Origin of the sequence: Pseudomonas sp. HMSC065H01 (assembly GCF_001815235.1) — a bacterium.
GTDB classification, from domain to species: domain Bacteria; phylum Pseudomonadota; class Gammaproteobacteria; order Pseudomonadales; family Pseudomonadaceae; genus Pseudomonas; species Pseudomonas aeruginosa.
Window position 1 is genome coordinate 11,615 of record NZ_KV819843.1, and the last position, 54,243, is coordinate 65,857.

Consider the following 54,243-nt stretch of genomic DNA (forward strand, 5'->3'; position numbering starts at 1 on the left):
CTGGAACCACATCACCCGCTACCGCGGCGGCAACCTCAAGCGCACCATCGTCCAGGCCACCCCGCAGACCAACGGCAGCTTCACGCCGATCCGCTTCGAGGAGTCGGTGGCATTCCCGCAGAACATGCCCGACCTCGACCAGAGCAAGGCGGCCAACATCCTCACCTTCTTCAAGCAGCAGGTGACCGCGCCGGCGCGCCTGGCGGGCAACGTGCTGTTGGTCCACGAGACCCTCGACCAGGTCAAGGAGCCGCGCCTGGCCTGGGTCTACAACGCCGGCCAGCGCCGCGTGCGGCGCGCCCCGCAGGTGGCCTACGATGGCCCGGGCACCGCCGCCGACGGCCTGCGCACCTCGGATAACTTCGACATGTTCTCCGGCGCCCCGGACCGCTACGACTGGAAGCTGGTCGGCAAGCGCGAGATGTACATCCCCTACAACGCCTACAAGCTCAACGACCCGACCCTGAAGTACGGCGACATCATCAAGGCCGGGCACATCAACCAGGACCTGACCCGCTACGAGCTGCACCGGGTGTGGGAAGTGGTCGGCACGGTGAAGCCGGGTGAGCGGCACATCTACGCCAAGCGCCACATGTACATCGACGAGGACAGCTGGCAGATCGCCCTGGTCGACCACTACGACGGTCGCGGCCAGCTCTGGCGGGTCGGCGAGGGCCACGCGCAATACCACTACGACCAGAAGGTCGCCGGCTACACCCTGGAGGCGCTCTACGACGTGATCGCCGGTCGCTACCTGGCGCTGGGCATGAACAACGAGGAGAAGCGCGGCTACGAGTTCGGCTTCAAGGCCTCGTCCGCCGACTACACCCCGGCCGCCCTGCGCAACGCCGGGGTACGCTGAGTCCCGGCCAGTCGCGACGAGCGTGTCGGCTTGTGCCGACGCGCTCGTTCGTTATGACGGCCCATCACCCGGCGCAATCATCGTTCAGCAGCGGGGCAGGCGCGGTCTAGGCTCCCGGCAAGGCGCTTCGACAGAACAAGAGCACTGCCATGACCGAGCCGACCGAGCTGCCCGCCGCCTTGCCGCGGCTGCCGCCGCAGCACCTGCCGCGGCCCCGTTTGCACCAGCCGCTGCTGCGCGGCGAATGCCGCCTGCGACTGCTCTGCGCGCCCGCCGGCAGCGGCAAGACCGTTCTCCTCGGAGAATGCGCGCGGCGGGCGCCGCCTGGCGTGCAGGTGGTCTGGCTGGCGCTGGGCGGGGACGCGCTGGACCCCGCGACCTTCCGCCGCCGCCTGGCCGGCGCCCTCGGCTTGGCCGAGGACAGCGACGAAGCGCAGCTGTGCCGGCGGCTGCGTAACGCTTCCGCGCTGTGGCTGCTGCTCGACGATTACCCACGGCACCCCGACCCCGCCCTCGACGCCTGCCTCGATCGCCTGTTGAGCGCGGCCTCGCCACGGGTGGGCTGGTGGCTGGCGAGCCGGCGGCGGCCGCAGTGCAACCTGGCGCGGTTGCTGCTGGAAGGGGAGTTGCTGGAGGTCGACGGCGGCCTGCTGGCGTTCGATGCCGACGAGGTCGCCGAACTGCTCCGCCTGCACGGGCGCAGCGCCGATGCCGCTACGGCCGGGACACTGCTGGAACGCAGCGGCGGTTGGTGCGCCGCGTTGCGCTTGCGCCTGCTGGTCGGCGAAGAGACGGCCGGACCGTTGTTGCAGGAATACCTCCAGCACGAGTTGCTCGACGAGCTGCCGCCGCCGCTGGCCGACGCCGCGCGTGCCCTGGCCTGGCTGCCGCAAGTCGGTCCGGAGCTGTTCCGCCGGCTGTTCGAGGAGCTGCCCCACGGGCTGGACGACCTGTTGGCGCGGGGCTTCCCCCTGCTGGCCGATGCGAACCAGCGCTACAGCCTGCCGCCGGCGATCCGCGAGGCCTGGCGCGAAGCGCCACAGCGCCCGCAGCGGGACTTCCACCGGGAAGCCTGCGAATGGTTCGCCGAACACGGCGAGACCCGCGAGGCGGTCGACCAGGCGCTGGCCGCCGACGAACCGGAAACCGCCGCCGGATTGTTGCAGAAGCTCACCGAGGAGCAATTGCTGCACGGCCACAACATCGGCATGGTCCTGGCCCTGCGCGACGAACTGCCGGCGGCGCTGCTGGCCAGCACGCCGCGCCTGGTGATCCTGAATGCCTGGGCGCTGCTCTACGCCGGACGCCTGGCCGAAGCCGAGGACTGCATCGGCCAGTTGGCGCGCTTCCTGCCGATGCCCTCGGCGTCCCGCCAGCGGGTGCTGCTGGCGCAATGGCAGGGCTTGTTCGGGATCCTCCTGCACTGCCGCGGCGAGCGCGGCGCCGCCGACTACCTGCGCGAGGCGCTGGAGCAACTGCCGGAGGACGCCTGGTCGCAGGGACTGATCTGCCGCTCGGCGCTGATGCAACTGGCGATGATCGAGGGGCGGATGGACCAGGCGCGGTTGATCGGCCGCGATGCCTTGCGCCTGGCGCGCGAGCACGACAGCCTGATCTTCGAGGCGCTGATCGAACTGGAGCGGGCGCAGTGGCTGGAGCAGCGCGGCGAACTGCTGCGCGCGGAAGGCGTCCTCGATCGCGCCCAGCGCTACCTGGAGGACCTCGGCCAGCAGGGCAGCCCGATGCTCGGCCGGATCGCCCTGCGCCGCGCGCGCCTGTGCCTGCAGCAGGGCCGCGAGGTCGAGGCCGGGCACTGGTATCGGCTGGGGCTGGAGCAGGCACGGGAGAATCTCGATCCCTGGGCGCTCTACGGCTACCTGGGACTGGCCTTGCTGGAAGCCGGGCAGGGCGACCTGGACGCGGCGTTCAACCGCCTGCTGGAGGTCGAGCGGCTGATGCAGCAGCGCCATGTCCCCGATCCGCTGTATCGCGGCGCGCTGCTGCTGGTCAGCTCCGCCCTGACCCTGCAGCAGGGAAGGCCGGCGCAGGCGCGGGAGATCCTGCTGCGGGTCCGCGCCTACTTCCAGCCGGGACGGGCGCGCCTGTCGCCGCCCTCCGAACCGGAGCTGGAAGCGCGGGTAGAGCACCAATTGGCACTGGCCGAACTCTACAGCGGCGAGGCAGCCGCCGCCGAAGCGCGGCTGCGCGGGCTGCTCGCCATTCTCGAGGCGCAGGGGCGGCAGACGCTGCTTTGCGAAGTGCGCATGGGTATCGCCGAGTGCCAGTTCCTCTCCGGACAATTGCCCCAGGCCCAGCAGACCCTGCGCAGCGGCCTGGAACTGGCGGAGCGGCTAGGCCTGCAACTGCCGCAGCGGCGACTGCGGGATCGCCAGCCGCAACTGTTCGCCGCCCTGCCGGGGGAAGAAGAGGAGGGGCTCAGTCCGCTCAGTTGTCGGGAGCTGGCGGTGCTCGGCCTGATCGCCCAGGGCTGCTCCAACCAGGAGATCGGCGAGCAACTGTTCATTTCCCTGCACACGGTGAAGACCCACGCCCGGCGGATCAACGGCAAGCTCGGGGTGGCCCGCCGGACCCAGGCGGTGGCGCGGGCCAAGGCCCTCGGCCTGCTCGCCTGAGCGGCCTCAGTGCAGGGCGCGGCCGGTCGGCGGGGCGAGTTCGCCCAGGCGCTGGCCGAGGCGCAGTTGCTCGGTGGGATCGTCGCTGAGCAAGAGCGCGCGTTCCAGGTCGTAGCGTTCCGCCTGCGGGCAATCCAGTTGCCGATAGAGGCCGGCGCGGGCCTCGTGGTCGGCGGCGCCCACCGGGCCGAGTTCGATCACCCGCTGGGCATCCTTCAGCGCGGCCAGCGGCTCGCCGGCGGCGCTGTGCAGTTGTCGCAGGTTGCGCGACAGACGCTGGAGGATTTCCCCGGGAGAGGCCTGCTTCAGGTAGGCGGCTTGCAGCTCGCTCTTCGGCCCCTGCAGGCGCAGCAGCAGTTCGCGGCAGTCGGTGGGATAGAGGCGCCGTCCGGTGGCCGGGTCGAGCAGATGGTCGGCCTGCGGCACGCGCAGCAGGAAGCGTCCCGGGAAGTTCACTCCGACCAGCGGAATGTCCAGCCGCCGCGCCAGTTCCATGGCCACCAGCGCCAGCGACAACGGCTGTCCCTGGCGCCGCTGCAGCACCAGCGGAAGCAGGGCCGAGCGCGGTTGCAGGGGGAAGTCGTCGTCTTCGCAGAAACCCTGTTCGCTCATTCGCCGCAGCAACCCCTGGGCGCGCTCGCTGGCCGAGGCGCGGTCGTCCAGGCTGGCGCCGATCTGCCGGACGAGTTCGTCGAGCTCGCGCAGGGCGTGGGCGGGCGAATACGCCGGGAGGTGCTCCGCGGCGATCCACAGGGCCGCCTTGAACAGCGCTGGCGGTTCCTGGGCGAGACAATCGAGGCAGGCTTGACGCGGGTCCATGGCTTTCCTCCTGGTGCGCCTGGATCGCTGCGGACGGGCCGTTCGGAGCACGCCGGGGCCGGTTTCGAGCGGGCGGACCCCAAGGTTGTAACCGTCCGCCGAAGCTTCGTCCAGTACCCGGCTCGGCGAGCGCCGCCGCCTGGTCGTCGGCCTTGCGGGCGTTTCGCCGACGCCTGCCTATACTGAAGGTGCCGGGCGGCAACGGCCCGGCCCGGACAACAAGCAGCAAGCAGGGGAGCCCCAGCATGTTCGACATGATGGACGCGGCCCGGCTCGAGGGTCTCCACCTCGCCCAAGACCCGGCCACGGGACTCAAGGCCATTATCGCCATCCACAGCACGCGACTCGGCCCGGCGCTGGGTGGTTGTCGCTACCTGCCTTACCCCAACGACGAAGCCGCCATCGGCGACGCCATCCGCCTGGCCCAGGGCATGAGCTACAAGGCGGCCCTGGCCGGGCTGGAGCAGGGCGGCGGCAAGGCGGTGATCATCCGCCCGCCGCACCTGGACAATCGCGGCGCGCTGTTCGAGGCCTTCGGGCGCTTCATCGAAAGCCTCGGCGGACGCTACATCACTGCGGTGGACAGCGGTACCTCCTGCGCCGACATGGACTGCATCGCCCAGCAGACCCGCCACGTCACCAGCACCACCCAGGCCGGCGACCCCTCGCCGCATACCGCCCTCGGCGTGTTCGCCGGGATTCGCGCCAGCGCCCAGGCGCGCCTCGGCAGCGACGACCTGGAAGGCCTGCGGGTCGCGGTGCAGGGGCTCGGCCACGTCGGCTACGCATTGGCCGAGCAACTGGCGGCGGTCGGCGCCGAGTTGCTGGTCTGCGACCTCGATCCCGGCCGGGTGCAACTGGCCGTCGAGCAGCTCGGTGCCCATCCGCTGGCGCCGGAGGCATTGCTCTCCACCCCTTGCGACATCCTCGCGCCCTGCGGCCTGGGCGGCGTGCTCACCAGTCAGAGCGTCAGCCAGTTGCGCTGCGCGGCGGTGGCCGGGGCGGCGAACAACCAGTTGGAGCGGCCGGAGGTCGCCGACGAGCTGGAGGCGCGCGGCATCCTCTATGCGCCGGACTACGTGATCAACTCCGGCGGCCTGATCTACGTCGCCCTCAAGCACCGCGGCGCCGATCCGCACAGCATCACCGCGCACCTGGCGCGGATTCCCGCGCGGCTCACCGAGATCTATGCCCATGCCCAGGCCGACCACCAGTCGCCGGCGCGGATCGCCGACCGTCTGGCGGAACGGATTCTCTACGGCCCGCAGTGACGGGCCGGCGTTTCCGGCGAGGCCGCCAGCGGGCCTCGCCAGCGGCAGTGCGGGCCACCCCCGCCGCGCCGCGCGTGCACGCCGCCACCCGCGGCGCGACCCTGAGCGGCACGCCTACCCGGCGTGCGGAGGAGGTTTGCGATGGTTCACAACCGGATCGACCCGCCTTTCACCCGCTACCTCGACAGCGACGGTCGGCCCCTCGGCGAGTTGCCCGCCTGGGCCGGCGACAGCGATGCGCTGGTCGGCCTCTACCGGCAGATGCTCCTGACCCGCCTGTTCGACCAGAAGGCGGTGGCCCTCCAGCGTACCGGGCGGATCGGCACCTATGCGCCAACCCTCGGCCAGGAAGCCATCGGCGTGGCCATCGGCAGCCAGATGCGCGCCGAGGACGTGCTGGTGCCGTATTACCGCGATACCGCCGTGCAATTGATGCGCGGCGTGCGCATGGAGGACATCCTCCTCTACTGGGGCGGCGACGAGCGCGGCAGCGACTACGCCGAACCGCTGGCGGCGCAGGACTTTCCCATTTGCGTGCCGATCGCCACCCAGGCCCTGCATGCCTGCGGGGTCGCCTCGGCGTTCCGCATCCGCGGCGAACACCGGGTGGCGGTGACCACCTGCGGCGACGGCGCCACCAGCAAGGGCGATTTCCTCGAGGCGCTGAACGTGGCGGGCGCCTGGCAGTTGCCGGTGCTCTTCGTGGTCAACAACAACCAGTGGGCGATCTCGGTGCCGCGGCGCATCCAGTGCGGCGCGCCGACCCTGGCGGAGAAGGCGGTGGGTGCCGGCTTCCCCGGCGAACAGGTGGACGGCAACGACGTGCTGGCGGTCGCCGAACGCGTCCGCGCGGCCCTGGAGCGCGCGCGCCAGGGCAAGGGGCCGACCCTGCTGGAGTGCATCAGCTATCGCCTGTGCGACCACACCACGGCCGACGACGCCAGCCGCTACCGTTCCGCCGAGGAGGTCAACCAGGCCTGGCGCGAGGAGCCGATCAAGCGCCTGCGCGCCTTCCTCGCCGGCCGCGGCCAGTGGGACGAGGAGCGCGAGCAGGCGCTGGTGGGCGAGTGCCAGGCGCGGGTGCAGGAGGCGGTGGAGCGTTTCGAGACGTTCGCCGCGCAGGCGCCGCAGGCACTGTTCGAGCATGTCTACGCGCGCTGGCCGGCGGTCCTGGAGGAGCAGCGCGAGCAATTGCTGGAGCGCGCCGCGCGGCGGCAGGGAGGGGCCGAACATGAATGAGCGCAACGGCGAAGCGAAACGCCTGGCCCTTCTGGAGGCGGTCAACCTGGCGTTGCACCGGGCCATGGCCGAGGACGAGACGGTGGTGGTGCTGGGCGAAGACGTCGGGGTCAACGGCGGGGTGTTTCGCGCCACCCTCGGCCTGCGCGAGCGCTTCGGCTTCAAGCGGGTGCTGGATACGCCGCTGGCGGAGAACATGATCGCCGGGCTGTCCATCGGCATGGCCGCCCAGGGCCTGAAGCCGGTGATGGAGATCCAGTTCATGGGCTTCATCTACGCCGCCATGGAGCAACTGGTGTCCCATGCCAGCCGCCTGCGCAATCGCACCCGCGGCCGCCTGGCCTGCCCGTTGGTGCTGCGCACGCCGATGGGCGCGGGGATCCGCGCGCCGGAGCACCACAGCGAGGCGACCGAGGCGATGTTCGCGCACATCCCCGGCGTCCGCGTGCTGGTGCCGTCGTCGCCGGCGCGGGCCTACGGCCTGCTCCTGGCGGCGATCGACGATCCCGATCCGGTGATCTTCCTCGAGCCGACCCGGCTCTACCGGATGAACCCGCAGCCGCTGGCGGACGACGCCCGGCGCCTGCCGCTGGACAGTTGCTTCACCCTTCGCGAAGGCGGCGACCTGACCCTGGTCAGCTGGGGCGCCAGCGTCCACGAGACCCAGCAGGCCGCCGAGCGCCTGGCGCAGCGCGGCATCGAGGCCGAAGTGATCGACGTCGCCTGCCTCAAGCCGCTCGACCTCGACACCCTCGAAGCCTCGGTGCGCAAGACCGGTCGCTGCGTGATCGTCCATGAGGCGCCGAAGAGTGGCGGCCTCGGCGGGGAAATCGCCGCGAGCCTCTACGAGCGTGTCCTGTTCGACCTGCGGGCGCCGATCCAGCGGGTCGCCGCGGCCGATATCCCGCCGCCGCTGTACCGCCTGGAAGCGCTGTACATGCCCGCCGTGGAGGACATCCTGGCGGCCTGCGACACCGTGCTCGGCTACGCCTGAGCCAAGGGGAGACGACCATGAAGCACTTCAAGCTGCCCGACCTGGGCGAGGGCCTGCAGGAAGCGGAAATCGTCGAATGGCACGTCAAGGCCGGCGACAGCGTGCGCGCCGACCAGCGCCTGGTCTCGGTGGAAACCGCCAAGGCGCTGGTGGACATCCCTGCGCCCTACGATGGGGTGGTGGGCAAGCTGTTCGGCGCCGAGGGCGACATCCTCCACGTCGGCGAACCGCTGGTGGGCTTCGAGGGCGAGGAGGCGGACGCCGGTACCGTGGTGGGGCGCCTGGAGGGCGGCGGTAGCGCCCTGGAGGACCGTTTCTTCATCGGCGCCGCACCGTCCACCCGCGAACACCTGGCACCGCGCGCGACCCCGGCGGTGCGCCAGTTCGCCCGCCAGCAGGGCGTCGAACTGGCCGGCCTGAGCGGCTCCGGCCCGGATGGCCTGATCACCCGCGCCGACGTCGAGGCCGCCGCCCAGGGCGCCCGCGAACGCTTCGGCGGCGAGCGCTTGCGCGGGGTACGGCGGAGCATGGCGCTGAACATGGCGCGCTCGCATGCCGAGGTGGTGCCGGTGACGATCTACGGCGACGCCGACCTGCATCGCTGGAAGACCGCACGCGACCCGTTGATCCGCCTGGCCCAGGCGCTGGCCGAGGCCTGTCGCGCCGAGCCGACCCTCAACGCCTGGTTCGATGGCGCCTCGTTGTCGCTGAAACTGCATGAGCGGCTCGACCTGGGGATCGCCGTGGACACCCCGGACGGCCTGTTCGTGCCGGTGCTGCGCGACGTCGGTGCGCGTTCGGCGGAGGACCTGCGCGCCGGTATGCGGCGCCTGCGCGAAGACGTCCAGGCACGCTCGATCCCGCCGGCGGAAATGCTCGGCGCGACCCTGACCCTATCCAACTTCGGCACCCTGTTCGGCCGCTACGCCAACCCCGTGGTGGTGCCGCCGCAGGTGGCCATCCTCGGCGCCGGCGGCATCCGCGACGAAGTAGTGGCCTGGCGCGGCGAGATGGCGATCCACCCGATCCTGCCGCTCTCGCTGAGCTTCGATCACCGCGCGGCCACCGGTGGCGAGGCGGCGCGTTTCCTCAAGGTACTGGTGAACGCCCTGGAGCAACCCGACGGCTGATCAGCGCCGGTGCTCCAGCCACCACGCCAGCAGCGCGCCGAGGGCGTAGGCGAGCAGGTCGAAGCCGTCGGCGGTGCTGCCGAGAACGATGCGCAGCACGGGGCTGGAGAATTGCCAATGCAGTTGCGCCGCCAGGTACTGGCCCAGTTCCAGCAGCGCGCCGACGGCAAAGGCGGCGGATGCCAGCCAGGCGGCCGGCGCCCTGAGCGCACTGCCCATCAGGTAGTAGAGCCAGACCACCGCCAGCAGGTCGCCGCCGAAGCTGCGTATCCAGCCCCAATGCCGGCCCAGGGTGGCGAGCAGGACCAGCAGGCCGAACAGCAGCAGTGCCAGCAGCAGGCTGCGCCGGTCCAGGCGCCAGCGTCGGGAGCGGACGGGGGAGGCGGGGAGAGCGGGCATGGGGCCTTCCTGGTCGATGGGGGTCGGACAAGCGCCGCGCGGACTCAGCGGCGTCGCAGGCTGGCGAGCAACTGCTCGATGAAGGCGTCGCTGCCGGAGCTGTCGAGGTAGTGCACCTGGGGACCGTCGAGCAGGTAGAGCGCGTGGTAGGGCTTGCCGGCCTGGCTGCCGCGCAGGCGATAGACCTCGGTGCCGGCCACGCGGTAGCGGCTGGCGCTGGCGCGCCGGTCGCACAGGCCGAGGGCCTGGCGCTGCGCCTGGAGACGCTCGCGCTCGGCGTCGGGCAGGCCGTCCAGCGGCAGGGCTCCGAAGAGCAGGCGAACCTGTCGCGGAAGGTCGAGCCGTTCGCCCTCGTCCGCGCCCATCTCGTTGCCTTCGAGCAGGCGATGGGCGAGGTAATGACCCTCGGCGTAGCGGGCGATCAGCAGGTCGCCGCTGTGCAGCAGGGTGGCGGGGGCCCGTTGCAGGTCGAGTTGCAGTCTGCCGGTGCCGCCCAGGGCCAGGACCTGCGCGGCGCCGGCAGAGGCTGCCGGTGTCTCGGCGTCCGTGGCCCGGAATGGGCAGGCGAGGGCAGGGGCGCCGGCGAGGCCGAGGAGGACGCACAGCAGGCCGGCAAGTTGTCGCGGCATGTTTCGGCTCCTTGCGCTTTGCTTGCAGCGGCGGCTCATTCGTCCGCGGCGTTTTCCTCGAACAGTTCGTTGAGGGCGTCCGGCTGGTTCTTGAAGGCGCGGGCGAAGGCGTCGCGGTTCTTCGCCATGAAGATGCCGAGTTCTTCCACCTGTTCCTCCTTCAGCGACGGCACCGCCTTCTGCAGCACCTCGGCCAGCGTTTCCGCCAGCTCCAGCATCTTGTCGTAACGATCGGCTTCAGCCTTGTCCATGAACAAACGCTCCTGATCCCGGCTGCTGCGGTACACCACTTCGACGGCCATTCATCACCTCTGTGCCTTCTGAGTCGCAAGGTTGCTTTGACTGGTTATCCATACAGTATATGGCGTCTTGCCGTCCGTGGATAGCGCCAGGATTGCTGGCGCATTGCCGGGGCGGTCGTCGTCTGACAGAAATGTCACGCCGGGCTCATGAGCCTGACAGTCTCCGCAGCGTAGTTTCAGGCTGAACGTTCTACCAAGGAGACATCCTCATGAGAGTGATCCCGTTGGCACTTGTCGCGCTGCTCGGCCTGGCACCGCTGGCCCAGGCGCAGCAGCAGCCCTACGGACCCAACCCGGACTCGAAATCGCTCCGCCAGCATTACGTGGAAGGGCGCCTGGACATCGCCCGGGTGATCTACAAGACCGACCTGTGGAGCGCCTGTGGGATCGTCCCGGCGCGCCTGGTCTACGAGGACTCGCAGGGCGAGCGGCATACCGTCGAGTACAAGGCCTGGGGCAGCGGTTGCAGCGGCAATTGAGCGAACCCGGCGCGGCACGGGCCGCGCCGGGTTTTCCTCGGCTCCCGCGCTTCTGCTAAGGTTGCGCGCCTGCCGCCCGTTGCGCGGCGCATACCTTCCGCCCCGCAAGGATGCCCGGCATGCAAGACCTCGGTTTCGCCCTCCTGCTCATCGGCTACGTCTGGTCCGTGGCCAGCGGCGGCCGCCGTTCGATCCCCTGCGCATTGCTCTGCCTGCTGCTGTTTCCGCTGGCGCAACTGGCCTTCGCCATCAACGACGCGCCGATGCGCCCGCCGCTGGCGCTGGCGGCCTTTGGCGCGGGCCTGGCCTACCTCGGCGGCGGCTCGGTGTTCGGCTGAGCCCGGCATCTCACAAGAATACGATTGAAAATCATTATCATAAAAAATATGCTGCTGCCCTTCTGAAAGGACGTGGGTGGATGCGCCGTTGGCGGAGCAGGATCTCAAGGCACTGTTTCTCAGGCATGCGCGGCAGTTGCAGTCGTATCTGTTGCGCAAGACCCGCGATCCGCACCTGGCGGCGGACCTGGCGCAGGAAAGCTTCCTGCGCCTGGCCGAGCAGCGGCACAAGGAGCCGATCGAGCATGTCGACGCCTATCTCTACCGCACCGCGCACAACCTCACCATCGACCATTACCGGCAGGAACGGCGGCGCCGCACCGAGACCCGCCCCAACGACGACCTCGCCGGGTTCGTCGCCGACCAGCCCGGCCCCGAGGAGTCCGCGGTGGATGCCGATGCGCTTGCCCGCCTGCGCGAGATAGTCGCCGAACTGCCGCCGCGCACCCGTGAGATCTTCCGTCTCAACCGTCTGGAGGGGCTGACCCATGCCGAGGTGGCGAGACGCCTGGAAATCTCCGATAGCTCGGTGCAGAAGCACCTGGCCCGCGCCCTGGCCCATGTGATGCAGGCACTCGAGGATTCCCGCTGAATGGATTACCGAGTCTTGCCGGTTCGCGCGTCTGAACCTCTATAACGACCAACGAGAGCCGCACGTGAACAGCCCCCAGGAACAACAGCAGATCCGCCAGCAGGCCGCCGAATGGGCGATCCGCCTGGACGGCGGCGACCTCGACCGGTCCCGGCGCGAAGCGCTGGACGGCTGGCTGGCGGCCGACCCCCGGCACCGGGCCGCGCTGGCGCTGGCGCAACGGACCTGGAAACAGCTGGGATCGCTGGCCGAACCGCGGACGATGGTTCAGACGCCGGTCGCCAGCGCGCCGCGCCGCGCCGGGGGGCGGCGCAAGGGCTGGCGCGGCTGGGCCGCGGCGGCGGCGGTGCTGCTGGCCCTGGGCAGCGCCTGGAACGAACGCGACGCCGGCGTGAGCTGGCTGGCCGACCACTCTACCGGCAAGGGCGAGGTACGCATCCTGCGGCTGGTGGATGGCAGCGAGGTCGAACTGGACGCACAGAGCGCCATCGATGTCGCCTACGACAGCCGCGAGCGACGGGTGCGCCTGCTCGAAGGCAGCGCGATCTTCCGCGCCGCCCCCCGCGCGGGCCGGGAGACCCGGCCCTTCGTGGTGGAAAGCGCCGGCGGCAGCACTCGCGCGCTGGGTACTCGGTTCCTGGTCAGCCGCAACGACGACGGCAGCGTCCAGGTCGGGGTGCTCGAACACCGCGTCGCGGTGGCCCTGGCGCATCCGCGCACGGGGACCGTCGGGCGCCGCGAGCTGGGCGAGGGCGAGAGCCTGCGCTACAGCGCGGAGGGCGGCGTCGAGGCGCCGCTGGGCGGTCGCCTCGACGACCTGACCAGTTGGCGGCGCGGCCTGCTGGTCTTCGACGAGCAGCCGCTGGGCGAGGTGGTGGCGCGCCTCAATCGTTACCGGCCGGGGCATTTGCTGGTGGCTCCCGGTGCGTTGGCGCAGCGGCGGGTCAGCGGCGTATTCCGGGTCGCCGACCTGGAGGCCTCGTTGCAGTCGATCAGCGATGAGCTGGGAGTGCGCAGCCTGGGCCTGGCGGGAGTGACGCTGCTGTACTGAGCGGCGCGATCGCTTCCGAGAGCCTCGACCACGGGCCGGGCAGTCGCCCCGCGCGCTTGTTCCGGCAGGGGCCGGGAAGCGCATTTTCGAGCCGTGGATCCCGCCGGCGAAAAATTTTCTCGATTTCCGTTACTGACTTTCCCTGCCTCCATCGTTCTCTTAACGAGACTGATTCTTATTACACAAAACGATGGAGTGTAGGCGCTGTCATGAAACATCGTGGATGGAGTGCCGTGCGAGGCGGTCGCAAGGGGGCGCAACTGGCCCTGGGGCTGGGCCTGGTCCTGCTGGGAACGGCCGCGCTACCGCTGCATGCGCAAGACGGGGCGGACTCGGCGAGCCAGCAGCAGACCGCGCTGCGCCGGGTCCGGCTGGACATCCCGGCACAACCGCTGAACCGCGCCCTGCTGCGATTCGCCGAGCAGGCCGGGGTCCAGGTGTTCTTCGACAGCCAGCGTTTCGCCGGTCTCGGCAGCGCGGCGGTGCACGGCGAATACTTGCTGGCCGACGGCCTGAGCCAGATGCTCCAGGGCAGCCCGGTGGAATACCGCTTCTCCGGCAAGGACCAATTGAGCCTGATCCGCGTCAGCCAGGACGACCTGGTGCAGATGTCGCCCTCGGTGATCTCCGCCGCGCGTCCGGACGACTGGGTCTACCAGACGCCGCATTCGGTCAGCGTGATCGGCCGCGAGCAGATCGAGCGCAACCCGCCGCGGCATGCCGCCGACATGCTCGAGGAAACCCCCGGGGTGTACTCCTCGGTGAGCCAGCAGGACCCCGGCCTGTCGGTGAACATCCGTGGCATCCAGGACTACGGGCGGGTCAACATGTCGGTCGACGGCATGCGCCAGAACTACCAGCAGAGCGGCCACCAGCAGCGCAACGGGACGCTCTACGTCGATCCCGAGCTGCTCAGCGAGGTGGTCATCGACAAGGGCGCCAGCTCGGCCATGGGCGGCGCCGGGGTGATCGGCGGGATCGCCAACTTCCGCACCCTGGAGGCCCGCGACCTGGTCAGGCCGGGCAAGCAGGTCGGTGGCCGGGTGCGCCTCACCAGCGGCCTGGGCGGCGACGCCAATGGCACCCACTTCATCGGCAGCGCGGCCTTCGCCATCGGCACCGAGGTCTGGGACATGCTGGTCGCCGCCAGCGAGCGCCACCTGGGCGACTACGACCCGGGGACCAAGGGCAGCATTGGCGAGCTGCGCACCGGCGCCTGGTTCAATCCCGAGGCCGGGCAGCGGGTCAAGCATTCGCCGGTGGCCTACTCCGGCTATGTGATGCGCTCGCGACTGGCCAAGCTTGGCGTCGCCCTGCCGCAGGACCAGCGCCTGCAGTTCAGCTACCTGACCACCCAGGTGTCCTACGACGACGCCAACATGCTCAACACCGAGAACCAGGCGCTCTGGGAAAAGCTCGGCAGCAGCGACGTGCGTGCGCAGAACTTCGCCATCGACTACGGCTACGCGCCGGACAACCCGTTGGTGGACTTCAAGGCCAAGCTCTACTACGTCGACAACCGCAACCGCCAGCAGACCCTGCAACGCGGTATCACCCCCGGCTACTCGATCACCTACCAGACCGACACCTACGGCGCGCAGGCGCAGAACACCTCGACCTTCGCTCTCGACGATCTCTCCACGCTGCGCGCCAACTATGGCCTGGAGTTCTTCTACGACAAGGTGCGGCCGGACTCCAGCCAGCCGCGGGCGAGCACCTCGGCGGTCGGCTTCCCTGCGGCCGAAGGCATGACCCCCAAGGGCGACCGCGCCCTCGGTAGCCTGTTCGCCCGTCTCGACTACGACTACGACGACTGGCTCAACCTCAACGCCGGGCTGCGTTACGACCGCTACCGCCTGCGCGGCGACACCGGCTTCAACGCGCGCACCTTCATCCTTGGCACCACCCGGCAGACCGACATGCCGCTGCAATACGCCGTCGACCGCGAGGAGGGGCGCTTCTCGCCGACCTTCGGCCTGTCGGTCAAGCCCGGTGTCGACTGGTTGCAGCTGTTCGCCACCTACGGCAAGGGCTGGCGCCCGCCGGCAGTGACCGAGAGCCTGATCACCGGCCGCCCCCACGGCGGCGGCGCGGAAAACATGTACCCCAACCCGTTCCTCAGTCCGGAGCGCTCGAAGGCCTGGGAAGTCGGCTTCAACGTGCTGAAGGAGAACCTCTGGTTCAGCGACGACCGCCTGGGCCTGAAGGTCGCCTACTTCGACACCCGGGTCGACGACTTCATCTTCATGGGCATGGGCATGCAGCCGCCGGGCTACGGCATGGCCGGGATCGGCAACAGCGCCTACGTCAACAACCTCGACAGCACGCGCTTCCGTGGCGTCGAGTACCAGCTCGACTACGATGCCGGGCTGGCCTACGGGCAGCTCTCCTACACGCACATGATCGGCAGCAACGACTTCTGTTCGAAGACCGCCTGGCTCGGTGGCGTCACCCAGACGGTGAAGGGCAGCGGTCGCCGCCCGCCGGTGATCGACATGCGGCCGGACGAGCAGGCCAACGCCGCCACCCATTGCAGCGCGGTGCTCGGCTCCGCCGAACACATGCCGATGGACCGCGGCTCGCTGACCCTGGGCATGCGCTTCTTCGACCGCAGGCTGGACGTCGGCGCCCGTGCCCGCTACAGCGAAGGCTACTCGGTGGCTGGCGGCGCCACGGTGTCGCAGGCCGGCGTGTACCCGGCGGACTGGAAGGAATACACCGTCTACGACCTGTACGGCAGCTACCGGGTGAGCGATGAACTGACCCTGCGCCTGGCCATGGAGAACGTCACCGACCGCGCCTACCTGGTGCCGCTGGGCGACGTGCTGGCCTTCACCCTCGGTCGCGGGCGGACCCTGCAAGGCACCCTCGAATACCAGTTCTGACCCCCGTTTTGCCCAGTGAAGGGCAAAACCGGAGCGGGCATCCGTGCGCTCCGGCATTCACCACTCGTTGAATTGGAGTTTTGGCATGAGCATTTCGATTTCCTACAGCACCACCTACAGCGGCTGGACCGTAGCGGATTACCTGGCGGACTGGTCGGCCTACTTCGGCGACGTCAACCATCGTCCGGGCCAGGTGGTGGACGGCAGCAATACCGGCGGCTTCAACCCCGGTCCGTTCGACGGCAGCCAGTACGCGCTGAAGAGCACCGCCAGCGACGCGGCCTTCATCGCCGGCGGCGACCTCCACTACACCCTGTTCAGCAACCCCAGCCACACCCTGTGGGGCAAGCTGGACAGCATCGCCCTCGGCGACACCCTGACCGGCGGCGCCTCCAGCGGTGGCTACGCCCTGGACAGCCAGGAGGTGAGCTTCAGCAACCTGGGCCTGGATTCGCCGATCGCCCAGGGCCGCGACGGCACCGTGCACAAGGTGGTCTACGGCCTGATGAGCGGTGACAGCAGCGCCCTGCAGGGGCAGATCGACGCGCTGCTGAAAGCGGTCGACCCGAGCCTGTCGATCAACTCCACCTTCGACCAGTTGGCCGCGGCCGGCGTCGCCCATGCCACCCCGGCTGCGGCAGCGGCGGAAATCGGCGTGGTCGGCGTGCAGGAACTGCCGCACGACCTGGCCCTGGCGGCCTGAGCAACTGTCCACGATAGCGTTCGTGGACTGCTTGCGCTAAAGGCCGGAGAGGAGTTGGCGCTCCTCTCCGGCGCGCGAACCGCCGTCGCTGCGCCTCGCACCCGTGGCGACGGCGGCCCCCGGATTGTTCCTCCGCCGGCCGTGCCCGGCAAGCGGAGACTGCCGCAATGTCCTCCGGGCCCGCTCGCGGCCCGGACACCCACAGGACCCGACTCCGATGAAGCTCCGGCCGGCCTCGCCGCGCAATGAAATCCTCGCCACCCTCGGCCGCTTCCGCCCGGCGCTGCGCAGCGTCGCGCTGTTCACCGCGGTGATCAACCTGCTGATGCTGGCGCCGTCGCTGTACATGCTGCAGGTCTACGACCGGGTACTCGGCTCCGGCAACCACATGACCCTGCTGATGCTGACCCTCATGGTGCTCGGCCTCTACCTGCTGCTCGGCGCCCTGGAGTGGGTGCGCAGCCTGGTGGTGATCCGCCTCGGCGGCCAGCTCGACATGCAACTCAACCAGCGCATCTACGACGCCTCGTTCCGCGCCAGCCTGGAGCGCGGCGAGCAGGCCGTCGGGCAGGCGCTGAACGACCTGACCAGCCTGCGCCAGTTCCTCACCGGCAACGCCCTGTTCGCCTTCTTCGACGCGCCCTGGTTCCCGCTCTACCTGCTGGTGATCTTCCTCTTCAGTCCCTGGCTCGGCCTGCTTGCCCTGGTTGGGGCGCTGCTGCTGGTGCTGCTTGCCTGGGTCAACGAAAGCCGCTCGCGCGAACCGCTGGCCGAGGCCGGGCAACTGTCGATCCTCGCCACCCAGCAGGCCTCGGCCAACCTGCGCCAGGCGGAAACCCTGGCGGCAATGGGCATGTTGCCGGCCATGCGCGCGCGCTGGTTCGCCCAGCACCAGGCCTTCCTTGCCCGGCAGAACCTCGGCAGCGAGCGCAGTGCGGCGATCGGCGCGACCTCCAAGGGCGTGCGCCTGGCCTTGCAGTCGCTGGTGCTCGGCCTCGGCGCCTGGCTGGCGGTGGAGGGACGCATCACCCCGGGGATGATGATCGCCGGCTCGATCCTGATGGGCCGCGTGCTCAGCCCCATCGACCAGTTGATCGCGGTCTGGCGCCAGTGGAGCGGCGCGCGGCAGGCCTACCAGCGACTGGCGCGGCTGCTCGAGGAGAATCCGCCGGCTGCCCTGGGCATGCCGCTGCCGGCGCCGCGCGGCGCGTTGCGCGTCGAGCGGCTCTGCGCGGCCGCGCCGGGACGCGAGCAGGCATTGTTGCAGGACCTCGGTTTCGCCCTGGAGCCTGGCGAAGCGCTCGGCGTGATCGGGCCGTCCGGTTCCGGCAAGTCGACCCTGGCGCGCTTGCTGGTGGGCGCCTGGCAGCCGCTGTCCGGCGCGGTGCGCCTGGACGGCGCCGACCTGCGGCAGTGGAGCGCGGCGGCACTGGGGCCGCACATCGGCTACCTGGCCCAGGACGTGCAACTGTTCGCCGGCAGCATCGCCGAGAACATCGCGCGCTTCGCCGAGGTGGATGCCGAGAAGGTGGTGGCGGCAGCGCGCCTGGCCGGCGTACACGACCTGGTGCTGCGCCTGCCGCAGGGCTACGACACGCGCCTTGGCGACGGCGGCGCCGGTCTCTCCGGCGGCCAGCGCCAGCGCATCGGCCTGGCCCGCGCGCTGTACGGGCGACCGGCGCTGATCGTGCTCGACGAACCCAATGCCAGTCTCGACGAGGCGGGTGAGGCGGCCCTGGCCGAGGCCATCGCGGCGATGCGCCGGCAGGGCAGCAGCCTGGTGCTGGTCACCCACAAGCCGGCAGTGCTGGCGCTGACCGACAAGCTGTTGTTGCTGCATGGCGGGCGCCTGCAGCGTTTCGGCGCGACCGCCGAGGTGCTCGCCAGCGCCTCGCCGCCGGCCGCTGCGGCCCCGGCCCCGGCCCCGGCGCCGACACGGCCGACGCCGGCGTTCGGTTTCGGCTACCGGCCGGGACCGGGCATGCCGGTCGGCGGTGTGCCGGGAGGAGCGGCGCGATGAGCGGGCAGGCGCGGTTGCGCGAAGTCGGCGCCGGCGGCGCGGCGCTGGAACTGGACGAGAAGCGTTTTTCCCGGCTCGGCTGGGGGCTGGTGCTGCTCGGCTTCGTCGGCTTTCTCCTGTGGGCCGGGTTGGCCCCGCTGGACAAGGGCGTCGGGGTCTCCGGCACGGTGATGGTGGCCGGTAGCCGCAAGGCCGTGCAGCACCCTACCGGCGGCCTGGTCAGGCACATCCGCGTGCACGAAGGCGAGCGGGTGGAGGCAGGACAGGTGCTGCTGGAGATGGACGCTACCCAGGCCCGGGCCCAGGCCGATGGCCTGTTCGCCCAGTACGTGGCGGCGCTGGCGAGTCTGGCGCGGCTGAGCGCCGAGCGCGATGAAAAGGCGCGGATCGAGTTTCCCGCCGAGCTGCTGGCGCTGGACGACCCGCGCCTGCCGACCCTGCTGGAACAGCAGCGGCAGTTGCACGACAGCCGTCGGCGGGCGCTGCGCCTGGAACTCGATGGTCTCGCCGAGACGGTCGCCGGCAGCCAGGCGCAACTGGACGGCCTGCAAGCCGCGCTGCGCAGCAAGGAGCAGCAGCGCGCCGCCCTCGAGGAACAGTTGCGCGGCCTGCGCCAACTGGCCAGCGAGGGCTACGTGCCGCGCAACCGCCTGCTCGACAGCGAGCGCCTGCTGGCCCAGGTCAACGGCGAGATCGCCGGCGACCTCGGCAGCCTCGGCAGTACCCGCCGGCAGATCCTCGAACTGCGCCTGCGCATGGCCCAGCGGCGGGAGAAGTTCCAGGAAGAGGTGCGCGCCAGCCTGGCCGACGCCCAGGTGCGCGCCGAGGAGTTGCGCAATCGCCTGGCCAGCGCGCGCTTCGACCTGGCCAACAGCGAGGTACGGGCGCCGGTCGCCGGCCTGGTGGTCGGCCAGGAAGTGTTCACCGAGGGCGGCGTGATCGCGCCCGGCCAGCAACTGATGGAAATCCTCCCGGAGCGCCAGCCGCTGCTGGTGGACGCTCGGCTGCCGGTGGAGATGGTCGACAAGGTCCGCGTCGGCCTGCCGGTGGAGCTGATGTTCAGCGCCTTCAACCAGAGCACTACGCCGCGGGTGGAGGGCGAAGTGACCCTGGTCTCGGCCGACCGCCTGCTGGACGAGCGCAGCGAGGCGCCGTACTACCGGGTGCGCATCCGCGTAGGCGAGGAGGGCGTACGTCGCCTGGCCGGCCTGGAGATCCGCCCGGGGATGCCGGTGGAGGCCTTCGTTCGCAGCGGCGAGCGCTCGCTGTTGAACTACCTGTTCAAGCCGCTGGCCGACCGTACCCACCTGGCGCTGGGGGAAGAATGAATCGCCTGCGAGCCTGCCTGCTGTCCTCCGCGCTGCTTTCGGCCTCTTCGGCCCAGGCGCTGGGCCTGCTGGACGCCTACCAACTGGCGGTGCGCCACGACCCGACCTTCCAGGCGGCGCTCCACGAGCGCCGCGCCGGCAGCGAAAACCGCGCCATCGGCCGTGCCGGCCTGCTGCCGAGCCTGCGCTACGACTACAACAAGGCGCGCAACGACTCCACCGTCAGCCAGGGCGACGCCCGCGTCGAGCGCGACTATCGCAGCTACGCCTCGACCCTCAGCCTGGAGCAGCCGCTGTTCGACTACGAGGCCTACGCGCGCTACCGCCAGGGCGAGGCCCAGGCGCTGTTCGCCGACGAACAGTTCCGCGGGCGCAGCCAGGAACTGGCGGTGCGCCTGTTCGCCGCCTACAGCGAAACCCTGTTCGCCCGCGAGCAGGTGGTCCTGGCCGAAGCCCAGCGGCGCGCCCTGGAAACCCAGCTGGCGTTCAACCAGCGTGCCTTCGAGGAAGGCGAGGGCACCCGCACCGACCTGCTGGAGACCCGCGCCCGGCTGAGCCTGACCCGCGCCGAGGAGATCGCCGCCAGCGATCGCGCGGCGGCGGCGCGGCGTACGCTGGAGGCGATGCTCGGGCAGGCACTGGAGGATCGCGAACTGGCCGCGCCCATCGAGCGCTTCCCGGCGCTGCGCCTGCAACCGGCGACCTTCGAAGGCTGGCGCCAGGTGGCCCTGCAACGCAGCGCCGAGCTGGGCGCCCAGCGCCATGCGCTGGAGGCGGCAGCCTACGAGGTGGAGCGCAATCGTGCCGGCCACTTGCCCAGGCTCAGCCTCTACGCCAGCAGCAGCAAGACGCACTCGGCTTCGGAAAGCACCTACGAGCAGAAATACGACACCGACAGTGTCGGCCTGCGTCTCAGCCTGCCGCTGTTCGAGGGCGGGCGGGTGTCGGCGGCGACCCGCCAGGCCGGCGACAAGTACGCTCAGGCCCAGGCCGAGCTGGATGCCCAGGTGGCCAGTGTGATCAATGACCTGCACAGCCAGTTCGACCTGACCGCCAGCAGCCTGGCCAAGGTGCGTGCCTATGAGATGGCGGTGGCGGCGGCGCGCGAACAGGTGACGGCGACGCGGCGCAGCGTCGCCGGCGGGGAGCGGGTCAATCGCGACGTGCTGGACGCCGAACAGCAGTTCTACGGCGCCCGCCGCGACCTGGCGGAAGCGCGCTACGCCTACCTCAACGCCTGGCTGCGCCTGCGCCAGTTGGCGGGGATGCTGGAAGACCGCGACCTGGCGGTGCTGGCCGCCTATTTCGGCGCCGGCGAAGGACGCGCGCAGGTCGCCGCTGCCATCAGATAGCTATCGGCCAGCGTGCCTTGCCTTGGGTCATCGCCTGCAACAGTTGCGGCGCGCTGGTGCCGTTTTCGATGGCGATGCCGAAACGGATGCTCTCGATCATCCGCTGCAACTGCTCCAGGTCATGCAGTTGCGCCGGTCGGATCAGGCGCTTGGCGGCGACCCCGCGTTCGTTGGAGAGGGTGAGGACGATGCTGCCGTCCGGCCGCTCCAGGCTGAGGTTGACCCGGTACTCGGCCTGGAAGGCCTCGGTGAGGAGCTGGAAAGGGCTGCTGTCGGTCATGGCGGACCACCTGAATGCTGTCGTGCTGGTTGGGACTGGGTGCCGCCCGGAAAGTTCTTTGTCACCGCCGGGCTGTACCCTGCGCCGACGTGCGGACGTCTATCTGCGCACGTGCCTTGGCCTGGGCCTTGCACGCTTCGGGCCAGGTGGCCGTCGTCTTTGTCGGGAGAAGCTATGAAACAGAATTGGGCCGAGCGCCTGCGCGCAAGTATGCACCACCAGGCGGAGAGCCTCGGCAACCTGCTGGTGGAGGCCTTCCACTACCTGGCCCTGTTCGCCATCGGCGCCACGGTGTTCTGGGCGGCGGGCGCGGCCTTCCTGGGGATGGTGAACAAGGGGCATGCGTCGATCGACGACATCCTCCTGCTGTTCATCTACCTCGAGCTGGGCGCGATGGTCGGTATCTACTTCAAGACCAACCACATGCCGGTACGCTTCCTGATCTACGTGGCGATGACCGCGCTGACCCGCCTGATGATCGCCGACATCCAGCACAACCATACGCCGGACGATGGCATCATCCTGGTCTCGGTGGCGTTGCTCCTGCTGGCGCTGGCGATCCTGGTGGTGCGCTTCGCCTCGGCGCGCTTCCCTTCGGCGAAGTCCGACGGCGCCGCCGCGCGGCGGGTGGCGAGCGAGGACGCCGAAGGGGAAGCCTGATTCGTCGCCGCGCCGGAGCCGGTCTCCGGCGCGCTTCCGCCCGGCGCGCCGGCCAGCGCAACGGCCTGGCAATGTACTACCATCGCCCGGTCGTGTTCAGGAAGCCTGCCCCATGAAGGGATGGAAACTCTTTACCCCGTTGCTGATCCTCGCGATCGTCGCCATCACCCTCTACCTGCGCCTGCACAATCCGCCCCTGCTGTTGCAGGGCGAGGCGGACGCCACCAACGTCATCGTTTCCTCCAAGGCCAAGGGCCGGGTCCAGGTGCTGCACGTGCGGCGCGGCGACGAGGTGAAGCAGGGCGACCTGCTGATCAGCCTCGACAGCCCCGAGCTGGAAGCCCAGCTCGATGCCCTGCACGCGGCGCGCAACCAGGCCCAGGCGCAGCTCGACGAGTCGCTCCACGGTACCCGCGAGGAGAACATCCGCGCGCTCAAGGCCAGCCTGGCACAGGCCGAGGCCGAGTTGCGCAACGCCGAGTCGGATTTCCAGCGCAACCAGCAGATGGTCGAGCGCGGCTTCCTCTCGCGGACCCAGTTCGACCTCTCGCGGCGTGAGCGCGATGTCGCCCGCGACCGCGTCGCCGAGGCGCGGGCCAATCTCGACGAAGGCCTCAAGGGCGACCGCGAGGAGCGCCGCCAGGCGTTGCAGGCCGCGGTGCGCCGGGCCGACGCGCAGATCGCCGAGCTACAGGCGCAGATCGACGACCTGCAGGTGCGCGCGCCGGTCAACGGCGAGGTCGGGCCGATCCCCGCCGAACAGGGCGAACTGATCAACGCCTACAGTCCGCTGCTGACGCTGGTGCGGCTGGACGACAGCTACTTCGTCTTCAACCTGCGCGAGGACATCCTGGCCAAGGTGCGCAAGGGCGACCGCATCGTCATGCAGGTGCCCGGCCTGGGCGGCGCCGAGGTCGAGACCGAGCTGCGCTACATCGCCCCGCTGGGCGATTTCTCGACCAGGCGCGCGACCCGCGCCACCGGCGATTTCGACCTGAAGACCTTCGAGACCCGCTTCTACCCGTTGCAGCCGACACCCGGCCTGCGCCCGGGCATGAGCGCGCTGTGGCGCTGGACGAACTGAGCGATGGCGTGGGCCGCGCTGAAGCGCAACGCCAGCCGTTTCGTCCAGGCGTTCAACACCGAGACGCGGATCGCCTGCCGCAGCTGGACCATCCACTGGCTCGGCTGGTGCTGGCCGCTGCTGCTGTTCGGCGTGATCAGCGGCGTCTACCAGGCCGGTACCCTGCTGGACATGCCGCTGGCGGTGGTCGACAAGGACCATAGCCAGCTGTCGCGCAAGCTGATCCGCGACCTCGACGCGACCTCCCACGCCCAGGTGATCACCGTTCCCGCCGGCGTCCAGGAGGGGCTCGACGCGATCCGTCGGGCCGATGCCTACGCCTTGCTCTACATCCCGCCGGACTTCGAGGCCGACGTGCTCGGCGGGCGCGCGCCGAAGGCCGAGCTGTACTACAACGCGCTGCTGTATTCGGCCGGCTACGCCGCCACCCAGGACTTCTCGGCGCTGGTCGCCAGCCTCAACGGCGAATTGCGTCCGCGCCTGGCCGCCGGGATGCCGGCGGCGCTGCCGCACCTGGCGAGCATCAGCGTGTCCTACGACAGCCTGTTCAATGCCAGCGGCAACTACATCTATTACCAGCAGTTCGCCGCCATCGTGCACCTGCTACAGCTGTTCGTGATCGTCACCATGGTCCATGTGCTGGCCCGCGAGGCGCCGGAACTGCGCGCCTCCTCGCCGCACATCCTGCGGGCCAAGGCCCTCGGCGTACGCCTGGTGGGCAAACTGGCGCCCTACACGCTGCTGTTCACCGCGCTGCTGATGCTGGAAATCTTCCTGCTGGTGGCGTTCTCCGGCGCGCGCATCAACGGCAGCCCGCTGGCGATGCTGATGATCACGCTGTTCTACGTGATCGCCGCGCAGAGCGTCGGGTTGGTGCTGTTCGTCTTCACCGCCAACCGCTTCACCGCCTATTCGCTGGTGGGCATGCTGATCGGCGTCGCCCAGACCTACTCGGGAGTGCTGATCCCGGAACTGGCGATGCCGACCCTGGCGCGGGTGATCGCCGAGGCCGAGCCGCTGACCCACACCCTGCACGGCCTGTTCGACCAGTTCCTGCGCCAGGCGCCGCCCAGTTCGGCGCTCTACACCTGCGCCAAGCTGGCGCTGTACCCGCTGATCGCCTACATGATCGCCAAGATGCGCCTGCGCAGCCGCCTGGACCTGAGCCCGATATGAAGAACTACCTGCAGATCCTCCGGGAAACCCTGAAGGCCATGCTGTCCAAGCCGATGTGGCTGATGGTCGTGGCCTCGGTGTGCATCACCTCGCTGCCGTACATGAACCACACCGCCCTCGACCTGCCGGTGGCGGTGGTCGACGAGGATCACAGCGACGTGTCGCGCGAGCTGGTCCGGCTGCTCGATTCGGCGCCGAAGGTCGCCGTGGTCGGCTACGACAGCCTGCCGCAGGCCAAGCGCGACCTGGCCTGGCGCGAGCTGTACGCGATCATCGTGATCCCGCTGAACTTCGAGAAGCGCCTGCTGCGCGGCGAGGCGCTGGTGATCCCGTACTTCGGCGATGCCACCAACCGCATGGCCAACGGCCAGATCCAGCAGGACATCTCGGCGGTCTACAGCGCGCTGACCAACCGCTACAACGCTGCCCTGCTGGAACGCGAAGGCTTCACCGCGACCCAGGCGCAGGTGGTGCTGAGCCCGCTGGTTGGGCAATTGACCGACCTGTTCAACCCCGGCATCAGCTTCGCCGCCATCGTCCTTCCGGGGTTGCTGTCGCTGATCCTGCAACACAGCCTGCTGCTCGGCTGCACCCGCGGCAACATCATGCTGCGCGGCGGCACCCCGCGCTACATGCGCCAGCCGCTGTCGACCCGCTTCGGCCGCTACAGCGCGCAACTGCTGATCTGGACCGTGCTGGCGATGCTCTTCTACGTGATCTGGCCGCACCTGCTGGGCTATCGCCAGTCGGCCTCGTTCTTCATGCTGCTGGGGATCGTCCTGCCGTTCCTGATCGCGGTGATCGCCCTCAGCGAGTTCATCGCCGAGCTGCTGCCCACCGAGGAATCGGTGTACCTGACCATGACCTTCATCACCCTGCCGCTGTTCTACATGGCCGGCTACAGCTGGCCGGAACAGGCCATGCCGGACTGGGTACGCTGGCTGGCCGACGCGATCCCCTCGACCTGGGCGATCCGCGCCATCGCCGAGATGAACCAGATGGACCTGCCGCTGCGCGAAGTCAGCGACCATGCCCTGGTGCTGCTGGGCATGGCCGCCACCTATGCGTTGCTGGGTACGCTGCTGTACCAGTACCGCAACTGGCGCTGGGACAACGTCAAGGGTTGGTGAAGCGGCGCAAGGCCGGCCATACTCGGCTGGCGTTCGCACAGGGATATGAAGGAATGTTTCGTTCGGGGCTTTCTTTGCTGGTGCTTCTGGGGCTCGCCACGCTCGGCGGGTGCGGTTCCGTCAACACGCTGGTGCGCGACGACGCCAGCGCCGCCCACGACCTGCGCCTGAAGGCGACCGCCTGCACCAGCCTGCCGCGGGTGTACAGCGGGGTCAGCTACACCTTCTGCCGGCTCAACGTGAAGACCGGGTCGCCGGTGGCGCCGGCGCAAGCCGACGGCATCCTCGAGGTGCTGGCCCTCGACTTCGCGCTGTCCGGGGTGATCGACACCCTCGCGCTGCCCTATACCTCGTACCGCCAGTACCGCGACGGCAACCTGTCCCTGGCCAACTGAGTCAGGGAATCAGCGGCAGCACGATCTCGTCGCTGCGGCTGATCCCGGCGGTCTCGCTGCGGCACAGGTCGAGGAACTCGCGCATGGTCGCGGTCTGGTACTTCTGCTTGTGCCAGATGAAGTAGAACTGCCGGCGCAGGTCCAGGCCGGGCGTTTCCACCGGCACCAGGCTGCCGCGGCGGAAAGCGTCGCGCAGGGCCAGGCGGGAAATGCAGCCGATGCCCAGGCCGGACTCCACGGCACGCTTGATCGCCTCGGTGTGCTCCAGCTCCAGGCGGATGTTCAGCGGCCGCGGGTGATGACGCATGGCCTGGTCGAAGGTCAGGCGGGTGCCGGAGCCCTGCTCGCGGAGGATCCAGGCCTCCCGCGTCAGCCGTTCCAGGTCGGCGCCGCCCCGCCGCGCCAGCGGATGCTGGGGGGCGCAGAACACCACCAGTTCGTCCTCCATCCAGGGTTGCACCTCGATGTCCGGATGCCGGCAGTCGCCCTCGATCAGGCCCAGGTCCAGCTCGTAGTGGGCGACCTGCTGCACCACCTGGGCGGTGTTGTGCACGTGCAGGCGCACCCGGCAGTCCGGCTGGCGCTGCATGAAGGCGCCGATCAGCAGCGTGGCCAGGTAGTTGCCGATGGTCAGGGTGGCACCGAGGTCGAGGGAGCCGAAGGCGGTCTTGCCGTTGAGCAGGTTCTCGATTTCCTCGCCGCGGTCGAGCAGCGCCACCGCCTGCGGCAGCAGTTGGCGGCCGAGGGCATTGAGGGTCAGGCGCTTGCCGGCGCGGTCGAACAGCTTGCAGTCGAACTGCCGCTCCAGCTCGCCGAGCGAGGTGCTGGTCGCCGACTGCGACAGCGACAGCCCCTCGGCGGCGCGGGAGACGCTCTCCTGCTGGGCCACGGCGACGAACACCTCGAGCTGGCGGAGGGTGAATTTCATCCAGGCTTCCTCGTCTAGAGCGAAAGGCCCCCGCGACATTTTGCCGTTCCGTCGGCGGGGTTGGCTCGGTTATCCTTGCGCCCCGTCCGCGGGAGCGATGGGAGCCCTCGGCGGCCGGCGGCCGACCGATATCGTGTTATCCCATATCCATATTCTGGATAAGCATTATCCAGACAATTCATTTTGCGGATATTTTGGCAACCGATAAAATGCCGCGCAACTGCGTCACGTCTGCTGCTGTTGGTGTGCGCCCGCGTTTTCCTAGGAGTCTTTGATGAGCAATCTGTACACCGAGCGCGTTCTCAGCGTGCACCACTGGAACGACACCCTGTTCAGCTTCAAGACCACCCGCAACCCGGGTCTGCGCTTCAAGACCGGCCAGTTCGTGATGATCGGCCTGGAAGTCGACGGTCGCCCGCTGATGCGCGCCTACAGCATTGCCAGCCCGAACTACGAAGAGCACCTGGAGTTCTTCAGCATCAAGGTCCCGGACGGCCCGCTGACCTCGCGCCTGCAGCACCTGAAGGAAGGCGACGAGCTGATGGTCAGCCGCAAGCCGACCGGCACCCTGGTGCACGACGACCTGCTGCCCGGCAAGCACCTCTACCTGCTCAGCACCGGCACCGGCATGGCGCCCTTCCTCAGCGTGATCCAGGACCCGGAAACCTACGAGCGCTACGAGAAGGTGATCCTGGTCCACGGCGTGCGCTGGGTCAGCGAACTGGCCTACGCCGACTTCATCACCAAGGTCCTGCCGGAACACGAGTACTTCGGCGACCAGGTGAAAGAGAAGCTGATCTACTACCCGCTGGTGACCCGCGAGCCGTTCCGCAACCAGGGCCGCCAGACCGACCTGATGCGCAGCGGCAAGCTGTTCGAGGACATCGGCCTGCCGCCGATGAATCCGCAGGACGACCGTGCGATGATCTGCGGCAGCCCGAGCATGCTGGAAGAGACCAGCGCCGTGCTCGACAGCTTCGGCCTGAAGATCTCGCCGCGCATGGGCGAGCCGGGCGACTACCTGATCGAGCGCGCCTTCGTCGAGAAGTAGGCCTCCGCCGCGCCTCGTCGCGCCAGGCGAAGAAAGCCCCTGCCGTATCCGCGGCAGGGGCTTTCTGCTTTCCGGCCCACGCTCAGTGCGCCGGGTGCCGGTGCGGGTGGTCGCCGCCCACGCCTTGCAGCACCGCCTGGTCGATCTCGTCGAAGCGCAGTACCCGGCCGCCTTCCTCGGCCGCCAGGCGCGTCGCGGCCTCTTCGTCGGCGAACGAGGCGAGGGTGGCGCCCATGCCGCCCGGCCGCTGGATGCCGACCACGTAGTAGGCGCGGGTGGCGTCGATCAGGCGGGCGTCGTCGGGGTGCCGCCAGTCGGCCTGGCTCATGTCGTGGACATACAGGCGCGCCTGGCCCTGGCGGTTTTCCGGTTGCAGCCACCAGCCGAACAGTTCGGCGGTGGAGCAGAACTTGCGCACCGCGCCGGGAAGCACCGCCTCGCCCTTGGGACCGGGCATTTCCTCGATGAGCATGCCGCAGACGTGGCATTCGTCGCCGCTGGCGATCGGCACCGGGCCGAGTGCCGTGGCGTCGTCCCGCGACGCATCGCAGCCGGCCAGCAGCAGGCCGAGCAGGAGCGTGCCGAGCAGAGGGCGCAGGGGGAGGGTATGACGTTGCATGGCGGAACCTCGTGAGTCAGATGGGGCGGCGGCGGAACAGGCCGTGGGCCAGCGCCAGGGCAGCGCCGGCCCAGAGGGCCAGGGCCAGCCAGAGGGCGCTGGCGGACACCGGCAGGTCGCTGGCCAGGGGAACCACCCCGCCGGCGGCGGCTGCGTCGAAGCCGGACAGGTTGATCAGCCGGTAGAGGTCGGTCGGGTTGAGCAGCAACAGCCAGGGCAGCAGCCGCGGGCTCAGGTGACCCTGGCTGAGGACCAGGATCGCCAGCAGGGCCAGGTCGAACAGCAGGACGAAGAAGAACCACAGGCCGAGCGCCTGCCCGGCGGCGCTGGATTTCTCGCTGGCGCGGCTGCTCAGGGCGTAGGCCAGGGCGAGGAACACGCAGCCGAGCAGCAGCGAGGAACCCATGAAGCGGCCGAAGGCGCCCAGCAGGATGGCCGCCTCGACCTCCGGCACCAGCACGAGGATCGCCAGCGCCGCGCTGCCGAAGCCGATCAGGGTGGCCAGGGCGAGGATCAGGCCGTGACCGAGGAACTTGCCGAGCAGCAACTGGCCGCGCCCCAGCGGGTAGGTCAGGAGCAGCAGCAGGGTGCCGCCTTCCTCCTCGCCGACGATGGCGTCGTAGGCCAGCAGCAGGGCGATCAGCGGCATCAGGAAGGTGGCCAGGCTGGTCAGGCTGGCGACCGTCGCCGGCACCGAGGTGAAGCCGACCTGGCCGGCCGCGGCGGCGCCGAACCAGGCGATGCCCACCGAGAGCAGGGCGAACAGCAGGCTGATCGCCAGCAGCCAGCGATTGCGCAGGCCGTCGGCCAGTTCCTTGCGGGCGATGGTCCAGACTACGGGCATGGCGTGGCTCCGGCGGGGGCGGGGGACATGTGGTGGCGATAGAGGTCCTCCAGCGACGGCGGCAGGACCTCCAGGTCGAACTCGCGCGCGGCCAGCAGCGCTTCCAGCACGCCGTCGCGCTCGGCATCGTCCAGCAGTACCTCGATGCGCTGGCCATCCAGTCTCCGCGCCGCCAGGCCGGCCCGGTGCCAGCGTTCGAGCCACTGCGGGTTATGCGGGCTGGCCAGGCGCACGCGGGTCGGCAGAGCCGCCTTGCGGCGCAATTCGGCGAGGCTGCCGGCCACTTGCAGGCGGCCGCCGGCGAGAATCGCGGCGCGGTCGATGTGCGTCTCGACGCCGGGCAGCACATGGGAGCAAAGGACGATCCCGGTGCCCTGGCCGCGCAGGCGGTCGAGCAATTGGTAGAGCTCGACGGTGGCCAGCGGGTCGAGGCCCACCGTCGGTTCGTCGAGCAGCAGCAGGCGCGGTTCGCCGAGCAGCGCCTGGGCCAGGCCGAGGCGCTGGCGCATGCCCTTCGAGTAGGTTTTCAGGCGCCGCCTGGCGGCATGGCCGAGGCCGACCTGTTCCAGCAGGCGCGCGGCTTCGGCCGGCGCCACGCCCTTGAGGCGGGCGAAGTGGCGCAGGGTTTCCGCGCCGCTGAGCTGCGGGTAGAAGGTCACGTTCTCCGGCAGGTAGCCGAGCTGGCGGCGCGCCTCCAGGCTCCTCGCATCGTGGCCGAGGACCCGCACGCGGCCTTCGCTGGGGGCCAGCAGGCCGAGGACCAGCTTGATGGTGGTGGTCTTGCCGGCGCCGTTGTGGCCGAGCAGGCCGAGCACCTCGCCGGGCTCCAGGCGCAGGTCGAGCCCGCTCAGGGCGGTGAGGGCGCCGTAGCGCAGGGTCGCGCCGTCGATCTCGACCAGGCTCACGGCCTCGGCTCCGCGGCGGGCATCCGCATCAGCGGATGGCTGTCGCGCACGCCGGGCGAGCGCACCACCGGGAAGGCGCGCTGGACCCAGCGCAGCAGCTCGATGCTCGGGCTGTTCAACAGCAGGCGTACCTGCGGGTACAGCCAGATCAGCCGGTCGACGTTGTCGTTGGGCTCGTAGGCGACGTCGCCGAGACCGTCGTCGTCGCGGTCCCAGCCCAGGTAGTCGCTCCAGTAGTTGCCGCGGCCGTCGGCGGACCACTCCTGCTCGCGGCTGGCGACGTACTTGACCTGCTGGCGGTTGCCTATGAAGGCGTTGCCGGCGATGCGATTGTCCTCCGAGCCGGCGGTGAGGTGGATGCCCAGGGCGCTGTCGGCGAAGCTGTTGCCTTCGATGCGGTTGAACAGCGAGTTGTAGATGAACAGCGCCTTGCCCTCGGCGCCGGAAATCATCGCGTCGCCGGTGCTGCCGCTGCGCACGCCCTCGACGCGGTTGCCGGCCAGGGTCGAGTAGGTGATGTAGTTCATCAGGATGCCGTAGTTCTCGTCGTCGATGGAGCGGTTGCCGGTCACGGTCAGCTTGCGGCTCTGCATCAGCGCGTAGCCGGTGCGGGTGCGCCGGGTCAGGTTGTCGGTCACCCGGCTGTTGTGGGTGAACATGTAGTGCACGCCGTAGCGCAGGTCCTCGAAGCGGTTGGCTTCGATGCTGCTGTCGTTGGAGGTGTCGATGTAGACCCCGTCGCGGGTGTGGCTGACCCGGTTGCCGCGGACCAGGGCGTCCTTCACCGCATAGAGGTGGATGCCGTTGCCGCGATCCTGGGAGCGCACGCTTTCGTCGCCCTCGATGCGGTTGTCGAGCACCTGCGCGCCCGCCGTGGCGTCGAGCCAGACGCCGAAGCCCGCGCCGCGCAGGTCGTTGCCGCGGATCACGGCGCCGCTGGCGGCCTTGCCGACGAAGATCGCGGCGTCGAGTTCGGTCAGGTTGCGCCCCCAGTTGCGCAGCCGGCAGCCCTCGATGGTGATCCCGGGGCTGGTCAGGGTCAGCAGGCTGCCGTGGCCGCCGCCGTCCAGTTCGGCGCCGGCCTCGCAGCGCAGGTGCAGCGGTCGGTCGATGACGAAGTTGCCGGCGTAGCGGCCCGCCGCCAGGCTCCAGCGGCCATCGCCGTCGGCCCGCAGCGGCAGGCCGTCGACCGGCTCCGCGCGGGCCGTGGCGAGGCCGAGCAGGAGCAGGGCGAGGAGCGGCCCCGCCTGGCGCCCGGCCAGCGACCGCGCTGCGTGGATCAAGCCTTTTCCACCAGCATCCGCCCGCACATTTCCATGTGCAGGGCGTGGCAGAACCAGCTGCAGTAGTACCAGTGCACCCCGGGCTTATCGGCGACGAAGGTGATCGACGAGGTCTGTTGCGGGCTGATCTCCATGCAGACGCCGTGGTTGACCATGACGAAGCCGTGGGTCACGTCCTCGATCTCGTCGAGGTTGGTGATGGTCACGGTGACTTCGTCGCCCTGCTTCACCTTGAACTCGGTGAGGCCGAAGGAGGGCGCCATCGAGACCATGTAGACGCGGACCTTGTTGCCCTCGCGGATGACCTTGTTGTCCTTCATCAGGTCGATGCCGTCCTTTTCCGCGCGCTTGACCGTCTCGGCGAAGAACGGGTCCTTGCGGTCCCAGATCTTGCGGGTCTTGATCTGGTCGCGGCGGGCGAGGATGCAATCGTGCGGTTCGGCGAAGGTCGGGCCGTCGTGGACCAGTTTCATCTCCTCGCCGGAAATGTCGATCAACTGGTCGTTCTCCGGGTGCAGCGGACCGGTGGGCAGGAAGCGGTCCTTGGAGAACTTGCTGAGCACCACGATCCACTTGCCGTCGGCTTCGCTGGTCTCGCACAGGGTGGCGTGGTTGTGCCCCGGCTGGTACTGCACGTCGAGCTTCTGGCGGATGTAGTCGACCTTCTCGCCCTTGTAGGCGCGCACCGCGTCGGCCAGGTTCCACTTCACCAACTGGCTGTCGATGAACAGCGTGGTATAGGCGTTGCCTCGGCCATCGAAAGTGGTGTGCAGCGGGCCGAGGCCCAGTTCCGGCTCGCCCACCACCACGTCGCGCGGGTCGGCCAGCTTGCCGGCGAACAGGTCGCCGAGGCGCTCGATGGCGATCATGGTGCAGGTCGGCGAGAGCTTGCCGTTGGCGATGAAGTACTTGCCGTCCGGCGAGGTGTTCAGCCCGTGGGGGTTCTTCGGTACCGGGATGTAGCGGGTCACCGGGCTGTCCTTGCCGTCCTTGCGCCGGCCGTCGACCACCGGCACCTTCGAGTCGCCGAGGGTGACGAAGCGCTTCGCCTTGATCTCGGCCTCGATGCGCGGGATGTCGAACACCACCACCCAGTCGCGCTCGTTGCGCATCATGCCGCCGAGGTCGACGGCCTTTTCCGAGTTGTAGCAGGTGGAGGCGGCGAACCTGCCGCTGTAGTCCATGTCGGTGTTGTCGAGGTTGCCGTCGACGATCACCTGCCAGGCCACTTCCATGGTCTCGGCGTCGATGGCGTTGTACAGGGTGAAGGCGTTGTCGCCGGACAGGTCGAAGGTCGAGCCGTCGTTGGGATGGGGGATGATGAACTCGGCGTTGCAGAACACGTAGCGGGTATGCGGCACCTTTTGCAGGCGCAGGCCGTGGATCGCCTGGACGTTGGGAATGGTGACGATGCGGTCGCATTTCATGACGTCCAGGCGGATGCGCGCGACCCGGCTGTTGGCCTTGTCGTTGATGAACAGGTACTTGCCGTCGTACTTGCCGTCGGTCATCGAGATGTGCGGATGGTGGCAGTCGCCGTTGAGGAAGCGCGCGCTGTCGCCGAGGACCCGCTTGCTCTCGTTGGTCAGGCCCCAGCCGGTGGCCGAGTCGACGTTGAACACCGGTATGCGCATCAGCTCGCGCATCGACGGCACGCCGAGCACGCGTACTTCGCCGGAATGTCCGCCGCTCCAGAACCCGTAGTACTCATCCAGTTCGCCGGGGGCGACCTCGGCCTTGCTGCGCTCGCCCTTGCCCGCGGCCCGGGCCTCGCGGCCGACCACCGCGCTGCCCAGGGCGCTGGCGCCAACCAGGGCGGCGGCTCCGGTCAGCGCCGAGGCGCCGAGGAAGCCGCGGCGGTTCAGGCCGTGGGTTTCTTCGTGGGGGCTTTTCGTGTCGTCGCTCATCTCGTGTCGTCCTCAAGGGCAGTCAGGGGAAAGGGAGCCAGGTCAGAGGTTCTCCGCGGGTATCCGCGCGTTGTCCGCCGGCGCGCTCTTCGCGCGCTTCTTGCGCTTGTTCACCAGCGGCGGGCACTTGTCCTGGTCGTGGTAGGTCATCTGGCAGTCGAGGCAGTAGTGGCATTCGTTGGCCTCGATGCGGCCGTCGGGATGGATCGCCTGGATCTCGCATTCGCGGGCACAGAGCTGGCAGGGCCTGCCGCATTCCGCGCGGCGCTTGAGCCAGTCGAATAGGCGCGCCTTGGCCGGGATCGCCAGGGCCGCGCCCAGCGGGCAGAGGTAGCGGCAATAGACCTTGCGGGTGAACAGGTTGACCGCCAGCAGCGCGACGGCGTAGGCGACGAACCACCACTGGCGGTCGAAGCCGAGGGTGATGGCGGTCTTGAACGGCTCCACCTCCGCGGCCTGCTCGGCCAGCGCCAGGGATTCCAGGGAGAGACCGAAGAGCACCAGCAGGATGATGTACTTGATCGCCCAGAGCCGCTCGTGCACGGCGAACGGCACCTGGAACTGCGGCACGCGGAGCTTGCGCGCGAGTTCGTTGAGCAGTTCCTGTAGCGCACCGAACGGGCACAGCCAGCCGCAGAACACGCCGCGGCCCCAGAGCAGCAGGCTGGCTGCGGTGAAGGTCCAGAGGATGAACAGCAGCGGATCGCTGAGGAACAGCTCCCAGCGGAAGCCTTCGAACAGCGCGTGGACGAAGGTCAGCACGTTGACCACCGATAGCTGGCCGAGGCTGTACCAGCCCAGGTAGACCAGGGTGAACGCCAGGTAGCCGGTGCGCAGTCGCTGCATCAGGCGCGGCCGTCGCACCAGGCGGTCCTGGAGGAAGAGGATCGCCAGGAGCAGGACGAGGGCGGTACAGAGGACCCCGATCTGGAAACTCTTCTGGTACCAGACCCGCAGCCACAGCGGCCGGGCAGCCTCTTCCAGGGCGGCCAGTTCCTCGGCCGTTGGCTGCGGCCGCTCCAGGTATTCCTCGGGCGTCTGGCAGGCCAGCTCGAAGCTGGTGAATACCCCCGCCACCGGGCCGGTCTGGCGCCGCACGAGCAACTCCAGGGTCCAGGGCGAGCCCGGATCGAAACGCTGGCTGGCGCGGGCGACGAAGATCGCCATCTCGCGGAACTCCGGCATGCCTTCGGCGTAGACGTCCGACAGGCGCTGGTAGTCGAGGTCGCGGAAGCTGATGATGTCGCCGAACTGGCGCAGTTGGACCCGATCGAAGATGCCACCGCGCACGTAGCCGGAACCCTTGAAGGAATACTCGCCGTCGCCGAGCACGACGAAGGCGTATTCGCCTGGCTTCAGCGACGCCATCAGTTCGCGGTACTGGTTGTCGCCGAGCAGGCTGCGGCCCACCGCGGGAGGGTTGAGCAGGGCGCTGTAGAGATCGATGAACGGCTCGTCGCGGTGCGCCGCGTCGGCTTCGCCGATGCCTTCGGCCTCGCTGCCCTTGAAGGCGTCGTCGATCTGCCCGCGACTCAACTGCAGGCGGCGGATCGCGCCGTTGCCGAGTAATTCGCTCCAGCTCGCCGTCGCTGCCGGTTGCTGGCGCACCTGCGCCGGCTTGGGCCGCACATTGCCGCGGTCCTCGATCAGGCCGAGGGAAACCGCCACCGTATGTACGGCGCGCATGACGATCTCGTTGACCACCATCACCGTCACCGTGGCGCCGCTCACCGCGTCGACGGTAACCGCCTGCGGGTCGCTGGAGCGGCCGACCACCACCCGCTGGTCGGCGCGCACGCCGTCGTACCTGGCGCTGAAGGCGTGCAGCTTCTCTTCCGGGATGCCGATCAGCAGGATCGGTTCGTGGTGTTCGAGGACGTAGGCGTCGCGGATAACCGCCTGCGGATCGAGGATCACCTGCAGGTTGATCGGCTTGCCGGAGTAGGCCGGGATGTCGGTGACGCTGAGGGTCTGGAAGGCGTAGCCGAGGGTTTCCTCGCCCTTGCTCAGGCGGCGTACGCCGTAGTCGCCTTCGGGGTCGCCGATCCGCTCGACCGCGGGGAATACCTGGGCGATGCGCAGGCGCTCCAACTCGCTGAGTTCGGCACCCTGGGCGGCGAGGCCGACCAGCAGGAGCATCCAGGCGAAGACACACCGCCACGATCCGGCGGAAAAACGAAGGGCGCGCATAGGTTCCATCTACTACTGGCTACCGGCGAAAAAAGGGACGCCGCGCTGCTGTGGGGTCTGCGCCTGGCGGTGGAATCGCTTCCGTTGCCGGATGCTAGGAGGAGCGGGGGCGGAACGCGCTTGATGAAAGTCAAGAAGTGGAGATGAGGAACAAGCGAGGTTGCTGGCACTCAGTGTACCGAGTCGCCCCTCTCCCTTCAGGGAGAGGGGAGAGGGCTGCCCGAGGCTCAGGCCAGGCGTTGCCCGGATACCGCTGGATGGTACAGCGGCTGCACCTTGTTGCCCGCCGGGTCGAGCAGGTGGAAGCTGCGCGCGCCGTCGCCGTGGTCGAAGGGTTGGTCGAGCAGGGTCACGCCCAGCGCTTTCAGGTAACGGTACCAGGCCTCCAGTTCCTCCACGCTGTCGACGACGAAGCCGTAGTGATCCATGGTCTGCAGGCCGTTGCTGGCAGCGTGGGCGCGGCCAAGGGAAAGGTTGTCGTTGCCGCAGGTGAGATACACCAGGTCTTCGTTGGCGCGGTTCAGCACTTCCATGCCCAGTACGTCGACATAGAAGCGCTCGCATTCTTCCAGGTTGGGCACCAGCAGGGCGAGGTGACGCAGGCCGTTGAGGCGGGAGGGGCGGGCAGGGCGGTCGGACATGGGTTTGCTTCCTTTTTTGTATACAATAATTTTATAAATCTAAAACAAAAGGAAGTTTCCGTGTACTGCATCTTTATCAAGACCCGCCTCAGGCCCGGCTGCGCCGAGGCTTTCATCGATGCCATCCAGGTCAACGCCGCCGCTTCCGTGTCCACCGAGCCCGGCTGCCTGGTGTTCGACGTTTCCCGCGACCGACAGGACCCTGACCTGGTCTATCTCTACGAGGTCTATCGCGATGACGCGGCCTACGAGGCGCACACCCGCACCGCGCATTTCCGCGACAGCCGACCGTTGGTCGAGCCGCTGATCCTCGAACAGGAAGTCTTCGAAAGCGACGCGCTGGCGCTCAATCCGCTGCGCTGAGAAGGCTCAATCGCCGCTGGCGACGTCCAGCACGCGGATCAGGTCCGGGCGCGGGTAGTGCCAATGCACGTCGAGGTCCCACAGGCGCACCCCGTAGCGGCGCCCGGGCTCTGGCTTCTGGTAGGCCGGGCGTGGGTCCTGCGCCAGGCATTGCTCGATCAGCTCGGCTACCGGCTGCCGCAACCGCTGGCCGTGCTCATGGGCCTGGCGCCGCGCCTGCTCGCTCCACTCCACGGCGATGCCCGGCGGCGGCGCGTCGGCGATGCCGTTGCGGGCGTCGGCCACGGCGTCGGCGTAGGGTACGTAGGGCTTGATATCGAGTACCGGGGTGCCGTCGAGCAGGTCGATTCCGGAAAGCCACAGGCGCCCCGCTTCGAAGCCCTCCAGGCGCACCACCGACTGGCCGATGCCGTTCGGCCGATGGGTGGCGCGGGTGGCGAAGACTCCCAGCGAGCGGTTGCCGCCCAGGCGCGGCGGGCGCACCTTCAGTCGCGGCTTGTCTTCCAGGGCCTGGTGGAAGAGGAACAGCAGCCAGACATGGCTGACCTGCTCCAGGCCTTCCAGCGCTTCCACCTGGTCGAACGGCGGCAGCAGTTCCAGGGTCCCCCGCGCCGCCGGCGCGAGCAGCGGCTGGCGCGGGATGGCGAACTTCTCCATGAAGCAGGAGCGGATGTAGCCGATGGGAGAAACGCTGTGGGTCATGGCGGGACGAGGCGAGCGGTCGGGGGCGTCATGTTACCCGGATTGGCGGCGCTCAGAGATGAAAACCGCCGTCGATGGGGATCACGTTGCCGGTCATGTAGGCGCCGGCGGTGCCGGCCAGGCTGATCGCCAGCGCCGCCATCTCCTCCGGGCGACCCCAGCGGCCCATGGGAATCGACGCGCTGTCCGCCTCCAGTGCCTGCGGGTCATTGGCGATGTGACGGGTCATGCGGCTCGGAAAGCGTCCGGGAGCGATCACATTGACATTGATGTGCTCGCCGACCAGTTCCTTCGCCAGCATCCGCGACAGTTGATGCAGCGCGGCCTTGCTCGGCCCGTAGGCATAGGCTTGTTCGCCCATGGCGCTGATGCCCGCCACCGAGCCGATGTTGATCACCCGCGCCGGGTTCTCCGCGCTGGCCGAGCGGCGCAGCAGCGGCAGCAGTTGCTGGATGCAGGAAAACACCGAGGTGACATTGAGCTGCATGACCTTTTCCCAGCCGGACACCGGATAGCTTTCCAGCGCTGCGCCCCAACTGGTGCCGGCGTTGTTCACCAGGATATCCAGCCGCGCGCTGAGTCCGCCGAGCGCCTCCGCCAGGCGCCGGGCACCGGCTTCGCTGGAAAGGTCGGCGGGGATCGCCTGGCAGTCGCCGTAGGCCGAGAGGCGTGTGGCGGTGTCGGCGCAGGCCTCTGCGTCACGTGCGCAGATGAAGACGCGGGCGCCGGCTTCGAGAAGACCCTGGGCGATCATCTGGCCGATGCCGCGGCTGCCGCCGGTGACCAGGGCGACGCGACCGGCGAGACTGAAATAGGGATGCATGGGAATGACTCCGGGCTGGGCAGGGGAGACCAGCCTACGATTCGCCTCGCTGCCGGCGCAGCATTATCCAGGTACGGAATGACGTGGCATCCGTGGCTCAGCGGCTACCGCGGCGATGCCACAGATACAGGTAGGCGATCAGGTTGAGCAGCAGAACGATGGCGCCAAGGATCCACTGCACCGCCGGGGTCAGGCCGGCGGGATAGATCAGCGGCAACAGGTAGTGCTCGACGAAGCCGCCGCTGTAGCCGGCGTCCCCGGCGGCCCGGCGCAGACGATTCTCCAGCGGGGTCAGCGGACAGGGCAGGCCGAGAAACTCCACCGCGCAGCCCCAGGCCACCGCCGGCAGGTGCAGCCAGGCCAGGCGTGGCCAGCGCAACGGCAGCAGGCCGCCGAACAGGACGAACAGGATGAAGCCCAGGTGCAGCCAGACCAGGGCATCGGCGGCCAGGCGATAGCTCATTCGGCTCTCCCTCGTGGCGTTGGAGGGATAACGCCACCGCTACAGGGGCCGGCGGATAACCGCCTTGCGGTTACTCGCCCATGGTTTGGTCATCCATAAAGAAAAAGCCGGCGAATGCCGGCCATTTCAAGCGCTACGCGTGGGCTTCGGCGCTCAGGCCTGGGCCAGCTCCGCATCGTGTGCGATCAGGGCGACCAGCGCGTTCTGCTGACGGTGGGTCAGCTGGCGGAAACGCTGCAGCAGCTCGCGCTCGTGCAGGCTGAGTTCCGGGCTGTCCAGGCGAACACCGAGATTGTCTTGCAGCGCCCCTTCTTGGAGCAGGCTCTGCTCGAGTCGGGCGATGATCTCGGAGTTCATGCTGCGGTGATGGCTGCGAGCGACTTCTGCGATCTGCTCACGCATGCCCTCGGGCAGACGAACGACGAATTTGTCAGCGGTACGGCTGGAGTAGGTAGGAGTTGCCTGTTTCAGTGGGCGCATACATTGAACCTGTAGAGTCAGGGAAAAGCGGTGCCGAGGAAGCGTTCATTGTTCTCGGGCCTATGACCACGATTTCCGCTAGCCGTTCAGTCTGTTATTTCGGAAACAACAATTAGTTGACGTCAATTGTGCGTTGCGTGCCGGCGTTTTGCCAGTACCAGCTATCTGAAATGCGAGCGATTCAGCAAAAGCCTAGTTTTTTACTGGGGGTTGGATGATGGCCTTCTGACCACCGGTCGTTCAAGGGATTGTCACTCGACTGTCATCGTCACTTCACCGGGCTGACACAGTCTCCTTCTATCTTGGTCTACACCAGATGGCGCCGCTGGCGTCTTCGTGCAACCGATTGGAGGGAGAACGATGAGCGCGGTGATCCGTGTCGACAGCCTGAACAAGACCTTTGCCCGCAAGCAGGCGCTTTTCAACCTGAGGCTGGAGATCCAGGCGGGCGAGATGGTGGCGTTGATCGGTGCATCCGGCTCCGGCAAATCCACGCTCCTGCGTCACGTCGCCGGGCTTGCCCGCTGCGACCGCGACAACGGCGGCAGCATCGACGTGCTGGGTCGCCGCCTGCAGGCGTCCGGCCGCCTGAGCGGCGAAGTGCGTCGCCTGCGCGCCGACATCGGCTACATCTTCCAGCAGTTCAACCTGGTCAACCGCCTCAGCGTGCTGGACAACGTCCTGCTCGGCTTCCTCGGTCGCATGCCGCGCTGGCGCGGTTCGCTGGGGCTGTTCAGCGCCGAGCAGAAGCGCCAGGCCCTGGAAGCGCTGGCACGGGTCGGCCTGGCCGATTTCGCCGGGCAGCGCGCCTCGACCCTTTCCGGCGGCCAGCAGCAGCGCGTGGCCATCGCCCGCGCCCTGACCCAGAAGGCCGAGGTGATTCTCGCCGACGAACCGATCGCCTCGCTCGACCCGGAGTCGGCGCGCAAGGTGATGGACATCCTCGCCGATATCAACCGCCACGACGGCAAGACCGTGGTGGTGACCCTGCATCAGGTCGACTACGCGTTGCGCTATTGCCCGCGCGCGGTGGCCCTGAAGGGCGGCCGGATCCTCTTCGACGGCAGCAGCGAGCACCTTTCCGAAGGCTTCCTCAACGAACTCTACGGCGCCGAAGGGGACACCCCGCTGCTGTTTTCCGACCGTGCCCGGCGCGGGGCGGAGAGCCAGCCGGAACTGACCCTCGCGCGCGCCTGACGTCATTCGAACCGCATAAAAACCCGCCAAACCCTGCCCAGGAGTTCTCTCCATGTTGAAACGCTTCAGTCGTGTGCTCGCGGCTTCCGCCCTGCTCGCCGGCTCCCTTGCCGGGATGGCGCACGCCGACCAGCCGGTGATCAATTTCGGGATCATCTCCACCGAGTCGTCGCAGAACCTCAAGAGCATCTGGGAACCCTTCCTCAAGGACATGAGCCAGCAGACCGGCTACCAGGTGAAGGCCTTCTTCGCCCCCGACTACGCCGGGATCATCCAGGGCATGCGTTTCGACAAGGTCGACATCGCCTGGTACGGCAACAAGGCCGCCATGGAAGCGGTGGATCGCGCCCACGGCGAGATCTTCGCCCAGACCGTCGCCGCCAGTGGCGCGCCGGGCTACTGGAGCCTGCTGATCGCCAACAAGGACAGCAAGATCGACAGCGTCGAGGACATGTTGGCGAACGCCAAGAGCCTGACCTTCGGCAACGGCGATCCGAACTCCACGTCCGGCTACCTGGTGCCCGGCTACTACGTGTTCGCCAAGAACAACGTCGACCCGGTCAAGGCTTTCAAGCGCACCCTCAACTCCAGCCATGAGGTCAACGCCCTGGCGGTGGCCAACAAGCAGGTCGACGTCGCCACCTTCAATACCGAGGGCATGGAGCGCCTGGAATTGACCCAGCCGGAGAAGGCCAGGCAGCTCAAGGTGATCTGGAAGTCGCCGCTGATCCCGGGCGACCCGCTGGTGTGGCGCAACAACCTGAGCGACGAGCAGAAGAACAAGCTGCGCGACTTCTTCTTCAAGTACGGCGCCAACGCCGAGCAGAAGAAGGTCCTCGCCGACCTGCAATGGTCGAAGTTCCAGCCCTCCGACGACGACCAGTTGCTGCCGATCCGCCAGCTCGAGCTGTTCAAGCAGCGCACCGACGTGGCGAACAACGCCAACCTCGGCGCCGAGGAGAAGGCCGCCAAGCTGAAGGCCCTCGACGAGGAGCTGGCCAAGCTGGAGAAACGCATGGCCGAGCGCGAGCAGAAAACCGCCGCCAACGCCGGCTGATCCACCCCGGGCGCGGCCGGCGCCGCGCCCCACCCGATTCGCCAATACCGCTGTCGAGATTCCCGATATGAGCACTCTGAGCACCACCGCCGCGGCGGCCGCCACCGGCAAGCCATCCTGGGGACGCCTGGTCGGCTGGGGCCTGTTCCTCGCCATCCTCGCCTGGTCCTGGAAGGGCGCGGAAATGAACCCGGCCGTGCTGTTCCGCGACGCCGGCAACATGGCGACCTTCGCCGCCGACTTCTTCCCGCCGGACTTCGGCAACTGGAAGCTCTACCTCAGCGAGATGCTGGTCACCGTGCAGATCGCCCTCTGGGGCACGGTGCTGGCCATCGTCTGCGCTATCCCGCTGTCGATCCTGGCCTCCGAGAACATCGTGCCCTGGTGGGTCTACCAGCCGGTGCGGCGGGTGATGGATGCCTGCCGTTCGATCAACGAGATGGTCTTCGCCATGCTCTTCGTGGTCGCCGTCGGCCTGGGCCCGTTCGCCGGCGTGCTGGCGCTGTTCATCAGCACCACCGGGGTGCTCGCCAAGCTCTTCGCCGAGGCGGTCGAGGCGATCGACCCCGGTCCGGTCGAAGGCGTCCGCGCCACCGGTGCCAGCGCCCTGCAGGAGGTCATCTTCGGGGTCATCCCGCAGGTCCTGCCGCTGTGGATCTCCTATTCGCTGTACCGCTTCGAGTCCAACGTACGTTCCGCCACCGTGGTCGGGATGGTCGGCGCCGGCGGCATCGGCGTGATCCTCTGGGAGGCCATCCGCGGCTTCCAGTTCGGCCAGACCTGCGCCGTGCTGATCGTGATCATCGTGGTGGTGAGCCTGATCGACGTTCTGTCACAACGCCTGCGCAAGCTGTTCATCTGACGACGCGAGGAGGGCGCCTGGTGCGCCCTTTCCAAACCATGCACTTGTCTAGACAAAGCGAACCGCTGTACCGCGAACTGGCCGAACGGCTGCGCCAGGAACTGCTGGCCTACCGCCCCGGCGACTACCTGCCCGGCGAGATCCAGCTGGCCCAGCGCTTCGCGGTGAACCGCCATACCCTGCGCCGGGCGCTCGACGAACTGGTGCTCGAAGGCCGCGTGCTGCGGCGCCAGGGCAAGGGCACCCAGGTCCTGGAGGCGCCGACGATCTACCCGATGGGCGCCGCCAACGCCTACACCGAGTCGCTCTCGGCCCAGGGCCACCGGGTCGAGGCCCGGCTGCTGGAGGCGCGCCAGCGTCCGGCCGGCGCCGCCGAGGCCACCCACCTGGGGATCGGCGAGGGCGGGCGGGTGCTGGAACTGACCACCCTGCGTTACCTCGACGGACAGCCAGTGAGCCTGATCCGCCATTGCTACGCCGTTTCCCGCAGCGAGCTGCTCGCCGACTACCAGGGCGGTTCGCTGCGTCGCTACCTGGCCGACAAAGGCCTGCCGCTGACCCGCACCTACAGCCTGATCGGTGCGCGCCTGCCCAATCGCGAGGAGGCGGCGCGCCTGCTGATGCCCCGCCATGCGCCGTTGCTCACCGTCCTCACCCTGTCCCGCGACCGTACCGGCCAACCGGTGGAACTGGCCCAGTCGATCAGCCGCGCCGATCGCTTCCAGTACCAGGTCGCCCCCTAGGAGAAGCCCATGACCGCCTTGCATTCCGATCCCACCATCGCCGCACGACAGCGCTGGATGGGCGTGCTCGCCCGCGCCCGTCGCGAGGAGCTGGACGCCCATGCGGACGCCCTGCGCGATGCCGACTATCACCTGCTGCGCGCCGCCGAGACCGGCATGACCCTGGTGCGCGGACGCATGGGCGGCACCGGCAGCCCGTTCAACCTCGGCGAGATGACCGTGACCCGCTGCGTGGTGCGGCTCGGTGACGGACGCACCGGCTACAGCTATGTCGCCGGGCGCGACAAGCGCCACGCCGAACTGGCCGCCCTGGCCGACGCGCACCTGCAGGGCGCCGACGCGGCGGCCTGGCAGGCGCGCCTGATCGAACCGCTGGCCCGCACCCAGGCCGAGCGCCGCGCCGCCCAGGAGGCGGAAATCGCCACTACCAAGGTGGAGTTCTTCACCCTGGTCCGAGGAGAAGATTGATGACCAGCGCTTCGCTTCCCAGCCCGGCGGATACCGCCGCGCTATTGCAACCGGCGTTCCAGGACCCGGTCCTGGATGCCCAGCGGAGTTTCCGCGCGGCGCTCAAGGCCCTCGCCGAACCGGGGCTGGTGCGCAACCTCGACCGCGCACCGGCGCTGGCCGCGTTGCAACCGGCCAGCTACGCGCTGTGCCTGAGCTTCCTCGACTCCGACACCCCGCTGTGGCTGGCGCCGGGTCTCGACAGCCCGACGTTGCGCGCCAACCTGGCCTTCCATTGCGGCTGCCCGATCGTCGCCGAGCGTGAGCAGGCGCTGTTCGCTTTGCTCGACGAAGGCGAGCTGGACGACCTGAGCGGCTTCGACAGCGGCAGCGACCGTTATCCGGACCAGTCCTGCACCCTGCTGATCCAGCTTGCCGGCCTCGATGGCGGCGCCTCGCTGGAGTGGCGCGGACCGGGCATCGCCGAAGTGCGCCAGGTGGCGTTGCCGGTGAGCGCCGGGTTCTGGGCACAGCGCGCCGCACGCACCGAATTCCCCAGGGGCCTGGATGCCTTCTTCGCCGCCGGCGAGCGCATCCTCGGCCTGCCACGCAGTACCCGGGTCAGCGAACCCGTCGAGGAGGTGGCCTGATGTACGTAGCCGTCAAGGGTGGCGAGAAGGCCATCGACAACGCCCATCGCCTGCTGGCGCGCAAGCGCCGCGGCGATACCGCGCTGCCGGAGCTGTCGGTGGAGCAGATCCGCCAGCAGATGCCGCTGGCCGTGTCGCGGGTGATGACCGAGGGTTCGCTGTACGACGAGCAACTGGCGGCACTGGCGATCAAGCAGGCGGCCGGCGACCTGATGGAAGCGATCTTCCTTCTCCGCGCCTACCGCACCACGCTGCCGCGCTTCGCCGCCAGCCTGCCGCTGGACACCGCCGGGATGCGTCTGCAACGACGTATCTCGGCGACCTACAAGGACCTGCCGGGCGGGCAACTGCTCGGTCCGACCTTCGACTATACCCATCGCCTGCTCGACTTCAGCCTGCTCGCCGAGGGCGACTACCCCGGCCCCGAAGTGGAGCGGGGCGCGTCCCTGGAGCCTTGTCCGCGCGTGCTCGGCCTGCTCGACCGGGAAGGCCTGATGACGCCGGAGTACGAGCTGCCCGGCGCGGTGCCGGATATCACCCGCGAGCCGCTCGACTTCCCCACCGGCCGCGCCCAGCGCCTGCAGGCCCTGGCCCGCGGCGACGAGGGCTTCCTTCTCGCCCTGGGCTATTCGACCCAGCGCGGCTACGGCCGCAACCATCCGTTCGCCGGGGAGATCCGCATCGGCGCCTGCGAGGTCTGGCTGGAGCCCGAGGAACTCGGCTTCGCGGTGCCGGTGGGCGAGATCGAGGTCACCGAGTGCGAGATGGTCAACCAGTTCGTCGGTTCCCGCGAGGAGCTGCCGCAATTCACCCGTGGCTACGGCCTGGCCTTCGGCTACGCCGAGCGCAAGGCGATGGGCATGGCCCTGGTCGACCGCGCCCTGCGCGCCGAGGACTACGGCGAGGAGGTGGTGTCGCCGGCGCAGCAGGAAGAGTTCGTCCTGATGCACTGCGACAACGTCGAGGCCGGCGGCTTCGTCTCGCACCTGAAGCTGCCGCACTACGTCGATTTCCAGTCCGAGCTGGAGCTGATTCGCAAGCTGCGTCGTCCCGGCGTCGCCGAATCCGCGCAACCCACTGACCAGGAGAAGCGCGCATGAGCCTTTCCCCGCAAGCCAGCGCCGCGCCGGAGCAGGGCTACAACTTCGCCTACCTCGACGAGCAGACCAAGCGCATGATCCGCCGCGGCCTGCTCAAGGCGGTGGCGATCCCCGGCTACCAGGTGCCCTTCGGCGGCCGCGAGATGCCGCTGCCCTACGGCTGGGGCACCGGCGGCATGCAGGTGACCGCGGCCATCCTCGGTGCCGACGACGTGCTCAAGGTGATCGACCAGGGCGCCGACGACACCACCAACGCGGTATCCATCCGGCGTTTCTTCGCCCGCACCGCCGGGGTCGCCACCACCGAACGGACCCCGGAGGCGACGGTGATCCAGACCCGCCACCGGATACCGGAAACCGCCCTGAGCGGCGAGCAGATCATGGTCTACCAGGTGCCGATCCCCGAGCCGCTGCGCTTCATCGAGCCTTCCGAGGCGGAGACCCGGACCATGCATGCGCTCGACGACTACGGGGTGATGCACGTGAAGCTCTACGAGGACATCGCCACCTTCGGCCATATCGCCACCAGCTATGCCTACCCGGTTACGGTGGACGAGCGCTACGTGATGGATCCCTCGCCAATTCCCAAGTTCGACAACCCCAAGCTGGACATGAGCCCGGCGCTGATGCTGTTCGGCGCAGGTCGCGAGAAACGCCTGTACGCGGTGCCGCCGTTCACCCGGGTGGCGAGCCTGGACTTCGAGGACCACCCCTTCGAAGTCCAGCGCTGGGAAGAAAGCTGCGCCTTCTGCGGCAGCCACGAGTCCTACCTGGACGAACTGATCGTCGACGACCGTGGCGGCAAGCGCTTCGTCTGTTCCGACACCGATTACTGCACGCAGCGGCGTGCCTGCCAGGAAGAAGGGGAGGACGCGCAATGAACGCGGTCTGCGAATCCATCGATGCGAACCTCGAGGCGCGCGACCGGCCGCTGCTCTCGGTGCGTGGCCTGACCCGCCTGTACGGGCCGGAAAAGGGCTGCCAGGAGGTCGACTTCGATCTCTACCCCGGCGAGGTGCTGGGCATCGTCGGTGAGTCCGGCTCGGGCAAGTCGACCCTGCTCTCGTTGCTCTCCGGGCGCTGTCCGCCGGACGCCGGCACGGTCGCCTACCGCGACGACGGCGACCGCTGGCTGGACCTCTACGCCGCCAGCGAAGCCGAGCGGCGCACCCTGCTGCGCACCGAGTGGGGCTTCGTCGAGCAGAACCCGCGCGACGGCCTGCGCATGGGCGTGTCCGCCGGCGCCAACATCGGCGAACGGCTGATGGCCCAGGGCGTGCGCCACTACGGTCGGCTGCGCCAGGCCGGGCTGGACTGGCTGGAACAGGTGGAGATCGATCCGCTGCGCATCGACGACCTGCCGCGAACCTTTTCCGGCGGCATGCAGCAGCGCCTGCAGATCGCCCGCAACCTGGTCTCGGCGCCACGCCTGGTGTTCATGGACGAACCCACCGGCGGCCTCGACGTGTCGGTGCAGGCGCGCCTGCTCGACCTGCTGCGCGGCCTGGTGCGCGAGCTGGACCTGGCGGTGGTGATCGTCACCCACGACCTGGCGGTGGCGCGCCTGCTCGCCGACCGCCTGATGGTCATGCGCCGTTCGCGGGTGGTGGAAGCCGGTCTCACCGACCAGATTCTCGACGACCCGCAGCATCCGTACACGCAATTGCTGGTGTCGTCGGTCCTGCAACCCTGAGCCGAAGCGTCGGCGCCGGTCCGCGCGACGGGCGCCCGGAGAAGTAGCGATGAACAACCTGATCGAGGTCCGCGACCTCAGCAAGACCTTCACCCTGCACCAGCAACAGGGCGTAGTGCTCAATGTGCTGCGCGGGCTCAACTTCAATGTCGCCGGCGGCGAATGCCTGGTGCTCCACGGACGCTCCGGCGCCGGCAAGAGCACCCTGCTGCGCACGCTCTACGGCAACTACCTGCCGGCCGGCGGCAGCATCCGCCTGCGCCACGCCGGCGACTGGTTGGAACTGGTCGGCGCCGAGCCTCGCGAGGTGCTCGCCGTGCGTCGCCAGACCCTCGGCTACGTCAGCCAGTTCCTGCGGGTGATCCCGCGGGTGGCGACCCTCGACGTGGTCATGGAGCCGGCCCTGGCCCGTGGCTGGAGCCGCGACAGCGCCGAACTGCGGGCGCGCAGCCTGCTGGCCCGGCTGAACATCCCGGAACGCCTCTGGCAACTGGCGCCGGGTACCTTTTCCGGCGGCGAGCAGCAACGCGTCAACATTGCCCGCGGCTTCATGGTCGAGTGGCCGATCCTGCTGCTCGACGAGCCGACCGCGTCCCTCGACGAAGCCAACCGCCAGGTAGTGCTGGAGCTGATCGGCGAAGCCAAGGCCGCTGGCGCCGCGTTGATCGGCATCTTCCACGACCGCGCCGCCCGCGAGGCGGTGGCCAGCCGCTACCTGGACATGAGCCAGGAGCTTTCCCGCCAGGAGCAAGCCCATGTCGTCTGAACGCGTTCTCAGCAATGCCCGGGTAGTCAGCGCCGAGCGGGTCTTCGTCGGCAGCGTGCTGCTGCGCGACGGCCTGATCGCCGCGGTCGACGAAGGCCGCAGCCACCTGGCCGGGGCCGAGGACCTGGGGGGCGACTACCTGCTGCCCGGTCTGGTCGAGCTGCACACCGACAACCTGGAGAAGCACATGACCCCGCGTCCCGGCGTCGACTGGCCATCGGCCTCGGCGGTGCTGGCGCACGACGCGCAGATCGTCGCCGCGGGAATCACCACGGTGTTCGACGCGCTGTCCATCGGCGACGTCAACCCCAAGGGCAAGCGCATGCAGCAGTTGCCGAAGATGCTCGAGGCCATCGGCGAGGCCGCCGCCAGCGGCGACGCGCGCGCCGACCATCGCCTGCACCTGCGTTGCGAGGTCAGCCATCCGCAGACGCTGGAGGTGTTCCGCGAACTGGTCGAGCATCCGCTGGTGCAACTGGTCTCGGTGATGGACCACGCCCCCGGCCAGCGCCAGTTCGCCAGGCTGGAGAAGTACCGCGAGTACTACCAGGGCAAGTACCACCTGAGCGATGCCGAGATGGACGCCTTCATCGTCGAGCAGGTAGCCAACTCCGAGCGCTACAGCGACGCCGCCCGTGCGGCCATCGTCGATGTCTGCCAGGGACGCGGCCTGTCGGTGGCCAGCCATGACGACGCGACCCTCGCGCATGTCCGCGAGTCGGCCGGCTACGGCATGGCCATCGCCGAGTTCCCGACCACCGTGGAGGCCGCCAGGGCCAGCCACGAGCACGGCCTGCAGGTGCTGATGGGCGCGCCCAACGTGGTCCGCGGCGGTTCCCACTCGGGCAACGTGGCGGCGGCGCAACTGGCGGGAATCGGCGTGCTGGATATCCTTTCCAGCGACTACTATCCGGCCAGCCTGCTGCATGCGGCCTTGCTGCTCGCCGGCGAGCACAGCGAGTATGATGCGATCCGCTACGACCTGCCGCGCGCGGTGGCGATGGTCAGCCGTACCCCGGCGCTGGCCGCCGGGCTGACCGATCGTGGCGAAATCCGCGTCGGCCTGCGCGCCGATCTGCTGCAGGCGCGGGCGCTCGGCAACAACCAGCCGGTGGTGCGTCAGGTCTGGCGCGGCGGGCAGAGAGTGTTCTGATGACAGGCAGACTGATTTATCTGATGGGGCCTTCCGGCTCGGGCAAGGACAGCCTGTTGCAGGCCGCGCGCGAGCCCCTGGCGCTGCGCGGCTGCCGTATCGTGCGGCGGGTGATCACGCGCTCCGCGGAAGCGGTGGGGGAGGACGCCCAGGCGGTGACTCCGGCGCAGTTCGACACCCTCGAGCGGGCCTCGGCGTTCGCCATGAGCTGGCGCGCCAACGGCCTTTGCTATGGCATTCCGGTGCAGATCGACGAGTGGCTGGCGCAGGGCTACGACGTGCTGGTGAACGGCTCGCGCGGCTACCTGGCGCAGGCCCGCCGGCGCTATCCGGATCTGCTCGCGGTCCTGCTCGGGGTGAAACCCGAGGTGCTGCGCCAGCGCCTGCTGGCGCGCGGCCGGGAAAGCCCCGAGGAAATCGAGGCGCGCCTGGCGCGTAACGCCGAGTTCGCCGCCGGCCTGGAGGGCCCGCTGTTCCAACTGGACAACTCCGGTGATCTCGACGACACGCTACGCACCCTCCTGGCCCGTCTCGGCAGCGACCGCGCATGCGCCTGACCCTGCTCGGCACCGGCGACGCCCGCCAGGTGCCGGTCTACGGTTGCGATTGCCCGGCCTGTCGCAACGCCCGCGCCGACGCCGGCCTGCGTCGCCGTCCCTGTAGCGCGCTGCTGGAGTGCGCCGGCCAGCGTTGGCTGATCGACAGCGGCCTGGTCGATCTCTGCGAGCGCTTCCCGCCCCATAGCCTCGATGGCATCCTCCAGACCCATTACCACGCCGACCACGCCCAGGGCCTGCTGCACCTGCGCTGGGGCCAGGGTCTGGTGATCCCGGTGCACGGCCCGGCCGACCCGGAGGGCCTCGCCGACCTCTACAAGCATCCGGGCATCCTCGATTTCAGCCAGCCCTTCGGCGCCTTCGAGCGGCGCCAGTGGGGCGCGCTGGCGGCGACCGCGTTGCCGCTGGTCCACTCGAAGCCAACCTTCGGCTACTTGCTGGAGGGGGCTTCCGAGGAGGGAACGATACGGCGCCTGGCCTACCTCACCGATACCGTCGGGCTGCCGGCGGACAGCGCCTCGCGATTGCTCGCGGCGCCGCTGGACCTGCTGGTGCTGGACTGCTCGATGCCGCCGCAGGAGCGGCCGCCGCGCAACCACAACGACCTCACGCGGGCATTGGAGTGCATCGACTCGCTGCGTCCCCGGCGGGCCGTGTTGACTCACGTCGGGCATACGCTGGACGCCTGGCTGCTGGACCACCCCGCTGCGTTGCCCGAAGGGGTGGAACTGGCGCGCGACGGCGTGTGCCTGCCGCTGTGAGCGACGCTGTAGCGCCCGGCAAAGCGCTGCGGGCGAAATCAGTCCAGGCTTGGATCGAAGCGGATTCGCCGACCTACCACCAGTGCAAACAGCAGCCATGCGCCGGAAATGCCCAGCAGACCCCAGGCGCACCAGGCGAGGAGGGTGGCCTCGGGCGGCAGGCTCAGCGCCAGGATCGCGCTGGCGATCACTACGAACAGAAGAATGACGGCGGATCGTGACATGGTTTCGCTCCCGGAGCCCTCTCCGTCGGGCTCGCTGTTCCTTGTGCCGGCTCAGTGGCGCCGAGGTTCCGTGGCGCCCTTGTCGCTCAGCGGAAGCTTCGCTGGATATTCGTCTCCTCCGCGCTCTATCAGCCAGAGCAGCCCGTAGACGCCGACCGAAAGGGCCAGGGCGGTCAGCGGCAAAGCCAGGATCCACATGTTCTTTCTCCCTTTCCGCTCGCCAGCATCCCGGGGACCTGTGCGGCGGTGTAGCGTCGTTGGATGCCGGTCTCCCGGCGCTTGCTTCGTCAGAATGTCCAGGCCTGTTCGTCGGCCGCGGTCACCAGCGCCGTGCCGCGCTCGTCCTCGCCTACGGTGACGATGCGCGGGGATTCGTCGGGCGCCTGGATCACCAGTTGTTGCGCAGCGGGTGCCCACTGCGGCGTTGCGTTGCTGTCCAGCACTACCGGCCTTTCGCCGTTGCGTTCCTGCGTCCTGTCCTCGTCGCCCAGTGCGCTGTTCTGGAAGACTACGAGAGCCAGCAGGGAAAGAAGTCCGGTGCCGACAAGGTTGCGTGAGCTGCTCATGTTCACCTCCATTTCGTAGCTTTGCCAGGCAGATGGCCAAGGTTTGATCCTGAGGGTCTTGTAGCAGCGGTTGTGCCAACTTTTTTCTATAAAAAATCCTTTTAAATCAATGAATTATATATTTGATCTAGACTCTCTCGCATGCACTTTGCACGGATGGGCATTTTACCGGTTGCAAAATGCATGATGATGTCAGCCCAGATGCAGCGCCAGGCTTACGCCGTGGCTGGTGAACCCTAGCGCGGCATAGAAGCGCTGCGCGGTTTCCCGGTCCTGATGACTGGAAAGCGCCAGTTTGTAGCAGCCCCAACTGCGCGCGCGCTCCACGGCCCGGCCGATCAGTTCGCGGCCTACGCCCTGGCCGCGGGCGTGGCGGTCGACCACCATGTCTTCGAGAATCGCCGAGCGGGCGAAATCGTGCGCCAGGTGTTCGATCAGATGCAGGGTGCAGGTGCCGAGCAGGCGCTCGCCGCGCTCGGCCACCAGGGTGACCCGGTCGCCGCGCGGTCGTTGCAGCTGGATGGCCAGCAACGCCGGGTCCGGGCGCGGATCGGCGCTACCGAGTTGCTGTAGCAGCAACGACAGGCGCGGCGCGTCGTGCTCGCTGGCGATCCGCACGTCGAAGCTGGCGAAGGGGGAGTCCGGTATCCGCGGCTGGCGCGGGGCGTCCGGCAGGTCCTGTGCGGCGGGAATGGCAACGGTCTGATTCATGCTGCACCTCCAGGGTTGCGGAAAATTATGCGCAGCCTTGGTGGCAGTGGCATGACAAACGCTTTCTCTGCCGTTAACATGCCGCCCGGACGCGGCGCACCGCTCGCCATGTCCGGCGTGTCCCGGTAGCTCAATTGGATAGAGCATCCCCCTCCTAAGGGGAAGGTTGGAGGTTCGACCCCTCTCCGGGACGCCAAATATATCGGGCACTTACCGCAAATCGCTTCTCCTGGGCCAGTTCTTTGTCGGGGCATGGTGGGTGCAGTAAGCCTAAAAGAAAGCCCCGTCCTGAATCGCTCAGACGGGGCTTTTCCATGCCGGCCAGCTCAAATGTCTGTCGTCAGCGCCAGCAGGACAACCGGGTGGCCTGCGCCGCTCCCGGTAAGCTCGATCCTCGCTTTCCCTTCTCATCGCGACCTTCGCGCGCGTCTTAATCCTCCGAATACCCTACCAAGCGCATCGCTGGATGCAGCTTCGAGATCTTTCACCTTCATCGAGAGCACGTCCTCATTGTGGTTTTCCGGGCAGTTCTAGCCTAGTGCCATTACGTCGAGGTTTGGGCTCGATGTGATGGTGTGCCTGAGGGCGGTGCCGGCAGATCGCATCCAGGCGGATGAGGTGCTGGAGATAGGCGGAATTTTCCGCCGATCAGGAGGGACCAGAAACTTTCCGGACTCTGGCCGTAGGGGGAGTGCGGAATCATTGCAGATCCTGGCCAAGCCATGCCGGAAAATCTTCCGGTATATGGCGGGAAAGTCTCCGGCACATGCGACGGGCACGCTTTTGTACCCGTATCGGGAGGGATCCCTCGGAGGTGGGTCCGACAAGGTAGGTTTTTCTCACTTTCCCCCATTAGTAGTGGTCGTGATCTGCGGTGCCTGACTGTCTCCTCAAAATTGTGGGCACGGTCGCGCGACCCTCTCCTGAAAATTCAGGAATTTCGTCCCCAGCTCAAAAGAACGTTTTGTGTCCTTTAGCCTGGGCGAGATACCGGGAGTTTTCCTGCATTGCAGGAGATCCAAACTGGCGATTTTCCGGTTTTGCCGGGGTGTCGTTTCATCGTCCTTGGGCATAGCGGGACGGTATCCTCATTGGCCGTCCTCCATTGGAGTTTTTGCCCCCCGACGGTGGCCGCAAGGCAGGCCGACTGCGCCACCTCGTCCGAGGTCGGTAGATTCCTGGCTTAATCACCTTGGCCGCGCGTTTGCTCCCGTCTGGATCACGGACAGAAATTTGCGTAAACGCCGTCGGTTCTTAAGACTGGCTCACGGAATACAGTGAACATCTATACGAAACTCGACTGCCGGATATGATCGGCACTGGATTTGGGGCCAGTAGTAAGCCGGGTAGATGATCGAGGGTGCTCCATTGCGAACAGGGATGTGGCAGGAAATAAAAAGGAAGTTTTGTAGGTGGTCGCCAATTCCTTCAAGTTCGTCCCGTTCGTCCTTCTAACAGCCCGGCGTGATTTGCGGGTCGGTTCTAACACTAGGAGAATTTGGTGAATAGGGTATGCCTGTTATTTGTCTTGTATGGCTCGCTGCTTGTGTCGAATATGTGTTTTGGTGGGGGCTTTTATAAGTGGAGTGTTGTCAACTATGCGAGCAGTACTTCGAACTCGCCCGCTGAGGCGTGTGAGAAAGCGAGACAGACCTTCAATCGTACCGAAAGTAGCTGGATATCTACCGAGGCGGTTCCGGTTATAAATTATCCAGGTAGCTTGCCTATTGGCTATTGCCGCGTTACGTATCATTACCGCTCAAACCCTAAGGATGTTCGATACTGCAATGGCGGTTGCCCTAATTGGAACTTGTATCGTGCGGGGGATTCGTGTCCGTTGAGAGCTGAATATAATCAGCAGACAGGGGAGTGCAATTGTTACCCCGGTTACGAAATGGATGACTCTGGCTGTAAGCTTCCAGATAAAAACGGCCCCGAAAAGGGACCGCCTCCACCAGAGGGCTGTGCAGGAAATCCGGTTAATATCACCAATGGCAACAAATACCAAGTTGAACACGACTTAAGTATTCCGATCCCGTTGACCCGGTACTACAACGGCCTGGACGGCTTGTGGCGACATTCGTATTCTGCGCGTATAACACGCAAGGATGATGGCTTCCTACTCTACCGCGAAAACGGAAAAGCCTCGGAGTTTACGGGATCGGGAAAAGATCTAACCTCCATCACAGACCTAGGTAGGCTCAGCCGGTTACCAGGGAGTTTTATATATACCTCCGAACTCAACGAGGTGATGGAGTTCGACCAGAGTGGAAAACTCACTAAACTCACCACCAAGGAGGGTCGCAAGTATCGTGTAGAGCGAGGCGCTAATCTTGCGATTAGCGACGAGCATGGCAACAAGCTCGTTCTCTCGGAGGGAACCAACCATCAACTCCTTCGCGCTCAGACAGGGGGTATATCCATTGAGTACACATACGACAAGGAACAGCGACTCACTTCGGTAACACGAACAGATGGGCAATACAGCACGAAAACACAGTACCTCTATGACGACCCGAGGAACATAAAACTACTTACAGGCATCCAGGATAACAATAATCGCCGCTTCGCCACCTGGGCCTACGACAACCAAGGCCGCGCCATCTCCAGCGTACACGCCAACGGCGCCGAAAAGGTCTCCCTCGCCTACAACGATGACGGCTCCACCACCGTCACCAACGAATACGGCAAGCAGGCCACCTACCGCTTCCAGGTGATCCAAGGCATCAAGCGCATCGTTGCCATCGAAGGCGAACCCTCGCCCAACTGCCCCGGCAGCAATTCCACCTTCACCTACGATGACCAG

Annotated in this window: 57 protein-coding genes and 1 tRNA gene; 37 read left to right on the top strand and 21 right to left on the bottom strand. The window is 68.0% G+C overall.

Translation table 11 applies throughout. The annotated features are described in order from the left end of the window. The coding region (locus HMPREF3014_RS04300) for a DUF1329 domain-containing protein (protein WP_141765718.1) at positions 1-862 on the top strand (862 nt) is incomplete at its 5' end. A 149-nt stretch (positions 863-1,011) separates the two neighbouring features. Beyond that, positions 1,012-3,495, top strand: coding sequence for a LuxR C-terminal-related transcriptional regulator (locus HMPREF3014_RS04305; RefSeq protein ID WP_023087119.1), 2,484 nt, complete (start codon positions 1,012-1,014; stop codon positions 3,493-3,495). A 6-nt stretch (positions 3,496-3,501) separates the two neighbouring features. Here HMPREF3014_RS04305 and HMPREF3014_RS04310 read toward each other — a convergent pair whose 3' ends face one another. After that, positions 3,502-4,314, bottom strand: a complete 813-nt coding sequence (locus HMPREF3014_RS04310) for a SirB1 family protein (RefSeq protein ID WP_016253117.1) — start codon at positions 4,312-4,314, stop codon at positions 3,502-3,504. A 245-nt stretch (positions 4,315-4,559) separates the two neighbouring features. Between HMPREF3014_RS04310 and HMPREF3014_RS04315 the strand changes: the two genes are divergently transcribed. From HMPREF3014_RS04315 to HMPREF3014_RS04330, 4 genes are all read left to right on the top strand, one after another. After that, the gene (locus HMPREF3014_RS04315; RefSeq protein WP_023087120.1) at positions 4,560-5,585 is read left to right on the top strand and encodes a Leu/Phe/Val dehydrogenase; all 1,026 of its coding nucleotides are present in this window, start codon (positions 4,560-4,562) and stop codon (positions 5,583-5,585) included. A gap of 141 nt (positions 5,586-5,726) precedes the next feature. Continuing rightward, the gene (gene pdhA / locus HMPREF3014_RS04320; protein ID WP_003106978.1) at positions 5,727-6,824 is read left to right on the top strand and encodes a pyruvate dehydrogenase (acetyl-transferring) E1 component subunit alpha; all 1,098 of its coding nucleotides are present in this window, start codon (positions 5,727-5,729) and stop codon (positions 6,822-6,824) included. After that, positions 6,817-7,818 (top strand): alpha-ketoacid dehydrogenase subunit beta, encoded by a 1,002-nt coding sequence (locus HMPREF3014_RS04325; protein ID WP_003106981.1) that lies wholly within the window; start codon positions 6,817-6,819, stop codon positions 7,816-7,818. Before pdhA ends, HMPREF3014_RS04325 begins: the two co-directional genes overlap by 8 nt. A gap of 17 nt (positions 7,819-7,835) precedes the next feature. Further along, complete coding sequence (locus HMPREF3014_RS04330) at positions 7,836-8,948, top strand: dihydrolipoamide acetyltransferase family protein (protein ID WP_003138213.1); 1,113 nt, start codon at positions 7,836-7,838, stop codon at positions 8,946-8,948. Here the strand turns inward: HMPREF3014_RS04330 and HMPREF3014_RS04335 are convergent, their stop codons facing one another. From HMPREF3014_RS04335 to HMPREF3014_RS04345, 3 genes are read right to left on the bottom strand one after another with little or no spacing between them, the layout of a single operon-like run. Beyond that, complete coding sequence (locus HMPREF3014_RS04335; RefSeq protein WP_003117551.1) at positions 8,949-9,347, bottom strand: DUF2809 domain-containing protein; 399 nt, start codon at positions 9,345-9,347, stop codon at positions 8,949-8,951. A 44-nt stretch (positions 9,348-9,391) separates the two neighbouring features. After that, positions 9,392-9,976: a hypothetical protein gene (locus tag HMPREF3014_RS04340; protein WP_023087121.1), complete on the bottom strand. Its 585-nt coding sequence runs from the start codon at positions 9,974-9,976 to the stop codon at positions 9,392-9,394. Positions 9,977-10,011: 35 nt separating this feature from the next. Continuing rightward, entirely contained in the window at positions 10,012-10,278 is a 267-nt protein-coding gene (locus HMPREF3014_RS04345) for a YebG family protein (protein WP_003091854.1), read from the bottom strand. Positions 10,279-10,487: 209 nt separating this feature from the next. Here HMPREF3014_RS04345 and HMPREF3014_RS04350 point away from each other — a divergent pair, with 209 nt between their 5' ends. The 9 genes from HMPREF3014_RS04350 to HMPREF3014_RS04390 all read left to right on the top strand — a co-directional run bounded on the left by HMPREF3014_RS04350 (position 10,488) and on the right by HMPREF3014_RS04390 (position 21,026). Continuing rightward, on the top strand, positions 10,488-10,757 hold the full coding sequence (locus HMPREF3014_RS04350) for a DUF2790 domain-containing protein (RefSeq protein WP_003091850.1): 270 nt from the start codon (positions 10,488-10,490) through the stop codon (positions 10,755-10,757). A 119-nt stretch (positions 10,758-10,876) separates the two neighbouring features. Continuing rightward, positions 10,877-11,095: a hypothetical protein gene (locus HMPREF3014_RS04355; protein WP_003112066.1), complete on the top strand. Its 219-nt coding sequence runs from the start codon at positions 10,877-10,879 to the stop codon at positions 11,093-11,095. 76 nt (positions 11,096-11,171) lie between these two features. Beyond that, positions 11,172-11,687: an RNA polymerase sigma factor gene (locus HMPREF3014_RS04360; RefSeq protein WP_003107536.1), complete on the top strand. Its 516-nt coding sequence runs from the start codon at positions 11,172-11,174 to the stop codon at positions 11,685-11,687. Positions 11,688-11,751: 64 nt separating this feature from the next. After that, a complete protein-coding gene (locus HMPREF3014_RS04365) occupies positions 11,752-12,738 on the top strand; it encodes a FecR family protein (protein WP_003147971.1) in 987 nt (328 codons plus the stop codon). Between the two features lie 209 nt (positions 12,739-12,947). Next, positions 12,948-15,623, top strand: a complete 2,676-nt coding sequence (hasR, locus tag HMPREF3014_RS04370; RefSeq protein ID WP_004345215.1) for a heme uptake receptor HasR — start codon at positions 12,948-12,950, stop codon at positions 15,621-15,623. Between the two features lie 85 nt (positions 15,624-15,708). Further along, positions 15,709-16,326 carry a heme acquisition protein HasA gene (gene hasA, locus HMPREF3014_RS04375; RefSeq protein ID WP_003091842.1) on the top strand — a complete coding sequence of 206 codons (618 nt, stop codon included), beginning with the start codon at positions 15,709-15,711 and terminating at the stop codon, positions 16,324-16,326. Between the two features lie 217 nt (positions 16,327-16,543). Further along, positions 16,544-18,346, top strand: coding sequence for a type I secretion system permease/ATPase (locus tag HMPREF3014_RS04380; RefSeq protein ID WP_070743337.1), 1,803 nt, complete (start codon positions 16,544-16,546; stop codon positions 18,344-18,346). Next, positions 18,343-19,674 (top strand): HlyD family type I secretion periplasmic adaptor subunit, encoded by a 1,332-nt coding sequence (locus tag HMPREF3014_RS04385; RefSeq protein ID WP_023087123.1) that lies wholly within the window; start codon positions 18,343-18,345, stop codon positions 19,672-19,674. Before HMPREF3014_RS04380 ends, HMPREF3014_RS04385 begins: the two co-directional genes overlap by 4 nt. Further along, a complete protein-coding gene (locus tag HMPREF3014_RS04390; protein WP_023087124.1) occupies positions 19,671-21,026 on the top strand; it encodes a TolC family outer membrane protein in 1,356 nt (451 codons plus the stop codon). Before HMPREF3014_RS04385 ends, HMPREF3014_RS04390 begins: the two co-directional genes overlap by 4 nt. Here HMPREF3014_RS04390 and HMPREF3014_RS04395 read toward each other — a convergent pair. Next, the gene (locus HMPREF3014_RS04395) at positions 21,019-21,306 is read right to left on the bottom strand and encodes a DUF3509 domain-containing protein (protein ID WP_003091839.1); all 288 of its coding nucleotides are present in this window, start codon (positions 21,304-21,306) and stop codon (positions 21,019-21,021) included. The two genes, HMPREF3014_RS04390 and HMPREF3014_RS04395, sit on opposite strands and share 8 nt — an antisense overlap. A gap of 174 nt (positions 21,307-21,480) precedes the next feature. Between HMPREF3014_RS04395 and HMPREF3014_RS04400 the strand changes: the two genes are divergently transcribed. From HMPREF3014_RS04400 to HMPREF3014_RS04420, 5 genes are all read left to right on the top strand, one after another. Further along, positions 21,481-21,966, top strand: a complete 486-nt coding sequence (locus tag HMPREF3014_RS04400) for a phosphate-starvation-inducible protein PsiE (protein ID WP_003091838.1) — start codon at positions 21,481-21,483, stop codon at positions 21,964-21,966. A gap of 112 nt (positions 21,967-22,078) precedes the next feature. Next, positions 22,079-23,050: an HlyD family secretion protein gene (locus HMPREF3014_RS04405; protein WP_023087125.1), complete on the top strand. Its 972-nt coding sequence runs from the start codon at positions 22,079-22,081 to the stop codon at positions 23,048-23,050. A 3-nt stretch (positions 23,051-23,053) separates the two neighbouring features. Beyond that, positions 23,054-24,226: an ABC transporter permease gene (locus tag HMPREF3014_RS04410; protein ID WP_003130238.1), complete on the top strand. Its 1,173-nt coding sequence runs from the start codon at positions 23,054-23,056 to the stop codon at positions 24,224-24,226. Next, complete coding sequence (locus HMPREF3014_RS04415) at positions 24,223-25,356, top strand: ABC transporter permease (RefSeq protein ID WP_003098675.1); 1,134 nt, start codon at positions 24,223-24,225, stop codon at positions 25,354-25,356. The genes HMPREF3014_RS04410 and HMPREF3014_RS04415 overlap by 4 nt, the downstream gene beginning before the upstream one ends. A 53-nt stretch (positions 25,357-25,409) precedes the next feature. Then, positions 25,410-25,751 carry a YceK/YidQ family lipoprotein gene (locus HMPREF3014_RS04420; RefSeq protein WP_003098676.1) on the top strand — a complete coding sequence of 114 codons (342 nt, stop codon included), beginning with the start codon at positions 25,410-25,412 and terminating at the stop codon, positions 25,749-25,751. Between the two features lies 1 nt (position 25,752). On the opposite strand, the gene HMPREF3014_RS04425 is transcribed toward HMPREF3014_RS04420, so the two are convergent. Next, positions 25,753-26,679 carry a LysR family transcriptional regulator gene (locus HMPREF3014_RS04425; RefSeq protein ID WP_003091833.1) on the bottom strand — a complete coding sequence of 309 codons (927 nt, stop codon included), beginning with the start codon at positions 26,677-26,679 and terminating at the stop codon, positions 25,753-25,755. A 274-nt stretch (positions 26,680-26,953) separates the two neighbouring features. On the opposite strand from HMPREF3014_RS04425, the gene fpr reads away from it, so the two are divergent. Next, positions 26,954-27,730 (top strand): ferredoxin-NADP reductase, encoded by a 777-nt coding sequence (fpr, locus tag HMPREF3014_RS04430; RefSeq protein ID WP_003091832.1) that lies wholly within the window; start codon positions 26,954-26,956, stop codon positions 27,728-27,730. Positions 27,731-27,812: 82 nt separating this feature from the next. Here the strand turns inward: fpr and HMPREF3014_RS04435 are convergent, their stop codons facing one another. The 7 genes from HMPREF3014_RS04435 to HMPREF3014_RS04465 all read right to left on the bottom strand — a co-directional run bounded on the left by HMPREF3014_RS04435 (position 27,813) and on the right by HMPREF3014_RS04465 (position 36,119). Further along, complete coding sequence (locus tag HMPREF3014_RS04435) at positions 27,813-28,349, bottom strand: nitrous oxide reductase accessory protein NosL (RefSeq protein ID WP_003091829.1); 537 nt, start codon at positions 28,347-28,349, stop codon at positions 27,813-27,815. A gap of 16 nt (positions 28,350-28,365) precedes the next feature. Then, on the bottom strand, positions 28,366-29,193 hold the full coding sequence (locus HMPREF3014_RS04440; protein ID WP_003091826.1) for an ABC transporter permease: 828 nt from the start codon (positions 29,191-29,193) through the stop codon (positions 28,366-28,368). Then, the gene (locus tag HMPREF3014_RS04445) at positions 29,184-30,098 is read right to left on the bottom strand and encodes an ABC transporter ATP-binding protein (protein ID WP_009876860.1); all 915 of its coding nucleotides are present in this window, start codon (positions 30,096-30,098) and stop codon (positions 29,184-29,186) included. The genes HMPREF3014_RS04440 and HMPREF3014_RS04445 overlap by 10 nt, the downstream gene beginning before the upstream one ends. Continuing rightward, complete coding sequence (locus HMPREF3014_RS04450; RefSeq protein WP_009876859.1) at positions 30,095-31,381, bottom strand: nitrous oxide reductase family maturation protein NosD; 1,287 nt, start codon at positions 31,379-31,381, stop codon at positions 30,095-30,097. Before HMPREF3014_RS04450 ends, HMPREF3014_RS04445 begins: the two co-directional genes overlap by 4 nt. Continuing rightward, positions 31,378-33,288, bottom strand: coding sequence for a TAT-dependent nitrous-oxide reductase (gene nosZ, locus HMPREF3014_RS04455; RefSeq protein ID WP_003098686.1), 1,911 nt, complete (start codon positions 33,286-33,288; stop codon positions 31,378-31,380). Before nosZ ends, HMPREF3014_RS04450 begins: the two co-directional genes overlap by 4 nt. Positions 33,289-33,330: 42 nt before the next feature. Further along, positions 33,331-35,478, bottom strand: coding sequence for a transcriptional regulator NosR (gene nosR / locus HMPREF3014_RS04460; RefSeq protein ID WP_023087126.1), 2,148 nt, complete (start codon positions 35,476-35,478; stop codon positions 33,331-33,333). A 227-nt stretch (positions 35,479-35,705) separates the two neighbouring features. Next, positions 35,706-36,119: a VOC family protein gene (locus HMPREF3014_RS04465; RefSeq protein WP_003098688.1), complete on the bottom strand. Its 414-nt coding sequence runs from the start codon at positions 36,117-36,119 to the stop codon at positions 35,706-35,708. A 60-nt stretch (positions 36,120-36,179) separates the two neighbouring features. On the opposite strand from HMPREF3014_RS04465, the gene HMPREF3014_RS04470 reads away from it, so the two are divergent. Then, positions 36,180-36,482 (top strand): heme-binding protein, encoded by a 303-nt coding sequence (locus HMPREF3014_RS04470; RefSeq protein ID WP_003098690.1) that lies wholly within the window; start codon positions 36,180-36,182, stop codon positions 36,480-36,482. 6 nt (positions 36,483-36,488) lie between these two features. Here the strand turns inward: HMPREF3014_RS04470 and tsaA are convergent, their stop codons facing one another. The 4 genes from tsaA to amrZ form a co-directional block, all read right to left on the bottom strand. Beyond that, a complete protein-coding gene (gene tsaA / locus HMPREF3014_RS04475; RefSeq protein WP_003119612.1) occupies positions 36,489-37,184 on the bottom strand; it encodes a tRNA (N6-threonylcarbamoyladenosine(37)-N6)-methyltransferase TrmO in 696 nt (231 codons plus the stop codon). 52 nt (positions 37,185-37,236) lie between these two features. Next, on the bottom strand, positions 37,237-38,007 hold the full coding sequence (gene rhlG, locus HMPREF3014_RS04480; protein ID WP_003117561.1) for a 3-oxoacyl-ACP reductase RhlG: 771 nt from the start codon (positions 38,005-38,007) through the stop codon (positions 37,237-37,239). A gap of 97 nt (positions 38,008-38,104) precedes the next feature. Continuing rightward, entirely contained in the window at positions 38,105-38,470 is a 366-nt protein-coding gene (locus HMPREF3014_RS04485) for a DUF2784 domain-containing protein (RefSeq protein ID WP_009876857.1), read from the bottom strand. Between the two features lie 153 nt (positions 38,471-38,623). Further along, positions 38,624-38,950 (bottom strand): transcriptional regulator AmrZ, encoded by a 327-nt coding sequence (amrZ, locus tag HMPREF3014_RS04490; protein WP_003091802.1) that lies wholly within the window; start codon positions 38,948-38,950, stop codon positions 38,624-38,626. Positions 38,951-39,310: 360 nt separating this feature from the next. Here amrZ and phnC point away from each other — a divergent pair, with 360 nt between their 5' ends. From phnC to phnP, 13 genes are all read left to right on the top strand, one after another. Further along, positions 39,311-40,147 (top strand): phosphonate ABC transporter ATP-binding protein, encoded by an 837-nt coding sequence (gene phnC, locus HMPREF3014_RS04495; protein ID WP_003098696.1) that lies wholly within the window; start codon positions 39,311-39,313, stop codon positions 40,145-40,147. Positions 40,148-40,199: 52 nt separating this feature from the next. Continuing rightward, positions 40,200-41,204, top strand: a complete 1,005-nt coding sequence (gene phnD / locus HMPREF3014_RS04500) for a phosphonate ABC transporter substrate-binding protein (protein ID WP_003091795.1) — start codon at positions 40,200-40,202, stop codon at positions 41,202-41,204. A gap of 67 nt (positions 41,205-41,271) precedes the next feature. After that, positions 41,272-42,066: a phosphonate ABC transporter, permease protein PhnE gene (gene phnE / locus HMPREF3014_RS04505; protein ID WP_003091793.1), complete on the top strand. Its 795-nt coding sequence runs from the start codon at positions 41,272-41,274 to the stop codon at positions 42,064-42,066. A gap of 20 nt (positions 42,067-42,086) precedes the next feature. Further along, entirely contained in the window at positions 42,087-42,809 is a 723-nt protein-coding gene (gene phnF / locus HMPREF3014_RS04510) for a phosphonate metabolism transcriptional regulator PhnF (protein WP_003091792.1), read from the top strand. Between the two features lie 9 nt (positions 42,810-42,818). Further along, positions 42,819-43,277 (top strand): phosphonate C-P lyase system protein PhnG, encoded by a 459-nt coding sequence (gene phnG / locus HMPREF3014_RS04515; RefSeq protein ID WP_003098697.1) that lies wholly within the window; start codon positions 42,819-42,821, stop codon positions 43,275-43,277. Beyond that, positions 43,277-43,906 (top strand): phosphonate C-P lyase system protein PhnH, encoded by a 630-nt coding sequence (gene phnH / locus HMPREF3014_RS04520; protein ID WP_003113122.1) that lies wholly within the window; start codon positions 43,277-43,279, stop codon positions 43,904-43,906. Before phnG ends, phnH begins: the two co-directional genes overlap by 1 nt. Then, positions 43,906-45,006, top strand: a complete 1,101-nt coding sequence (locus tag HMPREF3014_RS04525; RefSeq protein WP_023086006.1) for a carbon-phosphorus lyase complex subunit — start codon at positions 43,906-43,908, stop codon at positions 45,004-45,006. Before phnH ends, HMPREF3014_RS04525 begins: the two co-directional genes overlap by 1 nt. Next, positions 45,003-45,887 (top strand): alpha-D-ribose 1-methylphosphonate 5-phosphate C-P-lyase PhnJ, encoded by an 885-nt coding sequence (locus HMPREF3014_RS04530; protein WP_003098700.1) that lies wholly within the window; start codon positions 45,003-45,005, stop codon positions 45,885-45,887. Before HMPREF3014_RS04525 ends, HMPREF3014_RS04530 begins: the two co-directional genes overlap by 4 nt. Beyond that, entirely contained in the window at positions 45,884-46,699 is an 816-nt protein-coding gene (phnK, locus tag HMPREF3014_RS04535; RefSeq protein ID WP_023086007.1) for a phosphonate C-P lyase system protein PhnK, read from the top strand. Before HMPREF3014_RS04530 ends, phnK begins: the two co-directional genes overlap by 4 nt. Before the next feature lie 49 nt (positions 46,700-46,748). Further along, on the top strand, positions 46,749-47,465 hold the full coding sequence (gene phnL, locus HMPREF3014_RS04540; protein ID WP_003098702.1) for a phosphonate C-P lyase system protein PhnL: 717 nt from the start codon (positions 46,749-46,751) through the stop codon (positions 47,463-47,465). Beyond that, complete coding sequence (locus HMPREF3014_RS04545) at positions 47,455-48,618, top strand: alpha-D-ribose 1-methylphosphonate 5-triphosphate diphosphatase (RefSeq protein WP_003091776.1); 1,164 nt, start codon at positions 47,455-47,457, stop codon at positions 48,616-48,618. Before phnL ends, HMPREF3014_RS04545 begins: the two co-directional genes overlap by 11 nt. Further along, positions 48,618-49,175, top strand: a complete 558-nt coding sequence (gene phnN / locus HMPREF3014_RS04550) for a phosphonate metabolism protein/1,5-bisphosphokinase (PRPP-forming) PhnN (RefSeq protein ID WP_003098703.1) — start codon at positions 48,618-48,620, stop codon at positions 49,173-49,175. Before HMPREF3014_RS04545 ends, phnN begins: the two co-directional genes overlap by 1 nt. Beyond that, entirely contained in the window at positions 49,166-49,936 is a 771-nt protein-coding gene (gene phnP / locus HMPREF3014_RS04555; RefSeq protein ID WP_003117564.1) for a phosphonate metabolism protein PhnP, read from the top strand. Before phnN ends, phnP begins: the two co-directional genes overlap by 10 nt. 38 nt (positions 49,937-49,974) lie before the next feature. Here phnP and HMPREF3014_RS04560 read toward each other — a convergent pair whose 3' ends face one another. The 4 genes from HMPREF3014_RS04560 to HMPREF3014_RS04575 form a co-directional block, all read right to left on the bottom strand. Then, the gene (locus HMPREF3014_RS04560; RefSeq protein WP_003098706.1) at positions 49,975-50,160 is read right to left on the bottom strand and encodes a PA3371 family protein; all 186 of its coding nucleotides are present in this window, start codon (positions 50,158-50,160) and stop codon (positions 49,975-49,977) included. Positions 50,161-50,211: 51 nt separating this feature from the next. Next, positions 50,212-50,358: a hypothetical protein gene (locus HMPREF3014_RS04565; protein WP_003091766.1), complete on the bottom strand. Its 147-nt coding sequence runs from the start codon at positions 50,356-50,358 to the stop codon at positions 50,212-50,214. An 89-nt stretch (positions 50,359-50,447) separates the two neighbouring features. Further along, complete coding sequence (locus HMPREF3014_RS04570; RefSeq protein ID WP_003113127.1) at positions 50,448-50,726, bottom strand: hypothetical protein; 279 nt, start codon at positions 50,724-50,726, stop codon at positions 50,448-50,450. A 192-nt stretch (positions 50,727-50,918) separates the two neighbouring features. Continuing rightward, a complete protein-coding gene (locus HMPREF3014_RS04575; RefSeq protein ID WP_003091762.1) occupies positions 50,919-51,437 on the bottom strand; it encodes a GNAT family N-acetyltransferase in 519 nt (172 codons plus the stop codon). 119 nt (positions 51,438-51,556) lie between these two features. Between HMPREF3014_RS04575 and HMPREF3014_RS04580 the strand changes: the two genes are divergently transcribed. Next, positions 51,557-51,633: transfer RNA gene (locus HMPREF3014_RS04580), tRNA-Arg, on the top strand. 1,698 nt (positions 51,634-53,331) lie between these two features. Continuing rightward, a partial coding sequence (locus tag HMPREF3014_RS33045) for a DUF6531 domain-containing protein (RefSeq protein WP_168171858.1) occupies positions 53,332-54,243 on the top strand: 912 nt, incomplete at its 3' end.

Excerpts from the sequence above, each read along its gene's own strand:
- HMPREF3014_RS04305 (WP_023087119.1), top strand. The coding sequence starts at position 1,012 with ATGACCGAGCCGACCGAGCTGCCCGCCGCCTTGCCGCGGCTGCCGCCG.
- HMPREF3014_RS04310 (WP_016253117.1), bottom strand. The coding sequence starts at position 4,314 with ATGGACCCGCGTCAAGCCTGCCTCGATTGTCTCGCCCAGGAACCGCCA.
- HMPREF3014_RS04315 (WP_023087120.1), top strand. The coding sequence starts at position 4,560 with ATGTTCGACATGATGGACGCGGCCCGGCTCGAGGGTCTCCACCTCGCC.
- pdhA (WP_003106978.1), top strand. The coding sequence starts at position 5,727 with ATGGTTCACAACCGGATCGACCCGCCTTTCACCCGCTACCTCGACAGC.
- HMPREF3014_RS04325 (WP_003106981.1), top strand. The coding sequence starts at position 6,817 with ATGAATGAGCGCAACGGCGAAGCGAAACGCCTGGCCCTTCTGGAGGCG.
- HMPREF3014_RS04330 (WP_003138213.1), top strand. The coding sequence starts at position 7,836 with ATGAAGCACTTCAAGCTGCCCGACCTGGGCGAGGGCCTGCAGGAAGCG.
- HMPREF3014_RS04335 (WP_003117551.1), bottom strand. The coding sequence starts at position 9,347 with ATGCCCGCTCTCCCCGCCTCCCCCGTCCGCTCCCGACGCTGGCGCCTG.
- HMPREF3014_RS04340 (WP_023087121.1), bottom strand. The coding sequence starts at position 9,976 with ATGCCGCGACAACTTGCCGGCCTGCTGTGCGTCCTCCTCGGCCTCGCC.
- HMPREF3014_RS04345 (WP_003091854.1), bottom strand. The coding sequence starts at position 10,278 with ATGGCCGTCGAAGTGGTGTACCGCAGCAGCCGGGATCAGGAGCGTTTG.
- HMPREF3014_RS04350 (WP_003091850.1), top strand. The coding sequence starts at position 10,488 with ATGAGAGTGATCCCGTTGGCACTTGTCGCGCTGCTCGGCCTGGCACCG.
- HMPREF3014_RS04355 (WP_003112066.1), top strand. The coding sequence starts at position 10,877 with ATGCAAGACCTCGGTTTCGCCCTCCTGCTCATCGGCTACGTCTGGTCC.
- hasR (WP_004345215.1), top strand. The coding sequence starts at position 12,948 with ATGAAACATCGTGGATGGAGTGCCGTGCGAGGCGGTCGCAAGGGGGCG.
- hasA (WP_003091842.1), top strand. The coding sequence starts at position 15,709 with ATGAGCATTTCGATTTCCTACAGCACCACCTACAGCGGCTGGACCGTA.
- HMPREF3014_RS04380 (WP_070743337.1), top strand. The coding sequence starts at position 16,544 with ATGAAGCTCCGGCCGGCCTCGCCGCGCAATGAAATCCTCGCCACCCTC.
- HMPREF3014_RS04385 (WP_023087123.1), top strand. The coding sequence starts at position 18,343 with ATGAGCGGGCAGGCGCGGTTGCGCGAAGTCGGCGCCGGCGGCGCGGCG.
- HMPREF3014_RS04390 (WP_023087124.1), top strand. The coding sequence starts at position 19,671 with ATGAATCGCCTGCGAGCCTGCCTGCTGTCCTCCGCGCTGCTTTCGGCC.
- HMPREF3014_RS04395 (WP_003091839.1), bottom strand. The coding sequence starts at position 21,306 with ATGACCGACAGCAGCCCTTTCCAGCTCCTCACCGAGGCCTTCCAGGCC.
- HMPREF3014_RS04400 (WP_003091838.1), top strand. The coding sequence starts at position 21,481 with ATGAAACAGAATTGGGCCGAGCGCCTGCGCGCAAGTATGCACCACCAG.
- HMPREF3014_RS04405 (WP_023087125.1), top strand. The coding sequence starts at position 22,079 with ATGAAGGGATGGAAACTCTTTACCCCGTTGCTGATCCTCGCGATCGTC.
- HMPREF3014_RS04410 (WP_003130238.1), top strand. The coding sequence starts at position 23,054 with ATGGCGTGGGCCGCGCTGAAGCGCAACGCCAGCCGTTTCGTCCAGGCG.
- HMPREF3014_RS04415 (WP_003098675.1), top strand. The coding sequence starts at position 24,223 with ATGAAGAACTACCTGCAGATCCTCCGGGAAACCCTGAAGGCCATGCTG.
- HMPREF3014_RS04420 (WP_003098676.1), top strand. The coding sequence starts at position 25,410 with ATGTTTCGTTCGGGGCTTTCTTTGCTGGTGCTTCTGGGGCTCGCCACG.
- HMPREF3014_RS04425 (WP_003091833.1), bottom strand. The coding sequence starts at position 26,679 with ATGAAATTCACCCTCCGCCAGCTCGAGGTGTTCGTCGCCGTGGCCCAG.
- fpr (WP_003091832.1), top strand. The coding sequence starts at position 26,954 with ATGAGCAATCTGTACACCGAGCGCGTTCTCAGCGTGCACCACTGGAAC.
- HMPREF3014_RS04435 (WP_003091829.1), bottom strand. The coding sequence starts at position 28,349 with ATGCAACGTCATACCCTCCCCCTGCGCCCTCTGCTCGGCACGCTCCTG.
- HMPREF3014_RS04440 (WP_003091826.1), bottom strand. The coding sequence starts at position 29,193 with ATGCCCGTAGTCTGGACCATCGCCCGCAAGGAACTGGCCGACGGCCTG.
- nosZ (WP_003098686.1), bottom strand. The coding sequence starts at position 33,288 with ATGAGCGACGACACGAAAAGCCCCCACGAAGAAACCCACGGCCTGAAC.
- nosR (WP_023087126.1), bottom strand. The coding sequence starts at position 35,478 with ATGCGCGCCCTTCGTTTTTCCGCCGGATCGTGGCGGTGTGTCTTCGCC.
- HMPREF3014_RS04465 (WP_003098688.1), bottom strand. The coding sequence starts at position 36,119 with ATGTCCGACCGCCCTGCCCGCCCCTCCCGCCTCAACGGCCTGCGTCAC.
- tsaA (WP_003119612.1), bottom strand. The coding sequence starts at position 37,184 with ATGACCCACAGCGTTTCTCCCATCGGCTACATCCGCTCCTGCTTCATG.
- rhlG (WP_003117561.1), bottom strand. The coding sequence starts at position 38,007 with ATGCATCCCTATTTCAGTCTCGCCGGTCGCGTCGCCCTGGTCACCGGC.
- HMPREF3014_RS04485 (WP_009876857.1), bottom strand. The coding sequence starts at position 38,470 with ATGAGCTATCGCCTGGCCGCCGATGCCCTGGTCTGGCTGCACCTGGGC.
- amrZ (WP_003091802.1), bottom strand. The coding sequence starts at position 38,950 with ATGCGCCCACTGAAACAGGCAACTCCTACCTACTCCAGCCGTACCGCT.
- phnC (WP_003098696.1), top strand. The coding sequence starts at position 39,311 with ATGAGCGCGGTGATCCGTGTCGACAGCCTGAACAAGACCTTTGCCCGC.
- phnD (WP_003091795.1), top strand. The coding sequence starts at position 40,200 with ATGTTGAAACGCTTCAGTCGTGTGCTCGCGGCTTCCGCCCTGCTCGCC.
- phnE (WP_003091793.1), top strand. The coding sequence starts at position 41,272 with ATGAGCACTCTGAGCACCACCGCCGCGGCGGCCGCCACCGGCAAGCCA.
- phnG (WP_003098697.1), top strand. The coding sequence starts at position 42,819 with ATGACCGCCTTGCATTCCGATCCCACCATCGCCGCACGACAGCGCTGG.
- phnH (WP_003113122.1), top strand. The coding sequence starts at position 43,277 with ATGACCAGCGCTTCGCTTCCCAGCCCGGCGGATACCGCCGCGCTATTG.
- HMPREF3014_RS04525 (WP_023086006.1), top strand. The coding sequence starts at position 43,906 with ATGTACGTAGCCGTCAAGGGTGGCGAGAAGGCCATCGACAACGCCCAT.
- HMPREF3014_RS04530 (WP_003098700.1), top strand. The coding sequence starts at position 45,003 with ATGAGCCTTTCCCCGCAAGCCAGCGCCGCGCCGGAGCAGGGCTACAAC.
- phnK (WP_023086007.1), top strand. The coding sequence starts at position 45,884 with ATGAACGCGGTCTGCGAATCCATCGATGCGAACCTCGAGGCGCGCGAC.
- phnL (WP_003098702.1), top strand. The coding sequence starts at position 46,749 with ATGAACAACCTGATCGAGGTCCGCGACCTCAGCAAGACCTTCACCCTG.
- HMPREF3014_RS04545 (WP_003091776.1), top strand. The coding sequence starts at position 47,455 with ATGTCGTCTGAACGCGTTCTCAGCAATGCCCGGGTAGTCAGCGCCGAG.
- phnN (WP_003098703.1), top strand. The coding sequence starts at position 48,618 with ATGACAGGCAGACTGATTTATCTGATGGGGCCTTCCGGCTCGGGCAAG.
- phnP (WP_003117564.1), top strand. The coding sequence starts at position 49,166 with ATGCGCCTGACCCTGCTCGGCACCGGCGACGCCCGCCAGGTGCCGGTC.
- HMPREF3014_RS04560 (WP_003098706.1), bottom strand. The coding sequence starts at position 50,160 with ATGTCACGATCCGCCGTCATTCTTCTGTTCGTAGTGATCGCCAGCGCG.
- HMPREF3014_RS04565 (WP_003091766.1), bottom strand. The coding sequence starts at position 50,358 with ATGTGGATCCTGGCTTTGCCGCTGACCGCCCTGGCCCTTTCGGTCGGC.
- HMPREF3014_RS04570 (WP_003113127.1), bottom strand. The coding sequence starts at position 50,726 with ATGAGCAGCTCACGCAACCTTGTCGGCACCGGACTTCTTTCCCTGCTG.
- HMPREF3014_RS04575 (WP_003091762.1), bottom strand. The coding sequence starts at position 51,437 with ATGAATCAGACCGTTGCCATTCCCGCCGCACAGGACCTGCCGGACGCC.